Here is a 53,761-nt window from a genome sequence, read left to right on the forward strand (position 1 = left end):
TCACCAAGGATGTGACCACGATCGTGATCGCGCACCGCCTCTCGACCGTGCTCGAGGCCGACCGGATCTATGTGATGGAAGACGGGCGCGTCGTCGAATTCGGCACGGCCCGCGAATTGCTGGACCATGGCGGTGTGTTCAAGCGGCTATTCGATCAGCAGTTCGGCGGATCAGGCGGGATGCAGGGCGTGCAGTAACGCGCATTCAGGCGCGATCATCCTCCGCCTGCTCCGCTAGATCGCGCTCGACGGACAGTTCCCCACGCGAGGTATCCGCATCGGCTTGATGCACGGCCCATTCGCCGTCGCCTGAGGGGCGCGGCAGTTTCTCGGCGGGCCAGTCGCGGAAGATATTCGCCTTGGCGATGAAATGCGCGGTGATCGGCGCGGTGAGGAAGATGAAGACCGTGATCATCAACTCATGCAGCGTAACCTCGCCCTGCTTGACGCCGAACCACAGCATCGAGGCGATCAGCACAGAGCCCACGCCCAGCGACGCGGCCTTGGTGGGCGCATGCAGCCGCGTCATCGGATCGGGCAGTTTCACAAGCCCCAGCGAGCCCACGAAGCCGAAAATCCCGCCAATCACCAGCAGTGCCGAAATCAGAATGTCCCAGACCAGTTCCATCAATGCCTCACTCGATGATATCGCCGCGCAGGATGAATTTCGCGAATGCCACGGTCGCCACGAACCCGGTCATCGCATAAAGAAGCGAGGCCTCGAAGAACATCGCCGTGCCCTCGTAGATCCCGAAAAGCACGATCAGGGCGATCGCATTGACCGCCATCGTGTCGAGCGCAAGCACCCGGTCCGTCACCCCCGGCGCCTTGACCACGCGGTAGAGGTTGAACAGCAGCGCCGCGCAAAAACAGGCGATGGCGAAGATCAGCGCATAGAGGATCATTCGAATATCTCCTTCAGTCGGGCTTCATAACGGGTCTTGATCTCGTCGCGCACCTCATCGGGGTCGGGCGCGTGCAGGCAATGGACCAGCAGCGAGTGCCCATCCGCTGCAAGCTCTGCGGTCAGCGTGCCCGGCGTCATCGTGATGGTGCCCGAGAGCACCGTGATCGCCTCGGGCGAAATCAGATCCAGCGGGACAGTCACCCAGGCCGGCTGCAACTTCGCATTGGGCATGAACAACACGATCCGGGCCACCGTAATGTTGGCCATGACGATATCCCACAAGACCACGAGCGCATATTCCGCGATTTTGAGCGGGTTCGCCACGCGCGCGCGCGCGGGCCAGTAAGGCGCCGTGATCCAAGGGATCACGAGGCCCACGAGGATCGCGAAGACCAGCGAGTTGATCGTGTAGGCATTGGCCAGCAACAGCCAGACAATCGCCAGAATGAGCGTGAGATAGGGGTGCGGAAGGAACTTGCGGATCATTTCTTGCGCCCCCTCAATGGCTGGCCGGGGCGTCATGCCCGGTCTGCGGTTGTGATGCTCCCTCGGCTGCACGGTCGGCAGGCGCCATATGGTCGATCACTTCGGCATGGCCGTGATCCTGCGCACCGATCCGGGCAGCTTCCTGCGCCCGCGCCTCGGCACCGCCCATCACCGCGTCGATATATTGCGCGGGCGCAAACAATTGCGCAGCCGTGCCCTGCATCCATGTGCTGACAGGCCCGGCCATCACGGTCACGGCGACCAGCGCGGCCACCAGCCCGCCCGTTGCGGTAAAGGCCAATGCAGGCGCGGTCACGTCCTCGCGCAGCTCGGGCGTCTCCTCGTCCTTGACCGCATAGGAGCGCCAGAACACCTGCGAGCCGATCCGGGCATAGCCCACAATCGAGATCAGGGACGTGATCAGGATCGCCGCCCACAGCCACCAATGGCCACGCAGCGCGTCGAGGATCATCAGCTTGCCAAGAAAGCCCGAAAGCGGCGGCATCCCGGCCATCGCGATGGCGGCTACGAAAAACAGGGCCGCCAGCAGGCCGTGATTGTGCATCAGCGGGGCATCGCGCAATGCCAGCCCCCAGCGCCCGCGCCGCTCGCGCACGAGATCGGCAATCAGGAACAGGGCGGCGGCTGCCAGCGTCGAATGCACCATGTAATAGAGACCCGCAGACGTCGCCCCTTGGGTGAATTGCGAGAAGGCCAGAACCATCGTCCCGATCGAACCGATCACGGCATAGGTCACCGCCCGCCCCATATCGCGCGCGCCGAAAACACCGACCATCCCGACGACCAGCGTCACGCAGGCGGCGGGAACAAGGATGTCATGGATCAGCGTGTCGGTCGTGCCGGTGATCGGGAAGATCAGCGTGTAGACCCGCACGATTGCATAGACCCCCACCTTGGTCATGATCGCAAACAACGCCGCCACCGGACCCGGCGCATTGCTATAGGTCGCGGGCAGCCAGAATTGCAGCGGCACAAGGGCGGCCTTCACCGCAAAGACCAACAGCAGCAGGACCGCACCAACACGGATCAGCGCGCTATCCCCGGCGGGCATCTGCGCGACCTTGGTCGCGAGATCCGCCATGCTGAGCGTGCCCGCCACGGCATAGATCGTCCCCAGCGCGAACAGAAACAGCGTCGATCCGGCGAGGTTATAGACGACATATTGCACGCCCGATTTCAGCCGCGCCTTGCCGCCCGAATGGATCATCAGACCGTAAGAGGCGATCAGCAGAACCTCGAAGAAGACGAACAGGTTGAACGCATCCCCGGTCAGGAACGCCCCGTTGATCCCCATCATCTGGAACTGCATCAGCGAGTGGAAATGCCAGCCGCGCCGATCCCAGCCCGAACCGATGGCGTAGAGCACCACGACAAGGCCCAGTATGGCGTTGAGCAACAGCATCAGCGCCGAGAGGCGATCGAGCACCAGAACGATACCATAGGGCGGCTCCCAGCCGCCAAGCCTGTAGACCTCGGGCGGGTTCCCCGAGGCCGAGACCAGCAAGGCAATCGCCAGTGTCAGCAGCGCCAGCATCCCGATGACCGAGGCCACGCGCTGCGTCACAAGGTCATAGCGCATCCACAGCACGATCAGTGGCGCGAGGATTGCCGGCAAGACGACCGGCGCAATGATCCAATGCTCCATCATTGCTCATCCTCCTGCGCGTCGAGATCGATCCGGTCATCTCCGGCCTCGATGAAGGCACCAAGCGCCAGCATCACCGCCACCGCCGTCATCCCGAAGGAGATCACAATCGCGGTGAGCACCAGCGCCTGCGGGATCGGGTCGGTATAGCTCGTGACGCCGTCGCGCAGGATCGGCGGCTCGTTCACCACGAGGCGCCCGGAGGCGAACAGGAACACGTTCACCGCATAGGACAGCAGCGACATCCCGACGACGACGGGAAATGTCCGCAGCCGCAGGATCATGTAAATTCCGGCGGCCGTGAGCACGCCGATGGCGGAGGCAACAAGCACTTCCATCAGTGATCCTCCTCCTGGGTCTTGATCTTGTTGGCATGGACCGCGTCGCGCTCGGCGGTGGTCGCCTCTCTGGCAGCGCGCGCCGTGCGCCACCAGCGCCGTGGCACCTTGGCCTCTGGCGGATAGGGCCCGGCGGACAGCGGCGCCAGCACACGGGCCTCAGGTTTCTCGGCTGCGATATGCGCGCCCTCTTCGCCGTCGTGCTCGCCCATCGCGGCGCGGCGCGCCAGACGGCTCAGCCCGCCCAACGCCAGCATCACCGAGCCCACGACGCCAAGGAAGACCCCCAGATCGAAGCCCGCAGCCGTTGCCAGCTCGAACTTGTCGAGGCCGGGCAGTTTCACATAACCGAAATTGGACGTCAGGAAGGGCAGACCGCCAAAGAACGCCCCGGCCCCGGTGATCCCCGCGACCAGCACGCCAGAGGCGATCAGCACATGGTAATAGACTTTCTGACGCGCCTGCGTCCATGCAAAGCCCGAAGCCATATATTGCATCACCAGCGCAATCGCGACGATCAACCCGGCGATGAACCCGCCGCCCGGCAGGTTGTGCCCGCGCAGGAAGATAAACAGCCCCACCACAAGCGCGATCGGCATCATCACCCGGGTCGCTACCAGCAGCAGCAGCGGGTGCTTGTCGCCACCGCGCGCCACATCGGGCCGCCATGCGATCAGCTTGCGCGAGGACGCGCCTTGCAGCAGTGCCTCGGTCAGCGCGAAGATCACCAGCGCGGCGATCCCCAGCACCGTAATCTCGCCATAGGTATCATACCCCCGGAAGTCGACGAGGATCACGTTGACCACATTGTCGCCGCCCGCAAGATTATAGCTGTTCTCAAGCATGTATCCCGACATCGGCGGGAAGGCGAAATCGCGCGTCATCAGCGCATAGATCAGACCGGCCACAGCCACGCCGCCGATCACCGCGATGCAGACATCGAAGCTGATCTTGAAGCGGCTCGATTCAATCTTGGTCACCTTCGGCAGGAAGTTGAGCGCAAGCAGCATCAGCACCGCCGTCACCACCTCGACCGAGATCTGGGTCATCGCCAGATCCGGGGCAGACAGGTAGACGAACGAGATCGAGACGATCAGGCCCACGATGGAGATCAGCACCAGCGCAAGGATGCGGTTGTGATGGAAGGCCACGATGCACATGGTCGCCGTGAGCAGCAAGATCCACGCCGTGACGGCAGCCCCATTGACCGGGGTCAGCGCGCGGGTTTGCGGGCCCATGGAACCGGTCGAGAAGGCGTAAAGCCCCGCCCCGACCGCTGCCAGCGCAAACAGCATCAGATAGCGGGCCATCGCGCCGGTATAGAGCCCCTGCGTGAGGCGATCGGCGCCCAGTTGAACGCGGCCCACGACCCAGTCGAACATCACCTTGGCCTCGGGGCGCGGCATGCGGTCCCAGACGCGCTGGCACGGGCCATGCGCGGTCAGGAAGAGGATACCGCCCAGAACCGCGATTGCCGACATATACAGCGCGGGCGTAAAGCCATGCCATATCTTGAGCGGATGCATATGATAGCCGCCGCCCACGACCGCATTGGTCGCCATCTGCACATAGGGGCCCGCAACCGCCATCGGGAAGATACCGATGGCCAGCACCAGCACGACCAGAAAGGCCGGGCTCAGCCACATGCCCATCGGCGGATCATGCGGGGTCTTGGGCAGATCGGTCGCGACCTCGCCGAAGAAGGCGTGGTGAATGAAGCGGAAGGCGTAGGTGGCCGACAACAAAGCCGCAAGCGTGGCCATCGCCGGGACGATCCAGTAATTGTCGAGCCACACCGTATGCGCCGCCGCTTCAAGCATCATCTCCTTCGACAAAAAGCCGTTGAAGAACGGGATGCCCGCCATCGAGAGCGCCGCAATTGTGGAAATCGCGAAGGTGATTGGCATCAGTTTTCGAAGCCCGCCCACCCGTGTGAGATCGCGCGTCCCCGCCTCGTGATCGACAATACCCGCCGACATGAACAGCGCCGCCTTGAAGGTCGCGTGGTTGATGATGTGGAACACGGCCGCGAGCGCGCCCGCCTGCGTTCCAAGCCCGAGCATGAAGGTGATCAAACCCAGATGCGACACGGTTGAAAACGCCAAAAGCGCCTTCATGTCATGCTTGAAAATCGCGATATAAGCAGCGATCAGCATCGTGATCAGGCCCACGGTCGACACAATGTAGAACCATTCCGGCGTGCCCGACAGAACGGGCCATAAACGCGCCATCAGGAACAGCCCCGCCTTCACCATCGTGGCCGAATGCAGATAGGCCGAAACCGGCGTGGGCGCGGCCATCGCATGGGGCAGCCAGAAGTGGAATGGGAATTGCGCAGATTTCGTAAACGCCCCGCCAAGGATCAGCAGCAGCGCCGGAATGTAGAGCGGGCTTGCCTGGATCGCGTCCTTGTGGCGCAGGATCTCGGAGATATCGTAGCTGCCCGCAATCTGACCCAAGATCAGCATGCCTGCGATCATCGACAGCCCGCCCAGACCGGTCACGGTCAGCGCCATACGCGCGCCCTGACGGCCTGCGGGGAGGTGCTTCCAATAGCCGATCAGCAGGAAGGAGGTCAGCGAGGTAAGTTCCCAGAACACAAGCAAAAGCAAGATGTTATCGGAGAGCACAATGCCCACCATCGCGCCTTGGAACAACAGAAGATACGTGTAGAACTGCCCCACCGGATCCTTGTTGGACAGGTAGTAGCGCGCATAGAGGATCACCAGCAGGCCGATCCCGAGGATCATCGTGGCAAACAGCATGCCCAAGCCGTCGATCCAGAAATTCAGGTTCAACCCAAGCCAGGGGAGCCAGTCGATCCGGGTCTCCACGACACCGCCTGCCAGAGTGGTCGGCAGATGCAGCAACAGGCCCAGCAAGGCCAGCCCGGTGATGACGGCAGATACACCCGCGGCATTATTGCGGCCAGTACGGATCAACAGCGATGGCAGGGCAGCGCCAAGGAAGGGTAAGGCGGCAATCAGGGCAGGCGACATTCTCTCTCCGGTCCGTTCTGGGGCGGGCCTTGGGACAGTGAAACCGCATGGATCACCCCCCACAAACGCTCTCCATTACCTGAGCAAGCGGGGTGGGGCTGTCAAGATAAACGGGTGGAATCATCGGCAGAATCGGACACTTGGTCGCGCCTTGCGCGCGAAAGTCGCCCCCGAAGCCAGCCTTCGCATCTGCGGCAAAAAGGCACGAGCCACGGCGGAAATAGGCGGGAAACCGCGCTAAAGGGCGCTTTCATGGGCAACGTTATGCAGATTTCGCATGGCTGGCACGGTGCCACGGGTCCGGGCATGCGAGAGCTCTTGATTGTTTTATGACGCTGTGACTATGCAATCTGTGGAAAGCGTTTATCTATATGCGCGAAGTTTTTGTAATCGCAGGGAAACACATGTCCTCTTCCCGGTCTGTTCGTAAGGCTCACCCCTCCCGCCGCGCCTTTCTTGGTGCCGGCACTGCGCTTGGCCTTCTGGCGGCCACCGGCGTGCCGGTCCGTGCTCAAGATAGCGCGCAACCCGCCCCCGCCGCGCCCGCCACTCCACCAGCTGCAGAACCTGCCGCACCCGCTGCGCCGCAGAAAACCCCCTTCTCCTTTGATGCGCTCTCGGCCGAGATGCAAAACGAGGCCAAGGGCGACCCTGTGCCGCCCGCCACGAGCGATGCGGATTTCCTCAGCAAGCTGACCTATGACACCTATCGCCTGATCCGCTACAACCCGGACAAGGCGATCTTCTCGGATATCAAGGACAGCCTGTTCCAGCTTCAGGCCTTCCATCTCGGCTGGCTCTTCAAGGAGCCGGTACAGATGTTCTCCGTTGAAGACGGTCAGGCAACGCCGATGATCTTCAACACGGATGACTTCATCTACGAGCGCGAGGCCCGCAAGATCGTGCCCGAGCACGCGGACCTGCCCGGCGTCGCGGGGTTCCGACTGCATAACCCGATCAACCGTCCCGACGTGATGGATGAGCTCGCAGCTTTTCAGGGCGCGTCTTACTTCCGCGCGCTTGGGCGGGGCTCGGCCTACGGGCTGTCCGCGCGCGGGCTGGCGGTGAATACCGGCCTTGCCGTGGCCGAGGAGTTCCCGCGGTTCACGCGTTTCTGGATCGAGACCCCGACCCCCGGCAGCGACACGATCACGGTCTATGCCGCGATGAATTCGGCATCGCTGACCGGCGCTTATCGCTTCGTGATCACGCCCGGCGATGCGACCGCGATGGATGTCACGGCGCGGCTTTATATCCGTGCTGACATTCAGCAGCTTGGTGTGGCACCGCTGACCTCGATGTATCTCTACGGGCCGCGCAATCGCTCTGATTTCGACGATTACCGCCCCAAGGTGCATGACAGCGACGGGCTTGGGATCGAGCAAGGCGATGGCGACCTGATTTGGCGCCCGCTGCAAAACCCCGGCAAGATCGCGTCCTCGTATTTCTCGCAAAATGCGCCGCACAGCTTCGGCCTCTATCAACGCGACCGCAATTTCGACGACTATCAGGACGCCTCCGCCCATTACGAGCGCCGCCCCTCGGCGCGCGTCACCCCGGCCTCCGATTGGGGCAAGGGCATGGTGCGTCTCGTCGAGATCCCCTCGAAGCTTGAAGTGAATGACAATATTGTCGCGTTCTGGGTGCCCGATGCCCCGGCCAAGGCAGGCGATGCGCTGGAATTCGCCTATCGGCTCGAATGGGGAGATCTGCCCCCCGATGGCGGCGACACACGCGCCTATGTCGAGGAGACCCGCGCTGGCACCGGGGGTGTCTCGGGCGTGGAAAACACAAAAGGCACCCGGAAATTTGTTATAGATTTCAAGGGTGGAGAGATTGCGAACCTTCCCGCTGAATCCTCGGACAAGATCGAGGTCGTCACCCATGCGGGCAAAGGAAAAATCGTGACACAGACCCTTTCGAAGGTCGAGCAGGACGGAGTTTGGCGTTTGGTGCTGGATGTTTCCGCCGATGGTGACGCGCCGGTGGAACTTTCTGCACAGCTTTCGGGTTTTGGACGCAAGCTGTCTGAAACCTGGCTCTACCAGTGGAATAAAACATGACCTCTACTTCGATGCTGCCGACCGTCCCTGCAACGGCTGACACAACACGTCCCCAGCGCCTCACACCCGAGATGCTGATCTACGGCCCCTGCGCGCTGCCCAGCGCGCCGATGGCCATGCCTGCGCAACAGATCGAGCCCGATCTGCGCCTGAGCACCCGTCTCGCGCGCCTCTTGGGTCGCCGGACCTTCGGGGAAAGCTCCTGAAATGGACTGGCTTGCGCGCCCTCGAGGCGCGACTCTGATTGCCCTGCGCGCACTTGCGCTGGGTCTGGCCGCAATGGCAGGTCTCGGGGCCTTCGTCCTGTTCTTGCAATTCGGTGAGGCCGATGGGCTACAGACCCTCGACGTGGTGCGCGCGGTCTTGATCCTGATCTCGACGCTCTGGCTGGCATGGGGTGCGGTGCAAGCCCTGATCGGGCTGACCACCCTGCCCAATCCGCCTCGCATCGATCCCAGCAAGCCCATCGAGGGGCGCACTGCGGTGCTGGTTCCCGTCTATAACGAGGATCCGATCTCGACCTTTTCGCGGGTTGCCGCGATGGATGCATCGCTCGATGCGACCGGCGATGCCGCCCGTGTCGATTTCGCGATCCTGTCGGACACCCGCAACGAAGAGATCGCGGCGCGCGAGGCGGCTGTCTTTGCGCATCTCGTTGAAGAGCGCGACGCGGTGGGGCGGTTTTTCTACCGCCGCCGCCTCAACAATATCGGCAAGAAAGCCGGGAATATCGAAGATTTCATGACGCGCTCGGGCGGGGCTTATGACTATGCGCTCATTCTCGATGCCGACAGCCTCATGGAAGGCGAGACGATCCTGACGATGATCCGTCGGATCGAGGCAGAGCCCGATATCGGCTTGCTGCAAAGCCTGCCCCGTGTGATCCGCGGACGTTCGCGCTTTGCCCGGGCGATGCAATTCTCCGCCGCTTTCTTCTCGCCGGTCTTCGCGCGCGGGCTTGCGATGCTGCAAGGGCGCACCGGCCCGTTCTGGGGCCATAATGCTATCGTGCGCACGCGCGCCTTCGCGGAAAGCTGCGGCCTCCCTGCCCTGCGCGGCCAACCGCCCTTTGGCGGCCATGTCATGAGCCACGATTATGTCGAGGCAGCCCTTCTGGCGCGCAAAGGCTGGCGGGTGCGGCTTGATGACGATCTCGAGGGCTCTTTCGAGGAAGGCCCGGAAAACATCATCGACCACGCCAAGCGGGATCGTCGCTGGTGTCAGGGCAATCTTCAGCACGCGCGCATCATCGGGGCGCCCGGCCTGTGCGGCTGGTCGCGTTTCGTCTTTGCTCAAGGGATCATGGCCTATATCGCGCCGCTGTTTTGGCTGGGCTTCATCGCGGCCTCGGTTGCAGCGCCCCTCTTCGTCCCGGCCCCCGATTACTTCCCCGAGCCCTACTGGCCCTTCCCCTATTTCCCGCCATCCGAAGCCTCCAAGGCCATCGGTCTGGCCATCGGGATCTTCGGGCTTTTGCTGGTCCCCAAACTGCTGATCGCTGGCCGGGCGGCCCTTCTGGGGCATGCGCGCAATTTCGGCGGCCCCACGATGGGCTTTGCCTCGACCTTGGCCGAGCTTGCATTTTCTTCGCTCACGGCGCCGGTGCTTTTGGCCTTCGCCACCCGCTCGGTATGTCAGGTGGTGCTGGGGCGCGATGGCGGCTGGCCCACGAATAACCGGGGCGACGGGCGGCTGAGCGTGAATGAGGGATTTGCCGCGTCGTGGTGGATCGTTGCCATCGGTCTGGGCGGGCTGGTGCTTACCTATATCTTCTCGCCGGGGCTGCTGCTTTGGTTGCTGCCGGTGGGGCTGCCGATGCTGGCCGCGCCATGGCTGATCTCGTGGTCCTCGCAAACCTCGCGCTCGGCGCTGATGACCGTGCCCTCCGAGGTCGAACTTCCCCCGGTCGTCGCCTTGCACAACCGGATCTTGTCGCGCTGGGACAATGCGTTCCCAGCTCCTGATGCTGCGCTTTCCTCCGACTCGTCGGATTCGCGCCGGAGCCCCGCCCATGCCTGATACTGGCCCTATCGTATCGCCCCGGTCGCCCCAGACCGGGCGCGACCTGCGCATCGACCTGTTTCGCGGTCTCGCGCTGGTGATGATCTTTGCCGATCATATTCCCGGCAACATCTATGAGAACCTCACATCCCGCAATCTGGGCTTTTCGGATGCGGCGGAGGGGTTTGTCTTCATGTCGGGTCTGGCGGCGGCGCTCGCCTATGGCCCGGCGCTGGCGCGCGGGCTGAACTGGGACGGCGTGTCGCGGCTTTGGGGCCGCGCGTGGCTGCTCTATCTCGTGCATATCCTCACCGCCATCTGGGCCATCGCCATCGTGGCCTTCGCGGTGAAGCATTGGGGCGCGGATGAGCTGCTGACCAAGAACGCCTTCAAGACGCTCACCACCGATCCGTTCGGCTTTCTGGTCGGCATTGCCACGCTCGGGCATCAGCTAGGCTATGTGAACATCCTGCCGATGTATATGGCGCTGCTGCTGATGGCGCCGTGGCTGATCCGGCTCGGGCAGCGCTCGCCGCTGATCCTTCTGGGCACCTCGACCGCGATCTGGGCGCTGGCCGGGCTTTTCCGCATCAACCTTCCCAACTATCCGATGCCGGGCGGTTGGTTCTTCAACCCCTTCTCATGGCAGCTTGTGTTCTCGCTCGGGCTGATGACCGGGCTTGCGCTGCGTGCGGGCAAGCGGCTGGTGCCGGTGCGGGGTTGGCTTGTCGCGTTGGCTGCGGGCTGGCTGATCCTGAGCGCAGTCTGGGTTCATTCGACCTGGATGCTCGAGAGTTTTGGCCATGGCACATGGCAGCTTCGTCAGTGGGGCGTGCCCTTCTTTATCGCGGGGTTCGACAAGACGTTTGAATCCGTGCCGCGCCTCGCCCATCTGCTGGCTCTGGCCTATATCCTGTCGCTGCCGGGGATCTTGCCGCGCATTGCGGCCACGCCGGTGTTGGAGCCGCTGCGGATGCTGGGACGCCACTCGCTTCCAGTCTTCGCCACAGGCACCGTGCTGGCAATCGCCGGGCAGACGATCAAGGCGGTCCATCCGGGCGGGTTGGTGCAAGACAGTGTGCTGATCTTTGGCGGCCTCGCGCTTCAGTTCCTGCTGGCCTACTTGCGCGACACCTACAGCCCGAAAGGCCGCGCGCGCCGGGAAAAAGCGGCCATCGCCGCCGCAGCCACCCCGCCAGCTGCCACGCCGAAAATGCCACCCAAACCGGTGATGCAGGCCGCCGAGTAAACCCCGAGAGTGCCGCCGCGCTTAATGCGCGACGAGCCCCTCGGAGCGCGCGGCCTGCTCCTTGATTGCCTTCACCGCCGCCTGCACTTTCGGCGTGCGGTGAAGATCCACATGGGTCACGAGCCAAAGATCAGTGTTCCACGTGTCGTAGGGTTTGACGATCTCTTCAAGCTTGGGGTCGCCGCGTCCCATCGGAACAGTGAGAAAGCCCACGCCAAGCCCTTCCTTGATCGCGGCCACCTGCGCCTCGTGATCATTGGCACGGAACACGACCTGCTCATCGGGAACGTTTTCCGAGAGCCAGCGATAGAACGGGGCACGGCTTTCGCGATTGTCGATCGAGACGAAGCGATGCTGGGCCAGCTCTTCCTTGCTGCGCGGCACGCCATAGCGCTCGACATAGGCGTGGCTCGCATAAAGCGCGTTTTGCATGCTGCCCAGAGACTGCACGACATTGTCAGGCTCGGTCGGGCGGTTGCCTGCACGGATCGCGACATGCGCCTCGCCATTTTCCAGACGAAACACCCGGTGATCGGTGAGATAGCTCAGGCGCAGCCCGGGATACTCGCCCAACAGACGCTCCATCGCGGGCAGCACCAGAACCGACACCGACGTGAGCGAGGTCACGATCAACTCGCCCGACACTTCCTCTCCGGCGCCCGCGATCCGCGCCGAAAGCTGGGCGAACTGGTCCTCGGTGGCTTGGCCCACTGAAAGCAGTTGCTGCCCCGCCTCGGTCGGGGTGTAGCCGCGCGGGTGGCGCTGGAAAAGCTTCGCGCCCAGCTTGTCTTCCAGCGCATCGACATGGCGGATCACGGTCGCGTGGTGGACACCCAACACTTCGGCCGCCCCCGAGACCGTGCCCACGCGCGCGACCTGAAAGGCCGTTCGAATTTCATCCCAGCTATCAAAGCCGATCATGTGCACCTACGAACAATTCCTGATCGATCATGCCAGTTGCGTTCCTCGACGCAAGAGACAATTTAGGGCAAGGCAAATTCACTCAGGAGATCACCATGACCAAGATTCTGCGGATCGACAGCTCCATCAAAGGCGACGCCTCGATCACCAAACGCCTGACCGATAAGGTCGTTCACCAGATTGATGGCGACGTCATCAGCCGCGACGCGACCCAGATCCCCGCCATTGACGGCGCATGGATCGGCGCCGCCTACACCCCCGCCGATCAGCGCTCAGATGCACAGAAAGAGCTTTTGGCCCAATCCGACGAGCTGATCGCCGAACTGAAATCTGCCGATGTGCTTGTGATCGGCTGCGGCGTTTATAACTTCGGCGTCACCGGCCCGCTCAAAGCATGGATCGACCAGATCTGCCGCGTCGGCGAGACGTTCCACTACACCGATGCTGGCCCCGAAGGTCTGGCCGGTGAGAAGCGCGTGATCATCACCTACGCCTCGGGTGGCGTGCCCGTCGGCTCCGCCTTCGATTTCGCAACCCCCTATATCAAGCAAGTTCTCGGCTTCATCGGCATCAGCAACGTGACCATTGTTGCCGCCGAAGGCGTGGCGCTCGACGAGGCCGCTGCGATTGCCAAAGCCGATTCGCAGATCGTCGAACTCGCCGCCTGATCGCGATCGGTTTGACGGCTTTGAAGGCCCCGTGGTTGACTCCGCGGGGCCTTTGTCTTATCTCCCCCAAGATTCCCCGGAGGACTGTCCCCTCCGGTCCCGGCATTCGGTCGGGATCGCCACCAGTCAGCGCGTTGCGCCCACTGGTGCGCTTGTCGTTTGTCTGGCCCTGCCAATGGAGGGTGGCCCATGTTCGAAAGTCTATCAGAACGCCTTGGTGGCGTATTCGACCGGCTCACCAAACAAGGCGCGCTGTCCCCCGATGACGTTCGCACCGCGCTGCGCGAAGTGCGCGTGGCGCTGCTTGAGGCCGATGTCTCGCTGCCGGTTGCGCGCCAATTCGTGAAATCCGTCGAGGGCAAGGCCACCGGCGCTGCCGTCACCAAATCGGTCACGCCCGGCCAGCAGGTCGTCAAGATCGTCCATGACGAGTTGATCGCGATGCTTGCGGGCGAAGGCCCCGCCGATGCGCTCAAGATCGACAACCCGCCCGCGCCGATCCTGATGGTCGGCCTTCAGGGCTCGGGGAAAACCACCACCACCGCCAAGCTCGCCAAGCGCCTTAAGGATCGCGACGGCAAGCGCGTGCTGATGGCCTCGCTCGACACCAACCGCCCCGCCGCTATGGAGCAGCTCCAGATCCTCGGCACCCAGATCGGCGTCGACACGCTTCCGATCATCAAGGGCGAGAGTGCGGTGCAGATCGCCAAGCGCGCCAAGCAACAGGCAAGCTTTGGCGGCTATGACGTCTATATGCTCGATACCGCAGGTCGCCTACATATCGACGAAGTGCTGATGGACGAAGTGCAGGCTGTGCGCGACATCGCCAACCCGCGCGAGACGCTGCTGGTCGTCGATGGCCTGACCGGTCAGGACGCGGTCAACGTCGCCACCGAGTTCGACGAGAAGGTCGGCGTCTCGGGCGTCGTGCTGACCCGGATGGACGGCGATGGTCGCGGCGGTGCGGCGCTCTCGATGCGCGCGGTCACCGGCAAGCCGATCCGCTTCGTCGGTCTGGGCGAGAAGATGGACGCGCTCGAGACCTTCGAGGCCGAGCGGATCGCGGGCCGCATCCTTGGCATGGGCGACATCGTCGCACTCGTCGAGCGCGCGCAGGAGACGCTGGAGAAAGAACAAGCCGAACGCATGGCCAAGCGCTTCCAGAAGGGCTTGTTCAACATGAACGACATGAAGGGCCAGCTTGACCAGATGCTCAAGATGGGCGGCATGCAGGGTGTGATGGGCATGATGCCGGGCATGGCGAAATACGCCAAGCAGGCGGAAGATGCCGGGCTCAACGACAAGACGCTTGCGCATCAGATCGCGCTCATCAACTCGATGACCAAGAAAGAGCGCGCCAATCCGCAGCTTTTGCAGGCGAGCCGCAAGAAGCGGATCGCGGCGGGGGCCGGGCTTGACGTGTCCGACCTCAACAAGCTGCTGAAAATGCACCGCCAGATGTCCGACCAGATGAAAAAGATGGCCAAGATGGGCAAAGGCGGCATGCTCAAACAGGCGATGAAGATGATGGGCGGCAAGGGCGGCGCGCCCGATCTGGCCAATATGGACCCTGCCGAGCTGGAAGCCGCGGCCAAGGCGATGGGCGGCAAGATGCCCGGCGGTCTGGGCGGTATGGGCGGCGCACTGCCCCCCGGCCTGTCGGGTCTGGGCAAGAAGAAGTAACCCAATGACCGTCGCACTCACCCCCACCCCGATCCTCGAGACCGAGCGTCTCGTGCTCCGCGCCCCGCAGGCGCGGGATTGGGAGGCGTGGCGCGATTTTTTCCTGACCGAGCGCGGGCAGTGGATCCGCTCGATGAGCAATCCGAGCCCCAAGGACGCGTGGCGGACCTTCGCGGCGGTCACCGGCCATTGGGTGCTGCACGGCTGCGGCATGTTCGTGCTAACCGAGCGCGGCTCGGATCAGGGGTTTGGCGCGGTCGGCCCGTGGATGCCCGTGAACTGGCCCGAGGCCGAGATTTCATGGTCGCTCTGGTCCCCGCAGGCCGAGGGCAAAGGCTATATGGCCGAGGCCGCGCGCGCGGTGATTGCCCATGCGTTTGAGGATCTGAACTGGTCCACCGCCGTCAGCTATATCGACCCGAACAACACCCGCTCGACCGCGCTGGCCAAACGTCTGGGCGCCACGCCCGATCCCGACGCTGCCTTCCCCGGCGATCCTCCGATCACGGTCTGGCGCCATCCCGCACCCAAGGAGGTCGCTGCATGACCGATGAAACCACCCGCGCCGCCGCCCTGCTGGCGGAACATCGTGAAAGCATCGACCGGCTCGATGCGGTGATGATCTACACGCTGGCCGAGCGGTTTGCGCAGACCAAGGCCGTGGGCAAGCTGAAGGCGGAACACGCGCTTCCGCCCTCGGACCCGACGCGCGAGCAAACGCAGATCGCGCGGCTTGAGAAGCTGGCACATGAGTCCGGGCTCGACCCGGAATTTGCCAAGAAATTCCTGAATTTCGTGATTTCGGAAGTGATCCGGCACCACGAACAACTCCAGAAATAACCCTGACCAGAATGACGGGCTGACCGGCCCGGCACCCAGCCATCCAAAGGAGATTATACAATGGCTATGAAGATCCGTCTTGCCCGTGGGGGCTCCAAGAAACGCCCGTTCTATTCGATCGTGGCTTGTGACTCGCGCATGCCGCGCGATGGCCGCTTCCTCGAGAAGCTGGGCACCTACAACCCGCTGCTGCCGAAAGACAGCGAAGAGCGCGTGAAAATGGACATGGAGCGCGTGAAATACTGGCTCGAGAAAGGCGCTCAGCCGACCGACCGTATCGCACGCTTCCTCGAAGCTTCGGGCGATCTCGAGAAGAAATCGCGCGCCAACATGAAGAAAGCCGTTCCCGGCAAGAAAGCGACCGAGCGCGCTGAGCAGAAAGCCGCGAAAGAGGCCGAAGCCAAAGCTGCGAGCGAAGCTCCCGCTGAAGAGGCCTCGGCGGAATAATCCGCCCCGGTCGGATGGCTGGCGGGCCGGGCATCTCTGCCCGGCCCCTGCCCGTCCCCGGCGATGCAATTTCCGGCAATCAGGAGCGCAGTCATGTCCAATTCCGAGCGTATCTGCGTGGGCGCCATTGCCGGTGCCTTCGGCGTCCAAGGCGAGGTGCGCATCAAGAGCTTTTGCGCCGAGCCCGAAGACATCGCCAATTACGCCCCGCTCTCGACCGAGGACGGCACGCGGGTGTTCGAAATCACCCTCACCCGCCCGCTCAAGAACGGGTTGGGCGCGCGCATTGCGGGCGTGGCCACCAAAGAGCAGGCCGACGCGCTGCGCGGCACCACGCTCTGGGCGGATCGCGGGCATTTGCCCTCGCTGCCCGATGATGAATTCTATCATGCCGATCTGATCGGGTTGCAGGTCGTCGATACTGGCGGCGCCAAGATCGGCACGGTGCATGCGGTGCATAATCACGGCGCGGGCGACATCCTTGAGATTACTGCGCCGAGCCTGAAACAGGCCCTGTTGCTGCCCTTCACCAAGGCCATCGTGCCGACCGTCGATCTGAGCGCCGGTCGCATCGTGATCGATCCGCCTGACGAGATGTGACCCGCCATGCGCGTGATCGTGCATCCCGGGTTGCACAAGACCGGCACATCGACCTTGCAGGTCAGCCTGCGCGCCGCGCGCGATCAGTTTCCCGACTGGCATATCGCCTTGCCCGAGGACATTCCCGGTCTCTCGCGAGCTGCGGCCTATTTCTCGCGTGAAGGAGATCCGCTTCAGATCGGCTATTTTCAAAGCGCGGTCGCCGAATGGCTGGACGGCTTGGAGCCCCGCCCCGACCGCGCCCCCCTGCGCGGCATCGTGATTTCTAACGAGCGTATGGCCGGGGTGATGCCGGGCGCCGCCCCGCATGTGACAGGCTATCACGCAGCGCCCGCCCTTTTGGGGGCGATGGCGCAGGTGCTGCGGGCCCATTTCGGCGCCAAGCTCGACCTGCATGTGATGCTGGCGATCCGCGCTCGGCCGGGCTGGCTCGACAGCCTGCATTGGCAATTGGTGCGCACCGAGGGGCTGGCCGAGCCGGGCACTGCATTTCGCAAGCGGATGGCCGGGTTCGACATCGCGCCGACGCTGGGTGCTATCCGGGCGGCGATCGCTCCGGCGCAGTTGCACGTGCCCCGACAAGAAGAGATGGCGGGGCTGGCTCAGGGGCCGCTCACACCGCTCTTTGATCTGATGGAGCTGCCGCCCGAACGGCGTGCCAAGGTCGCTCTGTCCAAACCGCAAAACGACCGGCCCCGCCATGTTGATTGCGCAGCGCTGTGCGATGCGCTGGCCGCGATCAACGCGCGCGGGCTTGCCCCCGATGAGGCCGAGGCGCAGCGCCGCGAGCTGTTGCGCGCGGCATGGCGCGAAAACGCAAGACACGAAAAGGCGCTTAAAGATGACCGATGAACGCCCGCCCAGAGCGGTGAAATCCCATGCCAGATTGTCGATCTCGGCCTCGCGCCAGCCCCGCTCGCTGATGGACGATCCGCCGCGTGTCAAAGGCGCGTGGACCGCCAAGATCGTGACGCTGTTCCCCGAGGCCTTCCCCGGCACGCTAGGGCTGAGCCTTCTGGGCCGCGCGCGCGATTTGGGGCTTTGGGCGCTGGAGACGATCGACCTGCGCCCCTTCGGGATCGGACGTCACCGCAATGTCGATGACACTCCCGCAGGCGGGGGCGCGGGCATGGTCTTGCGCGCCGATGTCGTGGGGGCGGCGCTGAGCCAGGCTGCCCGCGGCACGCCGCCCGATCCAGAGCGCTGGCCCGTGGTCTATCTCTCGCCGCGCGGCACGCCGCTGACGCAGGCGATGGCGCGGCGCTATGCGCAGGCCGAGGGGATGACGCTGCTCTGCGGGCGCTTTGAAGGCGTGGATGAGCGCGTGCTGGAACAATTCGGCATTGAAGAGGTCTCAATCGGGGATTTCGTGCTGACCGGCGGGGAAGTGGCCGCCCAGGTGCTGATCGACGCCACCGTACGGCTGATCCCCGGCGTGCTGGGCAATGCCGAGAGCGCGGTCGAGGAAAGCCATTCCAACGGGTTGCTTGAGCATCCGCAATATACCAAACCCCCCGAATGGGAGGGCCGCGCGATCCCCGAGGTGCTGATGTCCGGCCATCACGGCCACATCGAAGCCTGGCGGCGCGAGATGAGCGAAAAGTTGACGGCAGAGCGACGCCCGGACCTGTGGGAGAAGCACAAGGCCGGGAAGGGCGACTGAGAGGGTCTTCAGGGCTTGGGTGCTGCCTGCAGCGTCGGGCGGCTTTGCGCCCGTATCTACCGCTTGGCAAACAGCCGACTGGAAACGGATATCGAATTCTTGGCCGGATCTTTGGCATTGGCGAAGCTGTAGCCATCGGCTTGATGAATGGTGCCGAACTTAAGCCCGCGATTTTCAGCATCCCGGCAAAATGCGGCGACATCTTCAACATCGAAGACCAACTTCACCAGCGTCTGTCCCTCCTCTCGACCTGCCGCCATCGGGTGCAAAAGTATATTGCTGCCAGCACTTTGGCTGACCAGTTCGATGATCCGGTCGCCTTCGAGCCTCAGAATTTCAAAGCCGAAATACTTGCGGTAGAATTCTGCAACCTCTTCGAGCCGCTTTGTATAAATTATGATGCGGCCAAGTGGGGCGGACATGATGACCTCAGGTTTACTCGCGAACCAAGTCTACGTCGAAACAGGCAACGCGCAAACGGCAGCTGTGTCCGCCAGCGCAGCGCCCGCCCAAACCCACTTCCCCCTTGCCACATTGGCCGTTTCCTCCTATGACGCGCAGGTCCGGGCCGGAATCGGTCCTCGGACTCTTTTTCTGTGGCCAGCGGGGCCTTCTTCGACCCCGGCACTGCCTCGGATCAAGATACAAGCGAAAGACGACCTGAACCCTCCGGCGGGCGCCCCTTCCCAGATGAAGGCCAGCGGACCCGATGAAGACGCGGAGCTCTGAGGCGGCGACAAACCTTCACGGGACAAACCGTGAGCATATGAAAGGACATGCGATGAACCTGATCGCACAGATCGAGGCGGAGCAGATCTCCGAACTCGGCAAAACCATCCCGGATTTCAAGGCCGGTGATACCGTTCGCGTCGGCTACAAAGTGACCGAGGGCACCCGCTCGCGCGTTCAGATGTATGAAGGCGTCTGCATCGCACGCAAAGGCGGCGACACGCTGGCGGCTTCGTTCACCGTGCGCAAGATCTCGTTCGGCGAAGGCGTGGAGCGTGTGTTCCCGCTCTACTCGACCAACATCGACTCGATCGAAGTGGTCCGCCGTGGCCGCGTGCGTCGCGCGAAGCTGTATTACCTGCGCACCCGTCGCGGTAAATCGGCCCGTATCGCCGAAGACACCACCTACAAACCCAAAGCCGAAGCGTAAGGAGCGGGACGATGAAAGCCGAAACCCATCCCGACTACCACACCATCACCATCAAGATGACCGATGGCACCGAGTACCAGACGCGCACCACCTGGGGCGCCGAAGGCGACACGATGACGCTCGACATCGACCCGACCTCGCACCCGGCGTGGAACGGCGGCAGCTCGCGTCTCATGGATACCGGTGGCCGCGTGTCGAAGTTCAAAAACAAATATGCGGGCCTCGGCTTCTAAGCCTGAGCTGCATGTTTTTCGATCAAGGGCGTCCTGCGGGGCGCCCTTTTTCATGGTGAGACCGGAAGGTTTGAAATCTCAGCGCGGGGCACCGTGGCGGTAGACCTTGCGCAGCTCCGGGGCGGCTGCGGCGATGAGAAGCCCTGCGATCAGGATGAAGATCATCGGGCCGATCCGCTCGTAGCCCCAGACACCCGCCAACCCGCCCGCAAAGAAGGAGCCCAGCGTCGCGAGATGCAATAACAGCCGCGCCCGGGTGATCTGCGTGTCATCGCTGCGCCCGGCGCCCGGCATCAGCGCGGCAAAGCCCAGCCCGATATCGGTCGCGATCCCCGACACATGGGTCGTGCGCACCCGCCCGTCCGAGATTCGGGTGGTCGCGGCGTTTTGCAACCCCATCACGAAGCTCAGCCCGATCATCATGAGATGCCCGCTGATCGCTGCGGTCCAGATCAGATCCAGCCCGCCGAGACAGATCAGCAGGGCCGCCTCCAGCAAGATCGAGAACGCATAGATCCCCCGCAGATCGCGCCGCTCGCCCATATCGATCAAGAGGCCCGATGCGAAGGCCCCAAGGACGAAGGCGATAAGCAGCCCCAACAGCCAGAGCGCCGTTGCAAACCGCCCCAGCGACAGGAAATCGCTCGCCGCAGAGACATTGCCCGTCATGTTGGCCGAGAAATAACCCAAGGCGCGAAACCCGGCGGCATTGACCGCGCCTGCCACCAGCGACAGCCAGACCGCAAGCCGCAGATCAATTCGCACAGTCCGGTCTTTCCCCGCATGTATCAGCACAGATCACCTGTCTCTCTCGGATCTTGCCCACATCTAGCGAGACGCCACCCCAGAAGGCAAGCACACCGGCCTGCGGCAGAGGCAATCCACGCAGGCCCGCTCTGCCCCCTAGCCCTCGCGCCACTCCCGGTGTAAACCCGCGCCAAACGCAGCTGCTAAGGGGTTCTCATGGCGCGCCACCTCATCACATCGGCCATTCCCTATATCAATGGGATCAAGCATCTGGGCAATCTTGTGGGCTCGCAACTGCCTGCGGATCTGTTTGCCAGATACCAGCGCGCGCGCGGCCATGAGGTGATGTTCATCTGCGCCACCGATGAGCATGGCACGCCCGCCGAGCTGGCAGCGACCAAAGCGGGGAAACCGGTCGCCGAATATTGCGCCGAAATGCATGAGGTTCAGGCCCGGATCGCCGAAGGGTTCCGCCTGTCCTTTGATCATTTCGGGCGCTCCTCGAGCGAGCAGAACCGCAAGCTGACCCAGCATTTCGCCGTGCAGCTGCACAATGAGGGGCTGCTGCGCGAAGTCTCCGAGACGCAGATGTATTCGCCCACCGATGGCCGCTTCCTGCCCGACCGCTATATCGAAGGCACCTGCCCCAATTGCGGCTTCGAGGATGCGCGCGGCGATCAGTGCGACAACTGCACCAAGCAGCTCGATCCCGTCGATCTGATCAATCCGCGCTCGGTGATCTCGGGGGCGACCGATCTGGAGATGCGCGAGACCAAGCATCTGTTCCTGCGCCAGTCCACGCTCAAGGACAAGCTGGATGCGTGGATCTCGTCCAAGGCCGATTGGCCGCTGCTGACCACCTCGATTGCCAAGAAATGGCTGCATGATGGCGACGGGCTGCAAGATCGCGGCATCACCCGCGATCTGAGCTGGGGGGTGCCCGCGCAATTCGAGGGCGCGCCGTGGAGCGGCATGGATGGCAAAGTGTTCTATGTCTGGTTCGACGCGCCGATCGAATATCTGGCCGCGACGCAGGAATGGGCCGACAAGACCGGGGGCGACTGGGCGCGCTGGTGGCGCACCGACCGCGGCGCCGAGGATGTCACCTATACCCAGTTCATGGGCAAGGATAACGTGCCCTTCCACACCATCGGCTTCCCCGCGACGATCCTGGGCTCGAATGAGCCATGGAAGCTGGTCGATTACATCAAGTCGTTCAACTACCTGAATTACGACGGCGGCCAGTTCTCGACCTCGCGCGGGCGCGGCGTGTTCATGGATCAGGCGCTGGAGCTGCTGCCCGCCGATTACTGGCGCTGGTGGCTTTTGAGCCACGCCCCGGAATCCGCCGATGCCGAATTCACTTGGGAAAACTTCCAAGTCTCGGCGAATAAGGATCTGGCCGATGTGCTGGGCAATTTTGTCTCGCGCATCACCAAGTTCACCCGCTCGAAATTCGGCGAGGCGATCCCCGAAGGCGGCGAATGGGGCGCACGCGAAGAGGCCCTGACCGCAGAGCTGACCACCCGCATCCGGGCCTATGAGGGCCATATGGAGGCGATGGAGGTGCGAAAGGCTGCAGCCGAGCTGCGCGCCATCTGGGTCGCGGGCAACGAGTATCTGCAAGGCGCAGCCCCTTGGACAGTGTTCAAGACTGATCCCGAGCAGGCCGCCGCAATCGCGCGCCTCGCGCTCAACCTGATCCCGATCTACGCGGTGCTCTCGGCGCCCTTCATTCCCGATGCGGCTGAGATCATGCTGAAAGCGATGCAGCACGAGGACCGCAGCTGGCCCAGCGATGTTGCAGCCGCGCTCACGGCGTTGCCCGCAGGTCACAGCTTCGCCACGCCTGACGTGCTGTTCCGCAAGATCACCGATGAGGAGCGCGAGGAGTGGCAGACCCGCTTTGCGGGAAGGCGCCAGTAAGATCACAACTTTGAGGTAATGCGCAAAACGCATTGCAAACTGCGAAGATTCCTCCAATCCTGTTAAAAAAGCATGAGCAGGTCATGGAATCGTCGCAAAACAGGACGCCCCGCTGATGGGCGTGATTCTGAGCTTTTTCGGCACAGCCAGTTCGCGGCTTGTCGGCCTTGCGATCGCGCTGGCGGTTTGGCTGCTCTCGCGGCCGGGCGGCTGGGCCGTGCTCGTGGTTCTTGTGCTTTTCGGATTGCGTGTATTCCCCAACCCACCTGAATAGGGCTACAGTCCCGCAACAGCGGGAACCGCATTTATCAGCTCTGAGGGCAAAATGAACATTATCGACATGTTGGGCGGCGGCGATATCGTGATGATCGCAATCGCGGCCTTCTTGATCCTATGCGTCTTTCTGGGCGTTCGGATCGTGCCGCAATCGCAGAAATTCGTGGTGGAGCGGTTCGGGCGACTGCGCTGCGTGCTTGGTCCGGGGATCAACTTCATCGTCCCCTTCCTCGACCGCGTGCCGCACAAGATCTCGATCCTCGAGCGCCAGCTTCCCAATGCGATGCAGGACGGGATCACCGCCGACAACGTGCTGGTCAAGGTCGAGACCTCGGTCTTCTACCGCATCACCGAGCCGGAAAAGACCGTCTACCGGATCCGCGATGTCGATGCCGCGATTGCGACCACGGTTGCTGGCATTGTGCGCTCGGAGATCGGCGTACTGGAGCTGGACGAGGTGCAATCGAACCGGGCGCAGCTGATCTCGAAAGTGCGCGAACAAGTCGCGGCGATGGTCGATGACTGGGGGATCGAAGTGACGCGGGCCGAGGTGCTTGACGTCAATCTCGACGAGGCGACGCGCGCCGCAATGCTTCAGCAGCTCAACGCAGAACGCGCCCGCCGCGCGACCGTGACCGAGGCCGAAGGGCGCAAGCGCGCGGTCGAGCTGAATGCCGAGGCGCAGCTGTTCCAAGCCCAGAAAGAAGCCGAAGCGCGCCGCGTCTCTGCCGATGCGGAGGCCTATGCCACTGAAGTTGTCGCCGCCGCGATCTCGAAGAACGGGCTGGAGGCCGCGCAATATCAGGTCGCGCTCAAGCAGGTGGATGCGATTGCCAAGGTCGCGATGGGCGAGGGCAAACAGACCGTCATCCTGCCCGCAGCCGCGCTTGAATCCTTCACCAACGCCTTCTCTCTTCTGGGGAAAAAGTGATGCTTCTGTGGCAGGAAGGATGGGTGTGGATCGTCGCAGGCGTCGTGCTGGCCGCGCTCGAAATGCTGATCCCCGGGTTTGTCTTTCTCGGATTTGCGATCGGCGCGGTGTTGGTGGGGGTGCTGGTCTGGACCGGGCTTCTGGGCCATGCCTTGCCACTGACGCTGCTGATCTTCGCCGCCATTTCGCTGGTGAGCTGGTTGGTTTTGCGGCGCGCCATGGGCGTGCGCCGCGGCCAGACCAAGCATTGGGACCACGATATCAACGACAACTAGGCCCGAACGGCGGGTCTTGGCCGAAGGCGTGAGGGCCTAGGAACCACCCATGGAGGTGGACGTTTTCTGCGTGCAAGACATGACAGGAGAGAGATATGGCTGATCCAGATTACAAGAGCGACCGCGGCAGCCTGAATGGCATCTACTTCATTCTTGGCGCGGTCGTCGTAGCGCTGGCTGTGGTGCTGTGGTTCGTCCTATCGCCTGCCCCCGGCACCAATAGCGCAGGCCAAACGGGCGCGGATGCCGCAGCCTCGGTGACCGTGCAGACTGATGGTGGTGGCTCGAATGATGCAGGCTCAACCGATGCCTCTCAGGGCGATACCGGTGGCAGCGATAGCCAAGCGGCCCCCAGCACGGACCAAAGCGACAGCTCCGCAACCGGCTCGGCGAGCGGCTCGAGCAACTGACCCCTATCCCCTGCCCGGCTTTGAAGCGGCGCCCTTTGCGGGGCGCCGCTTTGCTATGCGCCAGCTTTCGCCTATCTTATGGGCAGGGTTGGAACGCACCCATAAAAGATCGCGTTTTCCTGCAAGATGGCAGAGAACAGGAAGATGAAAATGCGCAAGTTTCCAAGGCAGACGAGCTATGGCGGGCTGATCATGACGCTGATCGCCCTGGCGGCCGCGCTCGGTGTCGTCGCCTGGCTCGTGGCCGATACGCCGCTTGACGGTGGCTCCGATGTCGCAACCGACCCGCCGCCGCTTGAGCAACTGAAAGATCCTCAGGCGGCTCAAGGCACATCGGACGGATCGGGCGCGAGCGTGACCGTCTCGCCCGAGGCGAAAGGCGGCGTCACCGCCGATCCGAGCAAGCAGCAATAGGCTCTGAGACAGGCACAGGCCGCGCCCACTTAGCCGTGGGTGCGGCGCGCCTGCGGCGAACGCAGCTCGGCGACGATGGCCTGAGCCGTCGCGCGCGGATCGGCGGCGCGATGTACCGGACGTCCGACCACGATATGATCGGCGCCTGCAGCCACGGCGCTGGCCGGGGTCGCGATGCGCTTCTGATCGCCCAGATCAGCACCCAGCGGGCGCACGCCCGGTGTCACGATCAGCTTGCCCTCAGCCTGCGGGAGCGCGCGGATCAGGGCCGCCTCTTGCGGGCTGGCGATCACGCCATCGGCCCCGGCCTCAAGCGCGCGCCCGGCGCGTTCGGCCACGAGATCGGCAATATCGCCCGGCTTGATCAGTGCCCCGTCCAGATCGCTGCGATCCAGCGAGGTCAGGATCGTCACGGCAAGGATCTTGGTGGCGCGGCCCGAAGCGCCCTCCTTGGCGGCTTTCACCACATAGGGGTCGCCATGCACCGTCAGGAAATCCAGATCGAACTGGGCCAGCCCACGCACCGCATTCTCGACCGTAGCCCCGATATCGAACAGCTTCATGTCCAGAAAAATGCGTTTGCCGTGCTCGTCCTTCAGCTCATTGGCGAGCGCAAGCCCACCGCCAGTCAACATGCCCAGACCGATCTTGTAGAACGAGACCGCATCGCCAAGCTTGGCGGCCAATTCCAGACCCTGAACGGCGTTCGGCACGTCCAGAGCCACGATCAGGCGATCATCGGCGGGAGAAGTCAAAGATGTCATGGGGCGCTCCTTTCACGGCTCGCCCCCTGATGGGGATCAATCGCGCGCAGGTCAAGCGCGCTGGAAGCGCCCGCGCGTCCGAAAACAGCGGCTCGGGCGTTTAAATTCCGCCGATGCCACGACGCTGCGCCTCACGCGTGAGGGCGCGGGTCAACTGGCGGTGGCTGATCTGCTGATGCACTTCCAGCCGGACCGGGATCGCGAGCGGATATCCAATCCCGGGCGTGAAGAATTCCACCACCGCCTCAAATCGGCGCTGCGCGGCATTGTAGATCAGTTGGGCGATACGGATTGCAGGGGCGTGGTGCATGGCGGGCACCTCCATACAGGGTGAACATGGTTCCTGGAAGGTAAACGCCAAACCTTGAGATTTGGTTTCAATGCACGTCAAAATATACGGATGTCAGAAGACGTGACCTCTTGAAGGGACCGATTTTGCGCCCATTTCTAGTCCAAGACCCGGCCAGCACGGCGCCTTTTCAGGGCCAGTCATTTCCCGGGGGCTTTAGAAAAAGGAGAGACCGATGAACATGGAGAAGTTCACGGAACGGTCGCGCGGCTTCCTTCAGGCCGCCCAGACCATCGCGATGCGCGAGGGCCATCAACGCGTGGTGCCCGAGCATCTTTTGAAGGCACTCATGGATGACGATCAGGGGCTTTCTTCCAATCTGATCGCGCGCGCGGGCGGAGACGCCAAGCGCGTGGCCGAAGCCGTCGATCTGGCCGTGGGCAAGCTGCCCAAAGTGTCGGGCGGCGACGGGCAGGTCTATGTCGAGCAAAGCCTTGTACGCGTGCTCGACGAGGCCGAAAAACTGGCCAAGAAAGCCGGTGATAGCTTTGTGCCGGTGGAGCGGGTGCTGATGGCGCTCGCCATGGTGAACACGCGCGCAAAAGATGCGCTCGATGCGGGCGCGGTCAGCGCGCAAAAGCTTAATGGTGCCATCAATGATCTGCGCAAGGGGCGCACCGCCGACAGCGCATCGGCCGAGGACGGCTATGAGGCGCTCAAGAAATACGCCCGCGATCTGACCGAAGCCGCCGAGCAGGGCAAGATCGACCCGATCATCGGACGCGACGAGGAAATTCGCCGCGCGATGCAGGTGCTCTCGCGCCGCACCAAGAACAACCCCGTTCTGATCGGCGAGCCCGGTGTCGGGAAAACCGCGATTGCCGAGGGGCTTGCGCTGCGCATCATCGATGGCGATGTGCCGGAATCCCTGCGCAACAAAAAGCTGCTCGCGCTCGATATGGGCGCGCTGATTGCCGGTGCGAAATATCGCGGCGAGTTCGAAGAGCGGCTGAAATCGATCCTCAAGGAGATCGAGGCGGCAGCCGGTGAGATCATCCTTTTCATCGACGAGATGCACACGCTTGTGGGCGCGGGCAAATCAGAAGGCGCGATGGATGCGGCCAACCTGATCAAGCCTGCTCTGGCACGCGGTGAGCTGCATTGCGTCGGCGCGACCACGCTGGATGAATACCGCAAATATGTCGAGAAGGACGCGGCCCTCGCCCGGCGCTTCCAGCCCGTGATGGTGGAAGAACCGACCGTCGAGGACACGATCTCGATCCTGCGCGGCATCAAGGAGAAATATGAGCTGCACCACGGTGTGCGGATCTCTGACAGCGCGCTGGTTGCGGCGGCTCAGCTGAGCCATCGCTACATCACCGACCGGTTCCTGCCCGACAAGGCGATCGACCTTGTGGATGAGGCCGCGTCGCGCCTGCGCATGGAAGTCGACAGCAAGCCCGAAGAGCTTGACGCGCTCGACCGCCAGATCCTGCAGATGCAGATCGAGGCGGAAGCGCTCAAGAAAGAGGATGACGCCGCCTCCAAGGACCGTCTCGAGAAGATCGAGAAGGAACTGGCCGAGCTGCAGGAACATGCCTCCGAGATGACCGCGAAATGGCAGGCCGAGCGCGACAAGCTGGAATCAGGACGCCATGTCAAAGAGCAGCTTGACCGTGCCCGCGCAGAGCTGGATCAGGCCAAGCGCGAGGGCAATCTCGCCCGTGCGGGGGAGCTGTCCTATGGCATCATCCCGGGGCTGGAAAAGCAGGTCGCTGAGAGCGAGTCTGCCGATGACGACCTGATGGTCGAAGAGGCCGTGCGGCCCGAGCAGATCGCCGAGGTGGTCGAACGCTGGACCGGCATCCCGACCTCGAAGATGCTTGAGGGCGAACGCGAGAAGCTGCTGAAGATGGAAGACGAGCTGCACAAGCGCGTCATCGGTCAGAACGCGGCGATCACGGCGGTGTCGAATGCGGTGCGACGGGCCCGTGCGGGGCTCAATGATGAGAACCGTCCCTTGGGCAGTTTCCTGTTCCTCGGGCCCACCGGTGTCGGCAAGACCGAGCTGACCAAGGCCGTCGCGAATTATCTCTTCGACGACGATCAGGCGATGGTGCGCATCGACATGTCGGAATTCATGGAGAAACACTCCGTGTCGCGTCTGATCGGCGCCCCTCCGGGCTATGTTGGCTATGATGAGGGCGGTGTGCTGACCGAAGCCGTGCGGCGCAGGCCCTATCAGGTCGTGCTGTTCGACGAGGTCGAGAAGGCCCATCCGGACGTGTTCAACGTGCTGTTGCAGGTGCTTGATGACGGGGTTCTGACCGATGGTCAGGGGCGCACCGTCGATTTCAAGCAGACCCTGATCGTGCTGACCTCCAACCTTGGCAGCCAGGCGCTCAGCCGGTTGCCCGAGGGCAGTGATGGAACCGCGGCCAAGGCGCAGGTGATGGATGCGGTGCGGGCGCATTTCCGGCCCGAATTCCTCAACCGGCTTGATGAGATGGTGATCTTCGACCGGCTCGACCGCGCCGATATGGGCGGGATCGTCACGATCCAGCTCAAACGTCTGGAAGCCCGTCTGGCTGCGCGCAAGATCACGCTTGATCTCGATGCCAAGGCCGAGGCTTGGCTTGCCGATGCGGGCTATGATCCGGTCTACGGGGCACGTCCGCTCAAGCGGGTGATCCAGCGCGCCCTGCAAGATCCGCTGGCCGAGGCGATCCTGGGCGGTGAGATCCTTGATGGCGCAACGGTCAAAGTCACCGCAGGCCCGGACGGTCTGGTGGTCGGCGGCCATGTCGCCCCCGCCAAGGAGGCGGTCACCCGCCCCGAGGCGCCCGAAGCGCCAGCGAGCGGTGTGCCGTTGCACTGAACGCACGGATCGACCAAGATGCGCGAAGGGCGGGGAAACCCGCCCTTTTTGCATAGCGGCATTTCAGAGCGGGGCGGTTGTCTTGGCGCACTCCGCCCCCAGATCTGGTCGCTACGGGAGGGTGATGAAAGGACGCATATCATGCATGATCTTAGCCCTGAAGGAATGGAGCTGACCCTGCGCACGCTGGCAATGCCCGCCGACACGAACGCTGCGGGCGATATTTTCGGCGGTTGGGTGATGAGCCAGATGGACCTCGCAGCCGCAATTGCCGCCAATGAACGCTCAGGCGGGCGCACGGTCACCGTGGCCGCCAATGAAATCGTGTTCAAAAAGCCCGTGAAAGTCGGCGATACGCTTTGTGTTTACACATCTGTCGAGCGGGTGGGACGCAGCTCGATCACCATCGCCATCGAAGCCTGGGCGCGGCGCAAATATACCTTGCTGCGCGAAAAAGTGACCGAAGCCCATTTCACCATGGTCGCGGTGGGTGAAGATGGCAAACCCCGCGCCATCGCGCCCGACCCTGTCACCGCCAAGTCGGAATGACCCTCGTCTGCGCGCGCCGGGCGGGGTAGACTGGCGCAAATCTGGACGCCCTGCCATGCCCGCCCTTTGCCGCGATTGCCTGACCACATTTGACCACGCACCGGCGCGCTGCCCTGTGTGCCGACGCGCGCGCATCCTGTCGCATCCCGAGCTGTTCGATTTGTCGATTGCCCATATCGATTGCGACAGCTTCTATGCCTCCGTCGAAAAGCGCGATGACCCCTCGCTCAGCTCGAAGCCGGTAATCGTGGGTGGCGGCACGCGCGGCGTCGTCACCACCTGCTGCTATATCGCGCGGATCTCCGGCGTGCGCTCGGCAATGCCGATGTTTCAGGCCCGCAAGCTTTGCCCCGATGCGGTGATCATTAAGCCGCGGATGGATCACTACGCCGCCGTCTCGCGCGAGATTCGGGCGCGGATGGAGGTGCTCACCCCGCAGATCGAGCCGCTCTCGCTTGATGAGGCATTTCTCGACCTCACCGGCACGGCCAAGCTGCATGGCGCGCCGCCCGCCCTGCTGATGGCGCGGCTGGCACGTGCCATCGAAACCGAGATCGGGGTGACGGCCTCGGTGGGGCTGGCGCATAACAAGTTCCTCGCCAAGATCGCCTCGGATCTCGACAAGCCGCGCGGCTTTTCCGTGATCGGACGCGGCGACACAGAGGAATTCCTGCGCGACAAACCCGTGGGCATTCTGTGGGGCGTGGGGGCCGCCACCCGCGCCGGTCTGGGCCGTGCAGGCATCCGTACGCTGGCCGATATCCGCCGCGCCGGAGAGGAGCGGATGGTGGCCCGCTTTGGCGCGACCGGGCTGCGGCTGAGCGAATTGGCGCGGGGCCATGACCTCCGGCAGGTCAATCCGCGCATGGAGGCGAAATCAATCACGAACGAGACGACCTTCCCCACCGATATCACCGAGCGGGCCGAGCTGCTGGCCCGCCTTTGGCATCTGAGCGAGAAGGTCTCGGCCCGGATGAAAGCGAAGGGGGTTGCGGGCCGCACGGTCACGCTCAAGCTCAAACGCGGGGATTTTTCTTCGATCACCCGCCAAACCCGGCTTGAAGAGCCAAGCCAGCTTGCCGACACGCTGTATCGCGCCGGAGAGGCCCTGTTCGACAAGCTGCCTGCGGGCATCGCCTATCGCTTGATCGGTATCGGGTTTTCCGATCTTGGGCCCGCCGACGGGCGCGATCCGGTGGGCGATCTGCTCGACCCCAAAGCGGGCAAACGCGCGGGCGCCGAGCGGGCCGCCGATGCGATCCGCGCCCGATTCGGCCCCGAGGCGATTCGCATCGGGCGCGGGCTGACCAAGCTCGACTGAGAAAGCGCGCCTATTCGGCGGCGAGCCGCACCGGCTGTGTGCCGATCGTGCAGATCTGCAAAATCACCCGTTCCATCAACGCGCTGAACGTCTGAAATTCCGCGCTCGGTTCGATACGGGCCTCATCCATGTAGAGCGACCGGTCGATCTCGATCTGCACGACATGCACATTCTCGGACGGTCGCCCGTAGCGCTGCGCGATATAGGCCCCCGCGAAAGGCGCGTTGCGCGCGACCTGCAGGCCCTCATCGGCAAAGACCGCCTCAAGCCGTGCCACCAGATCGCGCGCGGCCGAGGCCCCGTAGCGATCGCCCAATACGATTTGCGGACGGCGCGCACCCATTTGGTCGAGCGCCTCGGACGGCATCGAATGCACATCGATGAGGATCGCCTGCCCGTGACGTGCGCGCGCGCTGTGGATCAGGGCACCCAGCTGCGCATGATAGGGCCGCCAGACCTCATTCAGACGCGTCTGCGCCTCGGCCAGAGTGATTTTGCCGCGATAGATCGAACGCCCGCCTGCGACCACGCGGGGAATCACCCCAAGCCCCGCCGCCACCCGTGGCCCCGAATGGGGGCGCAGATCACCCGCGATCAAGGCCGAATCAAGTTCATCCTCTGCCCGGTTCAAATCGACCCAGGCGCGGGGATATTCCGCCGCGATCAGCGTCGCCCCGTGATCGGGCACCGTTGCCAGCAAGCGATCCACAAAGGCGTCCTCCGACGAGCGCAGACGCAACAAATCCAGCACCGAGCGGTCTTGGAGGCTGTCAGGATAATAGGCGCCCGAATGCGGAGATGCGAAAATGACCGCATTTCCTGGACGCTCGGGACGCGACAGGCGATAGGCCGCAGGAGGATGTGGTTTTTCGGTCATGGACACTCACGATATTGGCGGTCAGCTTACACCAGTTCGCTTTGTGGCCAAATCCCCCTTGAAAGCCGTTTCGACTCCTTTTATAGACCCCCAGACCGACGCGATCCCGCGCCATTTTCTGGTTTCCGCCGCAGCCTCTTGGGTCTGGGACGAAATCGGAACGGATGACCGGGGTCAGACGGCTGTGGGCGGTTAGCTCAGCGGTAGAGCACTACGTTGACATCGTAGTGGCCACTGGTTCGATCCCAGTACCGCCCACCATCGATTCACCGCCCCCGGTGCTCGGGGGCATTCGTTTTTCAAGGCGCACGCGCGCCGCGAATAGGAGAAGGCCAATGAAGGTCCGTAACTCGCTCCGCTCGCTCAAGCAGCGTCACCGCGATTGCCAGGTCGTGCGCCGCAAAGGCCGCGTCTATGTGATCAACAAGACGCAGCGTCGCTTCAAAGCCCGTCAGGGCTGAAGCAGACCGAGCCAGACGAACAAAGCCGCGCCACGGGAAACCGGGCGCGGCTTTTTCGTACCTATCGCTCAGGGCGGGCTTTCGTTCAGGGCGGGTCGGCCCGTTCGGCGCGCCACGCAGACAATGCAGCATTGTCCTCGCTACCGCGCGCCGCGCTCAGTGCGGCAGGTGGCGGCGCTTCGGTCTTGCGAATGCGGAAATGATGAGCCTCGCGGGCGCCGAAGTAAAAGCTCACCACCGCGCCCAGCAGCCACCACAAAGGCTCAGGCACATAGTTCAACCCGACCATCCGCTGCGCAAATCCCACCGGATCAATCATCGCGTAGATGAACATCCCGAGGATGCCAAAGGCCAGCACCGGGCGCGGCAAGCGGTTCAGCCCATTGACGATTCGGTCGAAGAGGCCGGGCCGGACATATTGAAACTCCGCGCCATGCTCCTCCAGCGCCGCGATATAGGCCGCCTGAGCGGCCTCGAGCGATTTGGTGGCATTGGGCACGAAGACCTCGGCCACCGAGGTTGCCGCCTGCCCCACCGCCTTGGCGGCCCCTGCCCCGCCGATCAGCTTCTCGATCAGGCCCATTTCGCCACCCGCTTGCGATGCTCAGCCGCACTCAGGTGAAAGCGCGGTGAGACGAATTGCTCGGCGCGCAGGATCCAGCCCCCTTTGGTGCCCGCGCGCGTCGTCGCATATTTCCGGCTCGCGGGGCGCGCATCGGCCACGCGGTAGTAATAGTTGCGCCGCGCGATCCCGTAGGCATCGGCGAAATAGCCCGGGGCCGAGGCCTGCGCGAGCTCTGCCGCCGCGATGGTTTGCGGGCCGATGATACCATCCACCACCAACCTTTGGCCCATATCGCTCAGCAGGCGTTGCAAGATTACGATCGCGCTGCCCCCGGCATTCACATACATATCGAAAACCGACGCTTGGATCGGCCCCGGTAACTTGTCGATCTGCGGCGCATCGAAGTAATGCTGAACGAAGATCTCGACCGCCTTGTCGCGGGTCAGCGCGCGCACGTCCATCTCGTCGATCTGCCCATCACCCGTCTCATCCAGACCCAGCCGCTGCAGCGTGCCCAGCGTCACCCCATGCTTCGTGGGCCCACCCGGATCGTCGGGATCATTGACGTAGCCGCCCTCGCGCGTGACGATCTCTTGTGCAATCTGCGTGACCGATTTCATGGCCTCTCCCCGTGCTGAAACAGGCGACAGGGTCGGCCAACGGGGTTAAGCCACGCGCAAGCCAGCGCGCGGTGGGTAAAGACTAAAGTTCAAATCAGTGCGGAGGAGGCGGATCTCAGGACTTGGGCGGCTCGTAGACGCCCTGCTTCTTGAGCGCATCCACGACCTCTTTGGGCATGTAATTCTCATCATGCTTGGCGAGGATTTCGGTGGCGACGAAGGTGCCGTTTTCCATCGTCCCGGTGCCAACCATGCCCTGCCCTTCCTTGAACAGATCCGGCAGGACGCCCGCGAATTTTACCGGCACGGAGGCCCCGCCATCGGTGACCTCGAACATAATGACCTTGCCCTGACCGCGCTTGAGCGTGCCCTTCTCGACCAGCCCGCCCAGACGGAAGACCTCGCCGGGGCGGGGTGGTTCGGTGGCAAGCTGCGAGGGGGCGCGGAAGAAGTTGATACCGCCGCGCATCGAATAGCCGATCGTGACAGTCGCCACGATCAGCGCAAATGCAGCGAGAGCCAGCACCTGCATGCGACGCTTCTTCTTGAGGCTCTTCATTCGCGTCTCTCCACCAGCGATCCTTACGGGAAGACCGGTGCGAGCATCAGCCCTTCGGTCTCATCATACCCCAGCATCAGATTGGCATTCTGCATGGCCTGACCCGACGAGCCCTTGCACAGATTGTCGAGCGCCACGGCCACCGTCGCACGTCCGGGGATCCGATCCCCTGATACACCAATATGCACAAAATTGGAGCCACCAACCGACCGGGTGGAGGGCAGTGCGCCAAAAGGTAGCACTTCGAGGAAGCGCTCAGAGGCATAGCGCGCAGCCAGCGCCTCATGCACCGCCTCGGGCGCGCCTTTCACATAGGCGGTGGCCAGAATACCGCGATTGAAAGGGGCAAGGTGGGGGGTGAATTGGACCAGCACGGGACGCCCGGCCAAGGCGCTGAATTCCTGATCGAATTCGCCCAGATGGCGGTGTTTTCCGCCCGCAGAATAGGGATAGGCCCCGCCCGACAGCTCGGCATGGAGTAGGTTTTCCTTAAGGCTACGTCCCGCGCCCGAGACGCCGTTCTTCAAATCGAGGATGATCTCATCGAGATCGATCACGCCTGCCTCGATCAGCGGACGGATCGCATATTGCCCGGCAGCCGCATTGCAGCCCGTGCCCGCAACCAGCCGCGCGCTGCGAATCGCGTCGCGATAGAACTCGGTCAGCCCGTAGACCGCCTCTTTCTGCATCTCGACCGCCGCATGGGGCTGGCCATACCATTTCTCGTATTCCGCCGGATCGCGCAGCCGGAAATCCGCCGAGAGATCGACGATCTTCAGATCGCGCGGCAGCTCTTTGATCACTGCCTGACTTGTGGCGTGGGGCAGCGCGCAAAAGGCCAGATCGACCCCGGAAAAATCGATATCCTCGATCTTGACCAGACCCGGCAGATCGAGATGGCGCAGATGCGGGAACACATCGCCCATGGCCATGCCAGCTTTTCGCTCTCCCGACAGCGCCACGATCTCCATCTGCGGATGGGTCGCGATCAGCCGGACGAGCTCTGCCCCGGTGTAACCCGAAGCCCCCAAAATGGCGATTTTGCTGGACATATCTTTCCTCGCGGTTTGTCGCATGGCTTTGATGTAGTGCAATCCTGCGCCCAAGAAAACTGTGCAGGGGAAAATGCGCAAGCCTAACGGCCATCGCCCCGCCCGCATCGGCCCCGGTTGGGCCGGTTGGGCTAAGCTGGCGCGGCCTCAGGCCGGGTCGAACCGGATCGAATGGCGCAGGAACTGTGTCGCGTGGCTCGAGACCGATGCCGGATCGCCGGTGGTCAGGAATTTCGACTCCCGCCCCGGACCCTCAAATTCAGGATGGCGCGTAAGGTAGTCCGCAAGGCTTTCCGCCACGAGATTTGCCTGACTATAGACCGACACATCGGCCCCGAGCGCCTGCTGAAAGATGTTCTGCATGAAGGGATAATGGGTGCAGCCAAGGATCGCCGCCTCCGGGCGCGGCATTCGGCGCTTGAGCGCCTCGACATGCGATTTCACCAAGGCCTCCGCCAGGATCTCATCTCCGTCTTCAATCGCGTCGACCAAACCGCCGCAGGGCTGTGCCTCGACATCCACGCCAATCGCGCGGAAGGCCAGCTCGCGCTGGAAGGCTCGGCTCGCCACGGTCGCAGGGGTCGCAAACAGCGCCACGTGTTTCACAGCCACTTCGCGCGGCGGCGAGTTGTCGCCCCATTTGCGCTCGGTCAGCGCCTCGATCATCGGGACGAAGACACCCAGCACCCGCTTGCCCTCAGGGATCCAGCTTTCCTGCATCCGCCGCAGCGCCGCCGCCGAGGCCGTGTTGCACGCAAGGATGACCAGATCGCAGCCCTCGTCCCAAAGCCGCTCAACGCCCGCGCAGGTCAGATTGAAGATATCATCGGCATCGCGCACGCCGTAGGGCGCATGCGCATTGTCGCCGAAATAGCAAAACGGCACGTCGGGCAAGCGTCGGGCGCAGGCATCATAGACCGTAAGACCGCCAAGCCCCGAATCAAACACACCTACCGCCATCTGCGCGCCCCTTGCCCTTTGTCGGGCAAAGCCGCCCGTCAGCTTTTATATTTAGCCTCAAATTCGAAGCCATAGCCATAGGGTGCCACCTGCTTCGGCGACAAGTCATATGTGGAACGGCACAGGAAATCCATCATCGCCTTCAAGGGCTGCGGCACTGTCATAGCGGCGGCTGCGCAGGTAAATGCGCAACCGCCATGTCACATGAAGACGACCGCCTCGGGGCGCCGTTACTGCGCCGCAACCCTTTGCGGGAAGCCGCCGTCCCGGAACGCCGCGAGCAATTCCTCGCGCCGTTTCGCGGCCATCGTCTCGGCCTGCGCCTTCACCGGGCCAAAGCCACGGATGGAGAGCGGCAATTCCGCCAGCTCGCGGGCGATCTCCATCGTCTCGGGGCGGACATTCGGCAGCACCTCGGCCATATCGGCTTCGTATTGCGCGATCAGAGCGCGCTCCATCTTGCGCTCCTCGGCGCGCCCGAACGGATCGAGCGGCGTGCCGCGCAGCGCTTTGAACCGGGCCATCACACCAAAGACCCGCTCCATCCACGGCCCGAAAGCGCGCTTCATCGGACGGCCATTGGCAGCTTGCTTGGACAGGATCGGCGGGGCGAGATGGAAGGTCATCTCGAAATCCCCCTCGAACTCGGCACGTGCTTTCTTCGCGGTTTCGCGATGCAGGCGGGCGACCTCGTACTCATCCTTATAGGCCAGCGCCTTGTGATAGCCCTTGGCGACAGAGAGGCGCAGTTCTTCAGGCGCCGTGTCCACGAGCTTGCGAAAGCGCGTGGCGAGCCGCTTGTTTTGATAGGCCACAAGATGATCGGCCCGGAAGGTCAAAGGATCGACCGGCGCGCTCACAACCTCCGAGCGCATCGCGCGCGCGGCCTGATCGGGATAGGCCATGGCCCAGCGCCCAAGGGCAAAGGCCCGCTTGTTCTCCTCGGGCTTGGCCCCGTTGAGCGTGATCGCCTGCTCGATCGCCTCGAGGCTCAAAGGCACGAAACCCTGCTGCCACGCAGCCCCAAGCACGACCATATTCGAGTAGATTGAATCGCCCAGCATCTGACGCGACAGCTCCGAGGTATCCACGAAGGCCACACGCTCCTTAAGCCGCGCCTCGAGACTGAGACGCAGCTGATCGCCCGGCAGACGGAAATCGCGGTTGCGGGTGAACTCGCCGGTGACGATCTCGTGGCTGTTGACCACCGCGCCCGTGCGCCCCGTGGTCATCAGCCCCAGCGTCTTGGCACCCGCCGAGACGACAAGATCGCCGCCGATAACGCAATCCGCCTCCCCCACAGCCACGCGAATGGCCGAGATATCTTCGGGCCGATTGGCGATGCGCAGATGGATATGCACTGCACCGCCCTTCTGCGCGAGGCCCGCCATCTCCATCATGCCCGCACCCTTGCCATCGACATGGGCCGCCATTGCCAGCACCGCGCCGATGGTCACGACGCCCGTGCCGCCCACGCCGGTGATCACCACGTTATGGGTGCCGTGGATCTCGGGCAGCGCCGGTTCGGGCAAGTCCGGCAGATCGAGCGACTTTGCCTCGGCCTTGCGGATCTTGGCCCCTTTGAGCGTCACGAAAGAGGGGCAGAACCCGTCGAGACAGCTGAAATCCTTGTTGCAGCTCGACTGATCGATGGCGCGCTTGGTGCCCAGTTCGGTCTCGACCGGCGTGATCGAGACACAGTTCGACTGCACCCCGCAATCGCCGCAACCTTCGCAGACATCGGTATTGATGAAGACCCGCTTGTCGGGATCGGGGAACTTGCCGCGCTTGCGGCGGCGGCGTTTCTCGGCTGCACAGGTCTGCACGTAGATCAGCGCCGAGACGCCCGGCTCCTTGGCCAGCCGCTTTTGCACATTCATCAGCTCGGCGCGCTCGATCTTCTCGACATTGGAGGGGAAGCCCGCGAGATCGACCTCCTCTTTCTCGTCATAGACGACAACGACCGTTTTCACGCCCATCGCCTTCACTTCGGCCGCGATCTGCTGCGCGCTCAGATCGCCCTCGTTCTCCTGTCCGCCGGTCATGGCGACGGCATCGTTGAACAGGATCTTGTAGGTGATGTTGGTGCCTGCGGCGAGTGCGGCCCGGATCGCCTGAACGCCAGAATGGTTATAGGTGCCATCGCCAAGGTTCTGGAACAGATGCCCGCGCGTCGAGAACGGCGCCTCTCCGACCCAGTTGACGCCCTCGCCCCCCATCTGGGTGAAGCCGTCAGTGGCGCGGTCCATCCACTGCACCATGTAGTGACAGCCAATGCCCGCCGAGGCACGGCTGCCATCGGGCACCTTGGTCGAGGAGTTATGCGGACAGCCCGAGCAATACCATGGCGTGCGCGCCGCGATCTCGGGGGCGTTGTCGGCGCGCTGCGCGGCCTCGATCTTGGTGAGCCCGGCGCGGATCGCATCGGTGGCTTGCCCCTCCTCGATCAAGATATCGCCCAGCTTCTGCGCGATCATCACCGGGTCGAGCGCATAGCGGGTCGGGAAAAGTTCGACCTGCCGACCATGTTCCCATGTATCGCCCTTGTGCCAACCATAGACGCGCCGCCCCCGACGGTCGTCAAAGATCGCCTCCTTGACCTGCACCTCGATCAGCTTGCGCTTTTCCTCGACCACGATGATCAGATCGAGCCCTTCGGCCCATTCGTGGAATGAGGTCATATCGAGCGGCCAGGTCTGGGCGACCTTGTAGGTGGTGATCCCAAGCCGCTCGGCCTCGGCCTCGTCGATGCCCAGAAGCGACAGCGCATGGGACAGATCGAGCCAGTTCTTGCCGGCCGCGACCATCCCGATCTTGGCCCCCGCCTGCCCCCAGACCCGTTTGTCGATCCGATTGGCCCGCGCGAAGGCTTCGGCGGCGAAGCGCTTGTAGTCGATCATCCGCGCCTCTTGCGCGACCGGCGTGTCGCCCGGGCGGATGTTCAGCCCGCCTTCGGGCATCGTGAAGTCGGGTGTCTCAAAGCGCAGCCGATGGGGATCGCCATCGACCACCGCCGTGGCCTCGACCGTGTCCTTCATCGTCTTGAGACCGACCCAGACCCCGGCAAAGCGGCTCAGCGCATAGCCATACAGCCCCAGATCGAGGATCTCTTGCACGCCTGCGGGAGACAGAACGGGCATATAGGCGTCAACCATCGCCCAATCGGATTGGTGCAGCACGGTCGAGGACTCGCCGGTGTGATCGTCGCCCATCGCCATCAGCACGCCACCATGAGGCGAGCTGCCCGCCATATTGGCATGACGCATCACATCGCCAGAGCGGTCCACGCCCGGGCCCTTGCCGTACCACAGGCCGAAGACGCCGTCATATTTGCCCTCGCCGCGCATTTCGGCTTGCTGTGCGCCCCAAAGCGCGGTGGCAGCGAGATCCTCGTTGAGCCCCGGCTGGAACAGCACATTGGACTGCTCAAGCACGGATTTGGCCCGCGCCATCTGCAAATCGACCGCGCCAAGCGGGCTTCCTCGATATCCTGTCACATAGCCGGCTGTCTCGAGCCCGGCTGCCTTGTCACGCGCGGCCTGAGCCAGTACGAGACGCACCAAAGCCTGCGTTCCGTTCAAGAGCACGGGCGATTTCGTGAGATCGAACCTGTCTGAAAGACTTATTTCTTGCCTTCCCATTGAGCACCTCCCCTTGCTTTCTGGGCATATACCCCATGATAGGTCGCAAACTCTGACCTACCAAGGGAAAATATGTTACAAAGCGGTTTCGTAAGTTAACGAGAGTAATGTAAAGAAAGTTGCGTACGGCTTTGGGCCGACGAACAGAAAGTGACCGGAATGGACTGGGACAAGCTGAGAATATTTCATGCCGTGGCTGATGCGGGCTCGCTGACCCATGCGGGCGATGCCCTTCATCTTTCTCAATCTGCCGTGAGCCGACAGATCCGCGCGCTTGAAGAGGGGCTTGGAACGACTCTCTTTCACCGCCATGCCCGGGGACTGATTCTCACTGAGCAGGGCGAATTGCTGTTCGAAGCGACCTCCTCAATGGCCAAGAAGCTCGAATCTGCCTCCGCGCGGATCCGCGATTCCGAGGAGGAGGTGTTCGGCGAGCTGCGTGTGACCACCGCAACCGGCTTTGGCACGCTGTGGCTCGCGCCGCGCCTGACCAAGCTCTACGCGAAATATCCCGATCTCAAAATTGACCTGATGCTCGAAGAGCGGGTGCTCGACCTGCCGATGCGCGAGGCCGATGTGGCGATCCGCATGAAGGAGCCGACGCAGGCCGACTTGATCCGCAAGCGCCTGCTCAATATCCGCATGCGGCTTTACGCCACGGCGCAATATCTCAAGAGCTTCGGCACGCCCGAGAAAATCGAAGACCTGCAAAACCACCGGATGATCTGTCAGACGCCCTCAACACCGCAGGTGCAGGCAGGCGCGCAGCTCGGCCAACAGGTATTGGCCTACGATCAGGCCTCAACGCTCACGGTGAACAACTATTTCGGTGTGCTGCAAGGTGTGCTCAACCATATCGGCATCGGCATTCTGCCCGATTACCTGACGGCGGATTTCCCCGAAATCATACGGGTGCTCCCCGATGTGGAATCCGTAGAGGTGCCGGTCTTCCTCGCCTATCCCGAAGAGCTGCGCTCTTCGCGGCGCGTCACGGCGTTTCGCGACTTCATTCAGGAAGAAATCCTCGCCTATCGGCGCTTTCAAAGTGAAAGAAAAACCGAGGATTGAGTTGAGGCATTCGCACAACGCATAGCGGGCATGACGGTCACGTGACCCGTTTATACTTGAAGCGTTAACAAACTGCCCATAAATGAGGCTCAGAAGGACGAAACGTGTTTAGGCACGCATCACCTTCTACCTCCCTGTTGGACTTCGGCCGAGCTTTTGCTCGGCCTTTTTTTTGGCTTGGCCAGATTTCGGCGGGATCGGCCTGCACAATCTGCCCCAATCGGCCCGCCGAGACGCGCCCGAAATCCCGCACGCTCCGGTTGAAAATACAAGGGACGCGGCCCGTCTGCGTAAGCGCACGCGTTTCTCACAATTTTTTCAATGAACTTCGCCGCCCCCGCTCCGTTGTCCTGTCAAGCGCCATGATGGCGCAGCACGCTTCAATCACGTCAGTCCCAAAAGGAGTAGACATGACCGGAACGAAAAACATCATCGCCGCCTCGACCACCCTTCTCGGTGCAATGGCCATCGCAGGCTCGGCCTCGGCACTCAACCTGGCGGCGATTCCCTCGACCAATGATCACGACGGCACCTATTACGGCATCGCCGATTATCGCTCGGGCATTGTGAAGACCGATCAGACCTCGACAGGCACCCCGCAAGCACATTCTGCGTCGAACAATGTGGGAGTGGCCGACCAAAACGGAATTGCGGACTACAAGACCGGAACGGCGCGCCAGAAAATGGCCAGCTCGGACGGTGCCAGCCAGATCCCCGCGCAGAACCAGCTTGATGCACAATCCGGCACGACCGCGCTGAAAACCGAGGCGATGACCGACAATGCGGTCGTCTCGTCGGACGGCAATGCCGTTGGCCATGTCGAGAAGATCGAGCCGCACGGCAAGTTCGATACCGTTTATGTCCGCACTGCCGATGCGCTGCACACCACCGTGTCGCGCTTCAAGGTCAATGTGCCCAAATCCGACGTCACCAAAGATTCGGTCCATCTGAAATGGACCGTGTCGGAACTGCTGAACTCGCTTGAGACGCAGGTCGACAAGCACAGCTGAGCCACTCCGCATTGCCCAACACGCGCGCAAAGCCTTCGGGCTTTGCGCTTTTTGTACCCGACAGGTGCCCCGAGGCCCTGCTGCCCCCTTCCCCCCTTGTCCGGATTGGCCTATGAGGTCGGCAAAGCGCATAGCCCCGGAGGATGCAGATGGACGAGCCGCAGATCACGCCGGACCTCATCCAGGCCCATGGTCTGAAGCCCGACGAATACGAGAGCATTCTCGAGATCATCGGTCGGTCGCCGAATTTCACCGAACTCGGCATTTTCTCTGCCATGTGGAACGAGCATTGCTCGTATAAATCCTCGAAGAAATGGCTGCGCACGCTGCATACCGAGGGCCCGCAGGTGATCTGCGGTCCGGGCGAGAACGCAGGCATCGTCGATATCGGGGACAATCAGGCCGTGGTCTTCAAGATGGAGAGCCACAACCACCCCTCCTATATCGAGCCCCATCAGGGCGCGGCCACCGGCGTCGGCGGCATTCTGCGCGATGTGTTCACGATGGGCGCACGCCCGATTGCTGCGATGGACAGCCTCAGCTTCGGGATGCCCGATCACCCCAAGACCTCCCATGTCGTCAAAGGCGTGGTTGAGGGCGTGGGCAGCTATGGCAACTGTTTCGGCGTGCCCAATGTGGGCGGCGAAGTACGCTTCCACCCGTCCTATAACGGCAATTGTCTGGTCAATGCCTTTGCCGCGGGCCTGATTGATGCCGACAAGATTTTTTACTCCGCCGCGAGCGGCGTCGGTATGCCGGTTGTGTATCTCGGCGCGAAGACCGGGCGCGACGGCGTGGGCGGGGCGACAATGGCCAGTGCCGAGTTCGACGACACGATCGAGGACAAGCGCCCCACCGTGCAAGTCGGCGACCCCTTCACCGAGAAATGCCTGCTGGAGGCCTGCCTTGAACTGATGGCCTCGGGTGCCGTGATCTCGATTCAGGACATGGGCGCTGCCGGGCTGACCTGCTCGGCGGTCGAAATGGGCGACAAGGGCGGCTTGGGCATCAAGCTGAACCTCAACGCCGTGCCGCAGCGCGAAGCCAATATGACCGCCTATGAGATGATGCTCAGCGAGTCTCAGGAACGCATGCTGATGGTCCTCAAGCCCGAGAAAGAGGCCGAGGCGCGCGCGATCTTCGAGAAATGGGATCTCGACTTTGCCATCGTGGGCGAAACCATTGCCGAAGACCGCTTCCTGATCGTGCATAACGACGAGGTCAAAGCGGATCTGCCGCTGTCGAAACTGGCCTCTACCGCGCCGGAATATGACCGCCCTTGGGTCGAGACGCCTGCCGCGGGCCCCGCCGAGGATCTGCCCTCGATTGGCCCGATTGCCGCGCTTGAGGCGCTGATCGGCTCGCCGAACTACGCCGCCAAGGACTGGGTCTATGAGCAATACGACACACAGGTCATGGGCGACACCGTCCGCCGCCCCGGCATGGGCGCAGGCGTGGTACGCGTGCATGGAAGCTCCAAGGCGCTGGCTTTCACCTCGGATGTGACCCCGCGCTACGTCAAGGCCAACCCGATCGAGGGTGGCAAGCAAGCTGTGGCGGAAGCCTATCGCAACCTGTGCGCCGTTGGTGCCAAACCGCTGGCCTCGACCGACAACCTGAACTTCGGCAATCCCGAAAAGCCCGAGATCATGGGCCAGTTCGTCGGCGCGATCAAAGGCATCGACGCCGCTGTGCGCGCGCTCGATATGCCGATCGTGTCGGGCAACGTGTCTTTGTACAATGAAACCGATGGCACCGGCATTCTGCCGACGCCCACCATCGGCGCGGTGGGGCTGCTCGACAGTCTCGACGACCTGATCGCCGGCCTGCCCAGCGCAGGCGATGTGGCGATGGTGATCGGCGAGACGCAGGGCCATCTGGGTCAATCCGCGCTGGCCTTCGAGGCCTTCGGGATCGAAAGCGGCGATGCGCCCGCGGTCGATCTGGAGCTGGAGCGGCGGCATGGCGAGTTCCTGCGCGACAACCGCGCCCTTGTGAAATCCGCAGCCGATCTGTCGGATGGCGGGCTGGCGCTCGCGATCTTCGAGATGGCAGAGGCGGCGGGCATCGGCGCGACCGTTGAAAGCGACGATATCGCCACGCTGTTTGGCGAGGATCAGGCGCGCTATCTGGTGGCCTGCTCCTTCGATCAGGCGGAGGCGCTGATGGCGGCTGCACGCAAAGCGGGCGTGCCGCTCAATACTGTCGGGCGGTTTGGCGGCGAGAGTGTCAGCTTTGGCGCCGAAACCGCCCCGCTGGCCGAGCTTTCCAGCCACTATCGCTCAGCCTTCAAGACCGCGATCGAACGCTGATACGCGCGCTTTGGCGTCCCCCCGGCATGTGGGGGCGCCAAGAGGGCACATACAGCACCACCCCAACGGGACAGACAGCAAAACGCTCCCCTTGGGCGACTGGTCGGCCCGGGCCGCGCCCAAGACTGGCCCTTGCAGCCACTCGGCAGCCCACCTAGATTTGATCCAAAGGACGAGGAGCCCTATCTATGCCTATGGAAGCGCATGACATCGAAGCCCTGATCCGCGTGGACTTCCCCGATGCCAAGATCACGATCACCGATCTGGCAGGCGACGGGAACCACTGGGCGGCCGAGGTCATCGACGAGAGGTTTCGCGGTATGAACCGGGTGCAACAGCAGCGCGCGGTTTATGCGGCCCTGAAAGGGGCGATGGATGGTCCCGACGGGGCGCTGCATGCGCTCGCACTGACCACGAAGGCGCCTGAATAACGATGAACGAGGCGCTGTCGGCGCTTTGGATTTTGTTTCGGGGAGTGCCCCGACTTTTATCACACGGGCTTCGCGGGCTGCGCGAAGACAATACAAAGGATCATAGCGATGAGCGCGCAAGATCAGATCAAGAAACAGGTCACCGAGAATGACGTGGTCCTGTTCATGAAGGGCACGAAAGACATGCCGCAATGCGGGTTTTCCTCGCGCGTGGCGGGTGTTCTCAACTTCATGGGCGTGACGTTTCAAGACGTCAACGTGCTGGCCGATTCCGAGATCCGCCAAGGCATCAAGGACTATTCCGACTGGCCCACCATCCCGCAGCTTTACGTCAAGGGCGAGTTCGTCGGCGGTTGCGACATCATCACCGAGATGACGCTGTCGGGCGAGCTGGACCAGCTCTTCGAGAGCAAGGGCGTGACCTACAACAAGGAAGCCGCAGAGCAGATTCGCGCCGCGAACGCCTGAGCTCCTGCGTCAAGCGTTGCCGCGTAGCAAAGCGCCGCCCCCTCCCGGGAGCGGCGCTTTTTTGTCATCGGAGCATGGCGCGCCGAGCCCTCAGCGCTTGCGCCCGAAGAGCTTGTTGAACCAGCCATTGGCGCGCTCTTCAGCGCCGTCCCACGCCTCGCTCGCATCGTCGAACAGCGGATCAATCGAGCGCTGACGGAATTGCCGCCACATCGCGCGGATCGTCAGGATCAGTAGCACCAGAAGGGTCAGGATGATGATATTGGCCCAAGGGATGATGCGCACATCCGGCCCGCTCACCTGCTTGAGCCCAACCGCATTGGGAAAGATCGTCAGCCAGCGCGAGCGCCAGCCATAGCGGGTGATCGAAACCCAGATCGGATCGGCCTTGGTCGAGATCAGCGACTCCGCCTGAGCCTGCAAATCCGAGCTGTCGAGCTTGAAATAGGGCGGCCAGCCCCAGCCGGTATCCTCATTGCGGAACACCAATGTCTTGCCGTTCGGGCGCACCGTGTTGATGAAGCGCACATCGCGGCTTGTGCCCGAGGCAGAGCCGACATCGGCCGAGGCCCAGAACATCGAGTTCTCGCCGAAATCGACGCGGCGCACTTCCGTGCCCACGACGCGCACGATGTCATGGCGCGGCAGATTGTAGCTGAGAAAGAGCGCGACGAAGATCGCGACCAGCGCCCAGAAACCCCATTTTACGTATCGCATCGCAGCCTCACGTGTAATTCATCAGATAGATCACCGCGACGACCAGCACGGTCGGCACGACATAGACAAGCCAGATCAGCTTGCGGCGCAGGCTTTTGTCATAGGCGCGCATCCCCTCGGCCACATAGGCCTCTTGCGTCTGATAGAGCGCATCGCCCGAACGCGCCTCGGCCCAGGCATCCTCCAGCGCCTCGCGTCGCAGCGAGCGGGCATAGATCCGCACCAGCACGAAAATCACGCTGAGGCCGATAAAGCCAAAGATCGCCAGCCGCACAAAGCCAAACATTGCCGCAGCTCCTTGCTGTTGCGATCAAACGCGGATCGCGCGCGTGGTCTTAGCTTTTGCGCGCGGCGCGGGCCATCCGGATCAGCTTGAACGCGATTGCCGAGGCTGCAACCGGGACCAGCGCGAGCACATAGGTCGCAGCAAACATCTGGCGCGCGGTATAGCCATTGCTGCAGCTCGCCACGTCCGAGAAGAACCGCGTGATAAACCCGGCACCACAGGCCGTGCCGGTCATGTAGAAGGCTGGTGCCAGCATCGCCACCGGAACCAATGCAAGCAGCTTGGCCCATTCATATTTCGACAGCCAGCCACCTGCAGCCACACAAATCACCAGCGCAAACCCCAAAAACAGGTTCATCCGTGTCCCTCCTTCCCCGGCGCGACTGCCGGGTTTGCCCCTCGATACCGTGGGTGGCGGATAAATTCCACGTGTTTTCCGCTTGGAGCGCACGTGTCGCAGCGCTAGCGTTCGGGTATGACGCTGGATGACCGCCTGAAATCCGAAATCGAGCACCGCCGCGACGCATTGATCGCGCTGACCCAAGCGCTGATCGCGATCCCGACGCTGAACCCTCCCGGGCGCAACTACCTTGAGATCTGCGAATATCTTGCGGATCACTTGGGCGCGCGCGGGTTCACGACCGAGTTGATCCGCGCCAAAGGCACACCCGGCGATAGCGAGCGGTACCCGCGCTGGAACATGATCGCGCGGATCGAGGGCACCCGACCGGGCGAGTGTGTGCATTTCAACGCGCATCACGACGTGGTCGAGCTTGGCCATGGCTGGACCCGCGACCCGTTCGGCGGCGAAATCGAGGGCGACCGGATCTATGGCCGGGGCGCGTGCGACATGAAGGGCGGGCTGGCGGCGTCGGTCATCGCAGCAGAGGCCTTTCTGGCCATTTGCCCGGATTTCGCAGGCAGCATCGAAATCTCGGCCACGGCGGATGAGGAAACCGGCGGCTATGGCGGCGTGGCCTATCTGGCCGAGCAGGGCCGGTTCGATCCCGACCGCGTGCAGCATGTCATCATCCCCGAACCGCTGCACAAGGATCAGATCTGTCTGGGCCATCGCGGTGTCTGGTGGGCCGAGATCGAGACCCATGGCCGCATCGCGCATGGCTCGATGCCGTTTCTGGGCGACAGCGCGATCCGGCATATGGGCGCAGTGCTGGCTGAGATGGAAGAGACCCTGTTTCCGCTGCTTCTCAACAAGCGCACCGAGATGCCCGTGATCCCCGAAGGCGCGCGGGCCTCGACGCTCAACATCAACTCGATCCATGGCGGCGAGCCCGAGCAGGAGGAAGGCTTCACCGGCCTGCCCGCGCCCTGCGTCGCGGATCGCTGCCGGATCGTGATCGACCGCCGCTTCCTGATCGAAGAGGATATCGGTGCGGTCAAATCCGAGATTTCCGCGCTGATGGAGCGGGTGAAAGAGCGTCGCCCCAGCTTCACCTACGAGATCCGCGATCTTTTCGAGGTCCAGCCCTCAATGACCGACCGCGAGGCCCCCATCGTGCGCTCCACCGCCGCCGCCATTGAGGCCGTGCTGGGACGCGAGGCCAGCTACGTGGTCAGCCCCGGCACCTATGATCAAAAACATATCGACCGGATCGGGCGGCTGAAAAACTGCATTGCCTATGGGCCGGGGCTGCTGGAGCTGGCCCATCAACCCGACGAATGGGTCGGTATCGCGGATATGCTCGACAGCGCCAAGGTGATGGCGCTGGTACTGGTCGAGCTGCTCGATCCGGCCTAAGCGATCACGCCGCGCCGCGAATATCGGGCAGAGCGGCGCGCACCAGCGGATGCAGCTCTTGGCTCTCGGCGTCGCGCAGTAAGGCCGAGCGCATCTGCGGCGCCCAGTTGGCATTGATGTGATCGGCCACTGCGATGGCCTGATCGCCCGGCTGGCTCTCGAAGAATGTCGCGATCTGATTGGCCATATGGGCGAGTTTCTCTGGGCTCATACCGGCGCCTCCTGCGGCTGGGTGTAGACGCTCAGGCCACGCCCGGCCCGTGCAATCAGGGTGATGCCTGCCGCCTGCGCCTCCCGCACGGCCAGCGCCGTAGGGGCCGAGGGGCCGACAATCACCGGAATACGACAGGTCGCGGCCTTTTGGATCAGATCGACCGACAGGCGCGAGGTCATCACCAGCGCCCCGCTGCCGCCTGCGATCCCGGCCCGCGCCAAAGCGCCCATCAGCTTATCCAGCGCATTGTGGCGCCCGACATCCTCGCGCAGCGCGACAATCCCGCGACCGGGTTGCCAAAAGGCGCTGGCATGGGCGGCGCGGGTCGCATCTTGCAACGGCTGCTGATCGCGCAGCGCCTCAAGCACGTTCGCCGCGTCCTCAGGCTCCAGCCGCCAGTCGGGCGGGTCGAGCCGGGGCAGCACGCGGCGCGCCTGCTCAAGCTGTTCGATCCCGCACAGCCCGCAGCCCACCGGGCCGATGGTTGCACGGCGGCGCTCGGCGAAGCGCGCGCCCGCAGGCGCGCTGAGCCAGCTTCGTGCCTCGATCCCGGCCTCTTGCTCGGCGATCTCCTGACGGGTGATCTCGGCGGGATCGGAGATTAGCCCTTCGGAGAGCGCGAAGCCCAGCGCGAAATCCTCAAGATCGGCGGGCGAGGCCATCATCACCGCCTGCGCCACCCCGTCATAGACCAGCGCCACCGGGACCTCTTGCGCCAGTTGCAGCGCGGTGCCATCCGGTAGGTGCCAGTCAGAGACGCTCATTGCGCAGCCTCGATGCGGCGGGTGAGCTGGCTTTGTGCCTCATAGAGCTCTTGCCAATCGGTCGGACCGTTCGACAGCCCCACCTGCACCGCCGTCACTTTGTATTCCGGGCAGTTCGTGGCCCAGTCCGAATTGTCGGTGGTCACGACATTGGCCTGCGTGTCGGGATGGTGGAAGGTGGTGTAGACCACCCCAGGCGACACCCGGTCGGTCAGGGTCGCGCGCAGGCTTGTGGCCCCCGCCCGGCTGGCCAGCCGCACCCAGTCTCCCTCGCTGATGCCGCGCGTCTCGGCATCGTGGGGATGGATCTCCAGCCGGTCTTCGTTGTGCCAAATGGAGTTCTCGGTGCGCCGCGTCTGCGCGCCCACGTTATACTGGCTCAGGATGCGGCCCGTGGTCAGCAAAAGCGGGAAGCGCGGGCCGGTCCGCTCGTCGGTCGCAACATAGGCGGTGCGGATGAAACGGCCCTGCCCGCGCACGAAACCGTCGACATGCATCACCGGAGAGCCCTCAGGATGGGCCGCGTTGCAGGGCCATTGCAGCGAGCCCTTCTCATCGAGCAGATCATAGCTCACTCCCTCGAAAGAGGGTGTGGTCCGCGCGATCTCATCCATTATCTGCGAGGGATGCGTATAGCTCCAGCCCGCGCCCAGCGCATTGGCCAGCGCCTGCGTCGCCTCCCAATCGGCCAGCCCCGATTTGGGCGCCATCACCCGGCGCACCGGGTTGATGCGGCGCTCGGCATTGGTGAAGGTGCCGTCCTTCTCAAGGAAGGTCGAGCCCGGCAGGAAGACATGCGCATAGCGCGCGGTCTCGTTGAGAAACAGATCATGCACGATCACGCAATCCATCGCGGCAAGACCAGCTGCGACGTGATGCGTATCGGGATCCGATTGCAGGATGTCTTCGCCCTGAATGTAGATCGCCTTGAAGGCACCCGCCACGGCGGCATCGAGCATATTGGGAATACGCAGCCCCGGTTCGGGGTCCAGCGCTATGTGCCACTCGGCCTCGAAGACCGCACGCGCGGCCGTGTCGGACACATGCCGATAGCCCGGAAGCTCATGCGGGAAGCTGCCCATATCGCAGCTGCCTTGCACGTTGTTCTGGCCGCGCAACGGGTTCACGCCCACGCCGGGCCGCCCGATATTGCCGGTCATCATCGCGAGATTGGCAATCGCGATCACAGTGGTCGAGCCTTGGCTATGCTCGGTCACGCCCAGCCCGTAATAGATCGCCCCGTTGCGCGCTGCGGCGTAGGCCCGCGCGGCCTTGCGCAGGGTCTCGGGGGGCACACCAGTCAAATCAGCCACGGCCTCGGGGGAATGCGCGGGATCGGCGGCGAAATCGGCATAATCCGACCACTCCTCCCAATCGCAGCGGGTGCGGATGAAGTCTTCGTCAAACAGCCCCTCGGTCACGATCACATGGGCCATCGCGGTGAGCACGGCGACATTGGTGCCCGGGCGCAGCGGCAGATGCAGCCCCTCGCCCATATGCGGCGTCTCCAGCAGGTCAATCCGGCGCGGATCAACCACGATCAGGCCCGCGCCCTGCCGCAGCCGCTTGCGCAACCGCGAGGCAAAGACGGGGTGGCCGTCGGTCGGGTTGGCACCGATCACCAGCGCGCAATCGACCGCCTCGACGCTATCGAAATCCTGCGTTCCGGCAGAGGTGCCGAAGGTCTGCTTGAGCCCGTAGCCCGTGGGCGAATGGCACACCCGCGCGCAGGTATCTGTGTTGTTCGTGCCCATCACCGCGCGGGCGAGCTTCTGCACCAGATAGGTTTCCTCATTGGTGCAGCGCGACGAGGTGATGACACCCACTGAATTGCGCCCGTGTTTCTCCTGCGCGCGCTTGATGCCGCTTGCGGCAAAGGCCAGCGCCTCTTCCCAACTGACCTCGCGCCAGGGATCGGTGATAGTGTCGCGGATCATCGGATTGAGGATGCGGTCCCCGTGATTGGCATAGCCCCAGGCGAAGCGTCCCTTGACGCAGGAATGGCCGCGATTGGCTTTGCCCTCTTTCCACGGCACCATGCGCACCAGCGTATCGCCGCGCATCTGCGCCTCGAAGGAGCAGCCGACCCCGCAATAGGCGCAGGTGGTAACGACGCTGTGCTCGGGCGTGCCGATCTCGTCGACGGTCTTTTCCTGCAAGGTGGCGGTCGGACAGGCCTGCACGCAGGCGCCGCAGCTTACGCAGTCGGAGTTCAGGAAATTTTCCGTGCCGGTCCCGATGCGCGCATCGAAGCCGCGCCCCAGAGTGGTCAGGGCGAAGGTGCCCTGCACCTCCTCGCAGGCGCGCACGCAGCGCATGCAAACGATGCATTTCTCGGGGTCGTAGAAGAAATAGGGGTTCGAGTCGTCGCGCGCGATATAGCTGGGATTGGGCGCATCGCCCGCGCGGGTCTCAAAGTGGTTCTCGCCACTCTCGTAGCGCACATCGCGCAGGCCTACCGCCCCCGCCGTATCCTGCAATTCGCAATCGCCATTGGCCGCACAGGTCAGGCAATCGAGCGGGTGATCCGAGATATAAAGCTCCATCACCCCGCGCCGCAGACGGCCCAGCTGTTCGGTTTGGGTGCGCACGACCATGCCTTCGCGCACCGGCGTCGTGCAGGAGGCGGGCGTGCCGCGCATCCCCTCGATCTCGACGACACACAGCCTGCACGAGCCATAGGCATCCAGCATATCGGTCGCGCAGAGCTTGGGCACGGAGATACCAGCCTCGGCGGCGGCGCGCATGACAGAGGTGCCTTCGGGCACGGTGACCGCCATACCGTCGATCTGGACAGTGACCGGCGCGCCGGTCTTTGCGGGCGTGCCCATATCCTTGGTCGGGATGATGAAATCTCTCATTCCGCTGCCTCCCGCAGTTGGGTGAATTCCTCGGGGAAAAGCCGCATTGCCGAGCGCACCGGGTAGGGCGTGAAGCCCCCCATCGCGCAGAGCGAGCCTTTCTCCATCACTTCGCACAGATCCTGCAAGATCTCGATGGCGTCGGCCTCTCCGCGCGCGATCCGGTCGAGCGTCTCGATCCCGCGCACGGCCCCGATCCGGCACGGCGTGCATTTGCCGCAGCTCTCGATGGCACAAAACTCCATCGCATAGCGCGCCAGCGCCATCATGTCGGCGCTCTCATCATGCACCACAAATCCCGCATGTCCGACAAGACCGCCTCTCTCGGCGAAAGCCTCGTAGCAGATATCGAGATCGAAATCGTCTTCCCCGTGATAGGCGCCAAGCGGCCCGCCGACCTGCACCGCCTTGAAGGGACGCCCAGACGCCGTGCCGCCCGCAATATCGTTGATCAGCGCCCCAAGGCTCAGGCCAAAGCCAGTCTCAAAGAGCCCGCCATGCGCCACATTGCCCGCGATTTGCAAAGGGATCGTCCCGCGCGAGCGGCCAAGGCCGAACTCGGCATAGGCCGCGCCGCCATGGGTCAGGATCCAGGGCACCGCGCCCAGCGAGAGCACGTTATTGACCACGGTGGGCAAGCCGAACGCGCCTTCCAAAGCGGGCAGCGGCGGCTTTGCGCGCACCATTCCGCGCTTGCCTTCGAGCGAGTTGAGCAGCGAGGTCTCTTCGCCGCAAATATAGGCCCCAGCGCCGACACGGACCTCAAGATCAAAAGCCGGGCCCTGCCCCATCAACGCAGGCCCGATATAGCTAGCCGAACGCGCCCGCGCGATTGCGGCCTCCATGACGCGGATCGCATCGGGATATTCCGAGCGGATATAGACAAACCCCTTGGTCGCGCCGACACAAAGCCCGGCAATCGCCATGCCCTCAATCAGGCAATAGGGATCGCCTTCCATCAACATCCGGTCCGCGAAAGAGCCGCTATCGCCCTCATCGGCATTGCACACGATATATTTCTGCGAAGCCTCGGCATCGGCCACCGTCTTCCACTTGATGCCAGTGGGGAACCCCGCGCCGCCGCGCCCGCGCAGCCCCGAGGTGGTGACCGTCTCAATCGCCGCCTGCGGGCCAAGCTCCAGCGCGCGGGTCAAGCCCTGCCAGCCCTCGGCCTCGGCGTAATCCTCTAGCGACAGCGGATCGATCCGCCCGCAGCGCGCAAAGCTCAGCCGTGTCTGACGCGCGAAGAAGGGGATCTCCTCGACCGGCCCCACGGCTTTGGGATGGCTTTCAGGGCTTGCGAAAAGCCCGGGCACATCGCCCGGCACCATAGGCCCGAAGCCCATGCGCACACCGTCCATCTCGATCTCAACCAGCGGCTCCAGCCAGATCATCCCGCGCGTGCCGTTGCGAATGATCTGAACCTCGCGCCCTTGCTGCGCGGCCTGATGCGCGATCATGGCAGCGACGGCATCAGCGCCACAGGCCTTTGCGGCAGCGTCTGCGGGGACCCAGATCTTCATGCCGACACCTCTGTGACCAGTGCTTCAAGCTGCTCTGCCGTGGCCCGCCCGACCAGTTGCCCGTTGACCTGCGCCGCCGGAGCACAGGCGCAGAGGCCAAGACAATAGACCGCCTCAAGCGTGATCCCGTTTTGCGTCTGGCCGATCTTCATGCCCAGCGCGTGTTCCAGCCCGGCCATCATCGCAGCCCCGCCCATCGACTGACAGGCCTCGGCGCGACAGATCTTGATCACATGACGCCCGGCGGGGGCCGCGCGGAAATCATGGTAGAACGACACCACGCCCGCCACCTCTGCCCGGCCAAGACGCAATGCATCGGCAATCGGCTGATAGCAATCCTCGGGCACATAGCCATAGGCTGCCTGCACATCATGCAAGATCGGAAGCAAAGCGCCCGGGCGCCCGCTATGGGTTGCAAGGATTGTGCTCAGCCTGTCGTCATGTGTCATTCTCGTCTCCCCGCCTCATAATGGGCCCAGCCTGCCTCACATAACAAGTGACCGATCTGACAAAGACGAACAGGCAATGTCGGGATGCGTCATTTGTTGCCCGGGCCGCGCTTGCACGGGCGCAGGCGAGCCTCTACATCCGTTAACATGAAACTGATCCAGCGCCTCCCCTTCGTCAAGAAACCTCCCTTCGTCGCCGTCATCCGGCTACAGGGAGCCATCGGCATCTCGCGTCCCGGCGCGCAGGGCCTTTCGGATGCCGCCATGGCGCCGCTGATCGAGCGCGCCTTCGCACGCGGCAAGCCCGCAGCGGTGGCGCTTTTGATCAATTCGCCGGGCGGCTCGCCCGTGCAATCGGCGCTGATTGCCAGCCGGATCCGGCGGCTTGCGGATGAAAAGGGCATTCACGTCCATGCCTTCGTCGAGGATGTCGCGGCCTCAGGCGGCTATTGGCTGGCCTGC

General features: G+C 63.3%; 58 protein-coding genes and 1 tRNA gene (1 of these 59 only partly in view). 33 read left to right on the top strand and 26 right to left on the bottom strand.

Translation table 11 applies throughout. The features are described 5' to 3' along the window. Nucleotides 1–197 carry the 3' end of an ABC transporter ATP-binding protein gene (locus tag DL1_RS10065; protein ID WP_081856313.1) on the top strand. It extends 1,618 nt beyond the left edge of the window, so the window shows 197 of its 1,815 coding nt (coding positions 1,619–1,815); its start codon lies beyond the left edge, outside the window; its stop codon occupies nt 195–197. A gap of 7 nt (nt 198–204) precedes the next feature. Here the strand turns inward: DL1_RS10065 and DL1_RS10070 are convergent, their stop codons facing one another. The 6 genes from DL1_RS10070 to DL1_RS10095 are packed head-to-tail and all read right to left on the bottom strand — an operon-like array spanning nt 205 to nt 6,395. Further along, a complete protein-coding gene (locus DL1_RS10070) occupies nt 205–627 on the bottom strand; it encodes a Na+/H+ antiporter subunit G (protein ID WP_081856314.1) in 423 nt (140 codons plus the stop codon). Between the two features lie 7 nt (nt 628–634). Further along, on the bottom strand, nt 635–904 hold the full coding sequence (locus tag DL1_RS10075) for a K+/H+ antiporter subunit F (RefSeq protein WP_038065633.1): 270 nt from the start codon (nt 902–904) through the stop codon (nt 635–637). Then, the gene (locus DL1_RS10080) at nt 901–1,392 is read right to left on the bottom strand and encodes a Na+/H+ antiporter subunit E (protein ID WP_081856315.1); all 492 of its coding nucleotides are present in this window, start codon (nt 1,390–1,392) and stop codon (nt 901–903) included. Before DL1_RS10080 ends, DL1_RS10075 begins: the two co-directional genes overlap by 4 nt. 13 nt (nt 1,393–1,405) lie before the next feature. Then, nucleotides 1,406–3,058: a monovalent cation/H+ antiporter subunit D gene (locus tag DL1_RS10085; protein ID WP_081856316.1), complete on the bottom strand. Its 1,653-nt coding sequence runs from the start codon at nt 3,056–3,058 to the stop codon at nt 1,406–1,408. Beyond that, entirely contained in the window at nt 3,058–3,396 is a 339-nt protein-coding gene (locus tag DL1_RS10090) for a Na+/H+ antiporter subunit C (protein WP_038065637.1), read from the bottom strand. Before DL1_RS10090 ends, DL1_RS10085 begins: the two co-directional genes overlap by 1 nt. Further along, nucleotides 3,396–6,395 (bottom strand): monovalent cation/H+ antiporter subunit A, encoded by a 3,000-nt coding sequence (locus DL1_RS10095; RefSeq protein ID WP_074854753.1) that lies wholly within the window; start codon nt 6,393–6,395, stop codon nt 3,396–3,398. The genes DL1_RS10090 and DL1_RS10095 overlap by 1 nt, the downstream gene beginning before the upstream one ends. A gap of 404 nt (nt 6,396–6,799) precedes the next feature. On the opposite strand from DL1_RS10095, the gene DL1_RS10100 reads away from it, so the two are divergent. Genes DL1_RS10100 through DL1_RS10115 form a run of 4 tightly spaced genes read left to right on the top strand, consistent with a single transcriptional unit; the run spans nt 6,800 to nt 11,708 of the window. Continuing rightward, on the top strand, nt 6,800–8,458 hold the full coding sequence (locus DL1_RS10100) for an OpgD/OpgG family glucan biosynthesis protein (RefSeq protein WP_038065639.1): 1,659 nt from the start codon (nt 6,800–6,802) through the stop codon (nt 8,456–8,458). Then, complete coding sequence (locus DL1_RS10105; RefSeq protein ID WP_038065642.1) at nt 8,455–8,664, top strand: hypothetical protein; 210 nt, start codon at nt 8,455–8,457, stop codon at nt 8,662–8,664. Before DL1_RS10100 ends, DL1_RS10105 begins: the two co-directional genes overlap by 4 nt. Before the next feature lies 1 nt (nt 8,665). Further along, nucleotides 8,666–10,477 (top strand): glucans biosynthesis glucosyltransferase MdoH, encoded by a 1,812-nt coding sequence (gene mdoH, locus DL1_RS10110; RefSeq protein WP_038065645.1) that lies wholly within the window; start codon nt 8,666–8,668, stop codon nt 10,475–10,477. Next, nucleotides 10,470–11,708: an OpgC family protein gene (locus DL1_RS10115; RefSeq protein ID WP_051693473.1), complete on the top strand. Its 1,239-nt coding sequence runs from the start codon at nt 10,470–10,472 to the stop codon at nt 11,706–11,708. The genes mdoH and DL1_RS10115 overlap by 8 nt, the downstream gene beginning before the upstream one ends. A 21-nt stretch (nt 11,709–11,729) precedes the next feature. Here DL1_RS10115 and DL1_RS10120 read toward each other — a convergent pair whose 3' ends face one another. Next, a complete protein-coding gene (locus DL1_RS10120) occupies nt 11,730–12,629 on the bottom strand; it encodes a LysR family transcriptional regulator (RefSeq protein ID WP_038065648.1) in 900 nt (299 codons plus the stop codon). 95 nt (nt 12,630–12,724) lie between these two features. Here DL1_RS10120 and DL1_RS10125 point away from each other — a divergent pair, with 95 nt between their 5' ends. The 8 genes from DL1_RS10125 (at nt 12,725) to trmD (ending at nt 18,530) form a co-directional block, all read left to right on the top strand. Continuing rightward, a complete protein-coding gene (locus DL1_RS10125) occupies nt 12,725–13,297 on the top strand; it encodes an FMN-dependent NADH-azoreductase (RefSeq protein WP_038065650.1) in 573 nt (190 codons plus the stop codon). A gap of 189 nt (nt 13,298–13,486) precedes the next feature. Continuing rightward, nucleotides 13,487–14,980 (top strand): signal recognition particle protein, encoded by a 1,494-nt coding sequence (gene ffh, locus DL1_RS10130; protein ID WP_038065653.1) that lies wholly within the window; start codon nt 13,487–13,489, stop codon nt 14,978–14,980. 4 nt (nt 14,981–14,984) lie between these two features. Then, entirely contained in the window at nt 14,985–15,527 is a 543-nt protein-coding gene (locus DL1_RS10135) for a GNAT family N-acetyltransferase (protein ID WP_038065656.1), read from the top strand. Then, entirely contained in the window at nt 15,524–15,820 is a 297-nt protein-coding gene (locus DL1_RS10140) for a chorismate mutase (RefSeq protein ID WP_038065658.1), read from the top strand. The genes DL1_RS10135 and DL1_RS10140 overlap by 4 nt, the downstream gene beginning before the upstream one ends. A gap of 60 nt (nt 15,821–15,880) precedes the next feature. Further along, nucleotides 15,881–16,267: a 30S ribosomal protein S16 gene (rpsP, locus tag DL1_RS10145; protein WP_038065660.1), complete on the top strand. Its 387-nt coding sequence runs from the start codon at nt 15,881–15,883 to the stop codon at nt 16,265–16,267. Between the two features lie 93 nt (nt 16,268–16,360). Beyond that, nucleotides 16,361–16,867 carry a ribosome maturation factor RimM gene (gene rimM, locus DL1_RS10150; protein WP_038065661.1) on the top strand — a complete coding sequence of 169 codons (507 nt, stop codon included), beginning with the start codon at nt 16,361–16,363 and terminating at the stop codon, nt 16,865–16,867. Nucleotides 16,868–16,873: 6 nt separating this feature from the next. Continuing rightward, nucleotides 16,874–17,719, top strand: a complete 846-nt coding sequence (locus DL1_RS10155; RefSeq protein WP_038065662.1) for a hypothetical protein — start codon at nt 16,874–16,876, stop codon at nt 17,717–17,719. Next, entirely contained in the window at nt 17,709–18,530 is an 822-nt protein-coding gene (gene trmD, locus DL1_RS10160) for a tRNA (guanosine(37)-N1)-methyltransferase TrmD (RefSeq protein ID WP_038065664.1), read from the top strand. The genes DL1_RS10155 and trmD overlap by 11 nt, the downstream gene beginning before the upstream one ends. A 56-nt stretch (nt 18,531–18,586) precedes the next feature. On the opposite strand, the gene DL1_RS10165 is transcribed toward trmD, so the two are convergent. After that, entirely contained in the window at nt 18,587–18,952 is a 366-nt protein-coding gene (locus DL1_RS10165; protein ID WP_038065665.1) for a VOC family protein, read from the bottom strand. 359 nt (nt 18,953–19,311) lie between these two features. Here DL1_RS10165 and rplS point away from each other — a divergent pair, with 359 nt between their 5' ends. Together rplS and rpmE are read left to right on the top strand one after the other, a co-directional pair. Continuing rightward, a complete protein-coding gene (gene rplS / locus DL1_RS10175) occupies nt 19,312–19,689 on the top strand; it encodes a 50S ribosomal protein L19 (protein ID WP_038065669.1) in 378 nt (125 codons plus the stop codon). An 11-nt stretch (nt 19,690–19,700) separates the two neighbouring features. After that, a complete protein-coding gene (gene rpmE, locus DL1_RS10180) occupies nt 19,701–19,922 on the top strand; it encodes a 50S ribosomal protein L31 (protein WP_038065671.1) in 222 nt (73 codons plus the stop codon). Nucleotides 19,923–20,000: 78 nt separating this feature from the next. Here the strand turns inward: rpmE and DL1_RS10185 are convergent, their stop codons facing one another. Next, nucleotides 20,001–20,687, bottom strand: a complete 687-nt coding sequence (locus DL1_RS10185; RefSeq protein ID WP_051693474.1) for a YoaK family protein — start codon at nt 20,685–20,687, stop codon at nt 20,001–20,003. Nucleotides 20,688–20,885: 198 nt separating this feature from the next. Here DL1_RS10185 and metG point away from each other — a divergent pair, with 198 nt between their 5' ends. The 6 genes from metG (at nt 20,886) to DL1_RS10210 (ending at nt 24,901) form a co-directional block, all read left to right on the top strand. Continuing rightward, nucleotides 20,886–22,595, top strand: coding sequence for a methionine--tRNA ligase (metG, locus tag DL1_RS10190; RefSeq protein WP_038065674.1), 1,710 nt, complete (start codon nt 20,886–20,888; stop codon nt 22,593–22,595). 115 nt (nt 22,596–22,710) lie between these two features. Beyond that, nucleotides 22,711–22,869 carry a hypothetical protein gene (locus DL1_RS21585; RefSeq protein ID WP_156022729.1) on the top strand — a complete coding sequence of 53 codons (159 nt, stop codon included), beginning with the start codon at nt 22,711–22,713 and terminating at the stop codon, nt 22,867–22,869. Nucleotides 22,870–22,920: 51 nt separating this feature from the next. After that, the gene (locus tag DL1_RS10195; protein ID WP_038065676.1) at nt 22,921–23,802 is read left to right on the top strand and encodes an SPFH domain-containing protein; all 882 of its coding nucleotides are present in this window, start codon (nt 22,921–22,923) and stop codon (nt 23,800–23,802) included. Continuing rightward, nucleotides 23,802–24,077 (top strand): NfeD family protein, encoded by a 276-nt coding sequence (locus DL1_RS10200; protein ID WP_038065677.1) that lies wholly within the window; start codon nt 23,802–23,804, stop codon nt 24,075–24,077. The genes DL1_RS10195 and DL1_RS10200 overlap by 1 nt, the downstream gene beginning before the upstream one ends. Nucleotides 24,078–24,172: 95 nt before the next feature. Continuing rightward, nucleotides 24,173–24,487 (top strand): hypothetical protein, encoded by a 315-nt coding sequence (locus DL1_RS10205; protein WP_038065680.1) that lies wholly within the window; start codon nt 24,173–24,175, stop codon nt 24,485–24,487. Between the two features lie 150 nt (nt 24,488–24,637). Next, on the top strand, nt 24,638–24,901 hold the full coding sequence (locus tag DL1_RS10210) for a hypothetical protein (protein WP_038065682.1): 264 nt from the start codon (nt 24,638–24,640) through the stop codon (nt 24,899–24,901). Nucleotides 24,902–24,930: 29 nt separating this feature from the next. On the opposite strand, the gene pyrF is transcribed toward DL1_RS10210, so the two are convergent. Further along, nucleotides 24,931–25,665 (bottom strand): orotidine-5'-phosphate decarboxylase, encoded by a 735-nt coding sequence (pyrF, locus tag DL1_RS10215; protein WP_177195316.1) that lies wholly within the window; start codon nt 25,663–25,665, stop codon nt 24,931–24,933. Between the two features lie 100 nt (nt 25,666–25,765). Continuing rightward, a complete protein-coding gene (locus DL1_RS10220; RefSeq protein ID WP_143081615.1) occupies nt 25,766–25,975 on the bottom strand; it encodes a hypothetical protein in 210 nt (69 codons plus the stop codon). A 214-nt stretch (nt 25,976–26,189) separates the two neighbouring features. On the opposite strand from DL1_RS10220, the gene clpB reads away from it, so the two are divergent. The 3 genes from clpB (at nt 26,190) to DL1_RS10235 (ending at nt 30,702) form a co-directional block, all read left to right on the top strand. Continuing rightward, nucleotides 26,190–28,832, top strand: a complete 2,643-nt coding sequence (clpB, locus tag DL1_RS10225) for an ATP-dependent chaperone ClpB (RefSeq protein WP_051693475.1) — start codon at nt 26,190–26,192, stop codon at nt 28,830–28,832. A 141-nt stretch (nt 28,833–28,973) separates the two neighbouring features. Beyond that, nucleotides 28,974–29,381: an acyl-CoA thioesterase gene (locus tag DL1_RS10230; protein ID WP_038065686.1), complete on the top strand. Its 408-nt coding sequence runs from the start codon at nt 28,974–28,976 to the stop codon at nt 29,379–29,381. A 55-nt stretch (nt 29,382–29,436) separates the two neighbouring features. Next, nucleotides 29,437–30,702 (top strand): DNA polymerase IV, encoded by a 1,266-nt coding sequence (locus tag DL1_RS10235; protein ID WP_038065688.1) that lies wholly within the window; start codon nt 29,437–29,439, stop codon nt 30,700–30,702. A gap of 10 nt (nt 30,703–30,712) precedes the next feature. Here the strand turns inward: DL1_RS10235 and DL1_RS10240 are convergent, their stop codons facing one another. Continuing rightward, nucleotides 30,713–31,579 carry an N-formylglutamate amidohydrolase gene (locus tag DL1_RS10240; RefSeq protein WP_038065691.1) on the bottom strand — a complete coding sequence of 289 codons (867 nt, stop codon included), beginning with the start codon at nt 31,577–31,579 and terminating at the stop codon, nt 30,713–30,715. A gap of 186 nt (nt 31,580–31,765) precedes the next feature. Between DL1_RS10240 and DL1_RS10245 the strand changes: the two genes are divergently transcribed. Together DL1_RS10245 and ykgO are read left to right on the top strand one after the other, a co-directional pair. Then, nucleotides 31,766–31,840: transfer RNA gene (locus tag DL1_RS10245), tRNA-Val, on the top strand. 74 nt (nt 31,841–31,914) lie between these two features. Next, nucleotides 31,915–32,040 carry a type B 50S ribosomal protein L36 gene (ykgO, locus tag DL1_RS10250; RefSeq protein WP_038065693.1) on the top strand — a complete coding sequence of 42 codons (126 nt, stop codon included), beginning with the start codon at nt 31,915–31,917 and terminating at the stop codon, nt 32,038–32,040. Between the two features lie 85 nt (nt 32,041–32,125). On the opposite strand, the gene DL1_RS10255 is transcribed toward ykgO, so the two are convergent. From DL1_RS10255 to DL1_RS10280, 6 genes are all read right to left on the bottom strand, one after another. Next, nucleotides 32,126–32,623 (bottom strand): holin family protein, encoded by a 498-nt coding sequence (locus DL1_RS10255; RefSeq protein ID WP_038065696.1) that lies wholly within the window; start codon nt 32,621–32,623, stop codon nt 32,126–32,128. Next, the gene (locus DL1_RS10260) at nt 32,614–33,225 is read right to left on the bottom strand and encodes a holin-associated N-acetylmuramidase (RefSeq protein WP_038065698.1); all 612 of its coding nucleotides are present in this window, start codon (nt 33,223–33,225) and stop codon (nt 32,614–32,616) included. Before DL1_RS10260 ends, DL1_RS10255 begins: the two co-directional genes overlap by 10 nt. Nucleotides 33,226–33,340: 115 nt before the next feature. Further along, nucleotides 33,341–33,784: a cytochrome c maturation protein CcmE gene (gene ccmE, locus DL1_RS10265; RefSeq protein ID WP_038065701.1), complete on the bottom strand. Its 444-nt coding sequence runs from the start codon at nt 33,782–33,784 to the stop codon at nt 33,341–33,343. Nucleotides 33,785–33,807: 23 nt separating this feature from the next. Next, the gene (gene argC / locus DL1_RS10270; protein ID WP_038065704.1) at nt 33,808–34,836 is read right to left on the bottom strand and encodes an N-acetyl-gamma-glutamyl-phosphate reductase; all 1,029 of its coding nucleotides are present in this window, start codon (nt 34,834–34,836) and stop codon (nt 33,808–33,810) included. A gap of 147 nt (nt 34,837–34,983) precedes the next feature. Next, nucleotides 34,984–35,796 (bottom strand): glutamate racemase, encoded by an 813-nt coding sequence (locus DL1_RS10275; protein ID WP_038065708.1) that lies wholly within the window; start codon nt 35,794–35,796, stop codon nt 34,984–34,986. A 230-nt stretch (nt 35,797–36,026) separates the two neighbouring features. Beyond that, on the bottom strand, nt 36,027–39,437 hold the full coding sequence (locus tag DL1_RS10280; protein WP_038065710.1) for an indolepyruvate ferredoxin oxidoreductase family protein: 3,411 nt from the start codon (nt 39,435–39,437) through the stop codon (nt 36,027–36,029). Nucleotides 39,438–39,596: 159 nt separating this feature from the next. Between DL1_RS10280 and DL1_RS10285 the strand changes: the two genes are divergently transcribed. The 5 genes from DL1_RS10285 (at nt 39,597) to grxD (ending at nt 44,726) form a co-directional block, all read left to right on the top strand. After that, nucleotides 39,597–40,505, top strand: a complete 909-nt coding sequence (locus DL1_RS10285) for a LysR family transcriptional regulator (RefSeq protein WP_038065713.1) — start codon at nt 39,597–39,599, stop codon at nt 40,503–40,505. Nucleotides 40,506–40,915: 410 nt separating this feature from the next. Further along, nucleotides 40,916–41,515 carry a hypothetical protein gene (locus DL1_RS10290; protein WP_038065716.1) on the top strand — a complete coding sequence of 200 codons (600 nt, stop codon included), beginning with the start codon at nt 40,916–40,918 and terminating at the stop codon, nt 41,513–41,515. 149 nt (nt 41,516–41,664) lie between these two features. Next, entirely contained in the window at nt 41,665–43,827 is a 2,163-nt protein-coding gene (gene purL, locus DL1_RS10295; RefSeq protein ID WP_038065719.1) for a phosphoribosylformylglycinamidine synthase subunit PurL, read from the top strand. A gap of 188 nt (nt 43,828–44,015) precedes the next feature. Then, entirely contained in the window at nt 44,016–44,258 is a 243-nt protein-coding gene (locus DL1_RS10300; protein WP_038065722.1) for a BolA/IbaG family iron-sulfur metabolism protein, read from the top strand. Nucleotides 44,259–44,366: 108 nt separating this feature from the next. Next, nucleotides 44,367–44,726, top strand: coding sequence for a Grx4 family monothiol glutaredoxin (grxD, locus tag DL1_RS10305; RefSeq protein ID WP_038065725.1), 360 nt, complete (start codon nt 44,367–44,369; stop codon nt 44,724–44,726). Nucleotides 44,727–44,816: 90 nt separating this feature from the next. On the opposite strand, the gene DL1_RS10310 is transcribed toward grxD, so the two are convergent. Genes DL1_RS10310 through DL1_RS10320 form a run of 3 tightly spaced genes read right to left on the bottom strand, consistent with a single transcriptional unit; the run spans nt 44,817 to nt 46,087 of the window. Beyond that, nucleotides 44,817–45,443, bottom strand: a complete 627-nt coding sequence (locus DL1_RS10310) for a DUF1523 family protein (protein WP_038065728.1) — start codon at nt 45,441–45,443, stop codon at nt 44,817–44,819. A 7-nt stretch (nt 45,444–45,450) separates the two neighbouring features. Further along, nucleotides 45,451–45,729 carry a hypothetical protein gene (locus DL1_RS10315; RefSeq protein WP_038065730.1) on the bottom strand — a complete coding sequence of 93 codons (279 nt, stop codon included), beginning with the start codon at nt 45,727–45,729 and terminating at the stop codon, nt 45,451–45,453. Nucleotides 45,730–45,778: 49 nt separating this feature from the next. Further along, a complete protein-coding gene (locus DL1_RS10320) occupies nt 45,779–46,087 on the bottom strand; it encodes a hypothetical protein (RefSeq protein WP_038065732.1) in 309 nt (102 codons plus the stop codon). A gap of 117 nt (nt 46,088–46,204) precedes the next feature. On the opposite strand from DL1_RS10320, the gene DL1_RS10325 reads away from it, so the two are divergent. Beyond that, nucleotides 46,205–47,488 (top strand): acetylornithine deacetylase/succinyl-diaminopimelate desuccinylase family protein, encoded by a 1,284-nt coding sequence (locus tag DL1_RS10325; protein ID WP_038065734.1) that lies wholly within the window; start codon nt 46,205–46,207, stop codon nt 47,486–47,488. Between the two features lie 4 nt (nt 47,489–47,492). Here DL1_RS10325 and DL1_RS10330 read toward each other — a convergent pair whose 3' ends face one another. The 5 genes from DL1_RS10330 to DL1_RS10350 are packed head-to-tail and all read right to left on the bottom strand — an operon-like array spanning nt 47,493 to nt 53,299. Continuing rightward, nucleotides 47,493–47,699, bottom strand: a complete 207-nt coding sequence (locus DL1_RS10330; RefSeq protein ID WP_038065736.1) for a formate dehydrogenase subunit delta — start codon at nt 47,697–47,699, stop codon at nt 47,493–47,495. Then, nucleotides 47,696–48,466, bottom strand: a complete 771-nt coding sequence (gene fdhD, locus DL1_RS10335; protein ID WP_038065739.1) for a formate dehydrogenase accessory sulfurtransferase FdhD — start codon at nt 48,464–48,466, stop codon at nt 47,696–47,698. Before fdhD ends, DL1_RS10330 begins: the two co-directional genes overlap by 4 nt. Further along, on the bottom strand, nt 48,463–51,327 hold the full coding sequence (gene fdhF / locus DL1_RS10340) for a formate dehydrogenase subunit alpha (RefSeq protein ID WP_038065742.1): 2,865 nt from the start codon (nt 51,325–51,327) through the stop codon (nt 48,463–48,465). The genes fdhD and fdhF overlap by 4 nt, the downstream gene beginning before the upstream one ends. Then, the gene (locus DL1_RS10345) at nt 51,324–52,850 is read right to left on the bottom strand and encodes an NADH-ubiquinone oxidoreductase-F iron-sulfur binding region domain-containing protein (RefSeq protein ID WP_038065745.1); all 1,527 of its coding nucleotides are present in this window, start codon (nt 52,848–52,850) and stop codon (nt 51,324–51,326) included. The genes fdhF and DL1_RS10345 overlap by 4 nt, the downstream gene beginning before the upstream one ends. Continuing rightward, a complete protein-coding gene (locus tag DL1_RS10350; RefSeq protein ID WP_038065749.1) occupies nt 52,847–53,299 on the bottom strand; it encodes a formate dehydrogenase subunit gamma in 453 nt (150 codons plus the stop codon). The genes DL1_RS10345 and DL1_RS10350 overlap by 4 nt, the downstream gene beginning before the upstream one ends. 147 nt (nt 53,300–53,446) lie before the next feature. On the opposite strand from DL1_RS10350, the gene DL1_RS10355 reads away from it, so the two are divergent. Then, the coding region (locus DL1_RS10355; RefSeq protein WP_428837387.1) for a S49 family peptidase at nt 53,447–53,761 on the top strand (315 nt) is incomplete at its 3' end.

The sequence above is a fragment of the Thioclava dalianensis genome (assembly GCF_000715505.1).
Classification (GTDB): Bacteria; Pseudomonadota; Alphaproteobacteria; order Rhodobacterales; family Rhodobacteraceae; genus Thioclava; species Thioclava dalianensis.

Excerpts from the sequence above, each read along its gene's own strand:
- DL1_RS10070 (WP_081856314.1), bottom strand. The coding sequence starts at position 627 with ATGGAACTGGTCTGGGACATTCTGATTTCGGCACTGCTGGTGATTGGC.
- DL1_RS10075 (WP_038065633.1), bottom strand. The coding sequence starts at position 904 with ATGATCCTCTATGCGCTGATCTTCGCCATCGCCTGTTTTTGCGCGGCG.
- DL1_RS10080 (WP_081856315.1), bottom strand. The coding sequence starts at position 1,392 with ATGATCCGCAAGTTCCTTCCGCACCCCTATCTCACGCTCATTCTGGCG.
- DL1_RS10085 (WP_081856316.1), bottom strand. The coding sequence starts at position 3,058 with ATGGAGCATTGGATCATTGCGCCGGTCGTCTTGCCGGCAATCCTCGCG.
- DL1_RS10090 (WP_038065637.1), bottom strand. The coding sequence starts at position 3,396 with ATGGAAGTGCTTGTTGCCTCCGCCATCGGCGTGCTCACGGCCGCCGGA.
- DL1_RS10095 (WP_074854753.1), bottom strand. The coding sequence starts at position 6,395 with ATGTCGCCTGCCCTGATTGCCGCCTTACCCTTCCTTGGCGCTGCCCTG.
- DL1_RS10100 (WP_038065639.1), top strand. The coding sequence starts at position 6,800 with ATGTCCTCTTCCCGGTCTGTTCGTAAGGCTCACCCCTCCCGCCGCGCC.
- DL1_RS10105 (WP_038065642.1), top strand. The coding sequence starts at position 8,455 with ATGACCTCTACTTCGATGCTGCCGACCGTCCCTGCAACGGCTGACACA.
- mdoH (WP_038065645.1), top strand. The coding sequence starts at position 8,666 with ATGGACTGGCTTGCGCGCCCTCGAGGCGCGACTCTGATTGCCCTGCGC.
- DL1_RS10115 (WP_051693473.1), top strand. The coding sequence starts at position 10,470 with ATGCCTGATACTGGCCCTATCGTATCGCCCCGGTCGCCCCAGACCGGG.
- DL1_RS10120 (WP_038065648.1), bottom strand. The coding sequence starts at position 12,629 with ATGATCGGCTTTGATAGCTGGGATGAAATTCGAACGGCCTTTCAGGTC.
- DL1_RS10125 (WP_038065650.1), top strand. The coding sequence starts at position 12,725 with ATGACCAAGATTCTGCGGATCGACAGCTCCATCAAAGGCGACGCCTCG.
- ffh (WP_038065653.1), top strand. The coding sequence starts at position 13,487 with ATGTTCGAAAGTCTATCAGAACGCCTTGGTGGCGTATTCGACCGGCTC.
- DL1_RS10135 (WP_038065656.1), top strand. The coding sequence starts at position 14,985 with ATGACCGTCGCACTCACCCCCACCCCGATCCTCGAGACCGAGCGTCTC.
- DL1_RS10140 (WP_038065658.1), top strand. The coding sequence starts at position 15,524 with ATGACCGATGAAACCACCCGCGCCGCCGCCCTGCTGGCGGAACATCGT.
- rpsP (WP_038065660.1), top strand. The coding sequence starts at position 15,881 with ATGGCTATGAAGATCCGTCTTGCCCGTGGGGGCTCCAAGAAACGCCCG.
- rimM (WP_038065661.1), top strand. The coding sequence starts at position 16,361 with ATGTCCAATTCCGAGCGTATCTGCGTGGGCGCCATTGCCGGTGCCTTC.
- DL1_RS10155 (WP_038065662.1), top strand. The coding sequence starts at position 16,874 with ATGCGCGTGATCGTGCATCCCGGGTTGCACAAGACCGGCACATCGACC.
- trmD (WP_038065664.1), top strand. The coding sequence starts at position 17,709 with ATGACCGATGAACGCCCGCCCAGAGCGGTGAAATCCCATGCCAGATTG.
- DL1_RS10165 (WP_038065665.1), bottom strand. The coding sequence starts at position 18,952 with ATGTCCGCCCCACTTGGCCGCATCATAATTTATACAAAGCGGCTCGAA.
- rplS (WP_038065669.1), top strand. The coding sequence starts at position 19,312 with ATGAACCTGATCGCACAGATCGAGGCGGAGCAGATCTCCGAACTCGGC.
- rpmE (WP_038065671.1), top strand. The coding sequence starts at position 19,701 with ATGAAAGCCGAAACCCATCCCGACTACCACACCATCACCATCAAGATG.
- metG (WP_038065674.1), top strand. The coding sequence starts at position 20,886 with ATGGCGCGCCACCTCATCACATCGGCCATTCCCTATATCAATGGGATC.
- DL1_RS21585 (WP_156022729.1), top strand. The coding sequence starts at position 22,711 with ATGGGCGTGATTCTGAGCTTTTTCGGCACAGCCAGTTCGCGGCTTGTC.
- DL1_RS10195 (WP_038065676.1), top strand. The coding sequence starts at position 22,921 with ATGAACATTATCGACATGTTGGGCGGCGGCGATATCGTGATGATCGCA.
- DL1_RS10200 (WP_038065677.1), top strand. The coding sequence starts at position 23,802 with ATGCTTCTGTGGCAGGAAGGATGGGTGTGGATCGTCGCAGGCGTCGTG.
- DL1_RS10205 (WP_038065680.1), top strand. The coding sequence starts at position 24,173 with ATGGCTGATCCAGATTACAAGAGCGACCGCGGCAGCCTGAATGGCATC.
- DL1_RS10210 (WP_038065682.1), top strand. The coding sequence starts at position 24,638 with ATGCGCAAGTTTCCAAGGCAGACGAGCTATGGCGGGCTGATCATGACG.
- pyrF (WP_177195316.1), bottom strand. The coding sequence starts at position 25,665 with ATGACATCTTTGACTTCTCCCGCCGATGATCGCCTGATCGTGGCTCTG.
- DL1_RS10220 (WP_143081615.1), bottom strand. The coding sequence starts at position 25,975 with ATGCACCACGCCCCTGCAATCCGTATCGCCCAACTGATCTACAATGCC.
- clpB (WP_051693475.1), top strand. The coding sequence starts at position 26,190 with ATGAACATGGAGAAGTTCACGGAACGGTCGCGCGGCTTCCTTCAGGCC.
- DL1_RS10230 (WP_038065686.1), top strand. The coding sequence starts at position 28,974 with ATGCATGATCTTAGCCCTGAAGGAATGGAGCTGACCCTGCGCACGCTG.
- DL1_RS10235 (WP_038065688.1), top strand. The coding sequence starts at position 29,437 with ATGCCCGCCCTTTGCCGCGATTGCCTGACCACATTTGACCACGCACCG.
- DL1_RS10240 (WP_038065691.1), bottom strand. The coding sequence starts at position 31,579 with ATGACCGAAAAACCACATCCTCCTGCGGCCTATCGCCTGTCGCGTCCC.
- ykgO (WP_038065693.1), top strand. The coding sequence starts at position 31,915 with ATGAAGGTCCGTAACTCGCTCCGCTCGCTCAAGCAGCGTCACCGCGAT.
- DL1_RS10255 (WP_038065696.1), bottom strand. The coding sequence starts at position 32,623 with ATGGGCCTGATCGAGAAGCTGATCGGCGGGGCAGGGGCCGCCAAGGCG.
- DL1_RS10260 (WP_038065698.1), bottom strand. The coding sequence starts at position 33,225 with ATGAAATCGGTCACGCAGATTGCACAAGAGATCGTCACGCGCGAGGGC.
- ccmE (WP_038065701.1), bottom strand. The coding sequence starts at position 33,784 with ATGAAGAGCCTCAAGAAGAAGCGTCGCATGCAGGTGCTGGCTCTCGCT.
- argC (WP_038065704.1), bottom strand. The coding sequence starts at position 34,836 with ATGTCCAGCAAAATCGCCATTTTGGGGGCTTCGGGTTACACCGGGGCA.
- DL1_RS10275 (WP_038065708.1), bottom strand. The coding sequence starts at position 35,796 with ATGGCGGTAGGTGTGTTTGATTCGGGGCTTGGCGGTCTTACGGTCTAT.
- DL1_RS10280 (WP_038065710.1), bottom strand. The coding sequence starts at position 39,437 with ATGGGAAGGCAAGAAATAAGTCTTTCAGACAGGTTCGATCTCACGAAA.
- DL1_RS10285 (WP_038065713.1), top strand. The coding sequence starts at position 39,597 with ATGGACTGGGACAAGCTGAGAATATTTCATGCCGTGGCTGATGCGGGC.
- DL1_RS10290 (WP_038065716.1), top strand. The coding sequence starts at position 40,916 with ATGACCGGAACGAAAAACATCATCGCCGCCTCGACCACCCTTCTCGGT.
- purL (WP_038065719.1), top strand. The coding sequence starts at position 41,665 with ATGGACGAGCCGCAGATCACGCCGGACCTCATCCAGGCCCATGGTCTG.
- DL1_RS10300 (WP_038065722.1), top strand. The coding sequence starts at position 44,016 with ATGCCTATGGAAGCGCATGACATCGAAGCCCTGATCCGCGTGGACTTC.
- grxD (WP_038065725.1), top strand. The coding sequence starts at position 44,367 with ATGAGCGCGCAAGATCAGATCAAGAAACAGGTCACCGAGAATGACGTG.
- DL1_RS10310 (WP_038065728.1), bottom strand. The coding sequence starts at position 45,443 with ATGCGATACGTAAAATGGGGTTTCTGGGCGCTGGTCGCGATCTTCGTC.
- DL1_RS10315 (WP_038065730.1), bottom strand. The coding sequence starts at position 45,729 with ATGTTTGGCTTTGTGCGGCTGGCGATCTTTGGCTTTATCGGCCTCAGC.
- DL1_RS10320 (WP_038065732.1), bottom strand. The coding sequence starts at position 46,087 with ATGAACCTGTTTTTGGGGTTTGCGCTGGTGATTTGTGTGGCTGCAGGT.
- DL1_RS10325 (WP_038065734.1), top strand. The coding sequence starts at position 46,205 with ATGACGCTGGATGACCGCCTGAAATCCGAAATCGAGCACCGCCGCGAC.
- DL1_RS10330 (WP_038065736.1), bottom strand. The coding sequence starts at position 47,699 with ATGAGCCCAGAGAAACTCGCCCATATGGCCAATCAGATCGCGACATTC.
- fdhD (WP_038065739.1), bottom strand. The coding sequence starts at position 48,466 with ATGAGCGTCTCTGACTGGCACCTACCGGATGGCACCGCGCTGCAACTG.
- fdhF (WP_038065742.1), bottom strand. The coding sequence starts at position 51,327 with ATGAGAGATTTCATCATCCCGACCAAGGATATGGGCACGCCCGCAAAG.
- DL1_RS10345 (WP_038065745.1), bottom strand. The coding sequence starts at position 52,850 with ATGAAGATCTGGGTCCCCGCAGACGCTGCCGCAAAGGCCTGTGGCGCT.
- DL1_RS10350 (WP_038065749.1), bottom strand. The coding sequence starts at position 53,299 with ATGACACATGACGACAGGCTGAGCACAATCCTTGCAACCCATAGCGGG.